Below are 56,671 nucleotides of genomic sequence, written 5' to 3'. Positions count from 1 at the left end.
CAGCCCCATCATCTTGAGGGCGGTTTTCGCAATCTGCATCCCGCGGGTCCACGCGCCGGAGATTATCAGCGCTGGCAAAAAGAGCGTAAAGCCAACGGCTATCCGCATGCCCCAAAACATGGCTACGCTGGCTTTATCGAGCAGTGGTGGCAACTCGCTGATTTTAATCAGCAAGGGGATGGGGTGTGGTGGCTTGGGCATGCCTCGCTGCTGTTTTCCCTTCAGGGGCAGCGGGTATTAACGGACCCGGTATTTTTCAAGCGCGCGTCGCCGTTTTCTTTTTACGGGCCGCAGCGCAAATCACCGGTGCCGTTTACCCTATCGGCGCTGCCGCCCATTGATACAATCCTGATTTCTCATAATCATTACGATCATCTGGATAGCGCGACGGTGCGCTTTTTACGCCGCCACGCTCCCGACGCGACATGGTTTGTTCCGCTGGGGCTGAAAGCCTGGTTTGCACGCCATGGAATAACGCGCGTAGTTGAACTCGACTGGTGGCAGGCATACACCCTCGGCGGGCTGGTTTATACCGCTATACCGGCGCAGCACTGGAGTATGCGTACTCCGTGGGATCGCAACCGTTCCTTATGGTGCGGCTGGGCTATTGAGAATTCCGGGTTTCGGGCCTGGTTTTGCGGCGATACCGGCTATCACCCGTTCCTTCACGATATTACCCAGCGCCTCGGGCCGATTGATTTCGCCGCCATACCCATTGGTGCGTATGAACCCTGCTGGTTTATGAGCCCGCATCATATGGATCCGGCCAGTGCCGTTACTTTGTGGCAGCACCTCGACAGACCGCATGCTGTGCCCATTCACTGGGGTGTTTTCGAACTGGCAGACGAATCGCTGGACAGGCCGCCAGAAGCGTTACTTTCGGCATTAGAGGCAGCCCGTGAGACATCGGGTAAATTCGCACCGCTAAAAATTGGTCAATATTTGCCCTTTAACGAAGCGTGACATATAAGAAATAATTATTAAGTTATTTCTCGAATGAAAATATATCTTGCACAAAGTAACAGGAAACTATTTATGCGCTTATCTCATGCATTGTCATTAGCCTGTCATTATTTTGGTGCAATTATTTAACGTATTTTCGTTACGTTTAATTGTAATGTCGATTTGAGTAATGTTGTGATGATTCCCACAGAATGGGCAATAGCCTTTGTGCAGAGCGAGTTAATTGGCTCTCTATCGCAAGATTCCTCTTTTTTATAGTAAATTTTGGCCTGCAACGTGGACGACATACCAGGTTTGAGCTATGTTGAAAAGGTTGTCTGCTCGCTGCGTGGTTGCCGAAGGACCCTGTGCTCAAGGCTTATCATATCAGCGTGTTACGTGTTGCCTCTGGGGCAGCCCGTAATCACTTATTGATTTGTGCGGCAGATCGATACACGTTTAAAAATGGCTTGCCATTATATACGTTGTGTGTGATAACATTTTTTGGGTCAAACGAGGTATAGTTCTGTTTATGTGTGGCATTATCAGTATAGAAGTCCTGAGTAAACACGTTGTCGTTGAATACTGCTTCTCTGCCGAACCTTTTATTAGTGCCTCATGCAGTAATGTCTCAGTTTTATCTCAATGAAGCCTGCGGGCGAAGAATACAATTTAAGGAATTTGCAAAATGGCAAAGATCAAAGGTCAAGTTAAGTGGTTCAACGAGTCTAAAGGTTTTGGTTTCATTACTCCGGCTGACGGCAGCAAAGATGTGTTCGTACACTTCTCTGCCATCCAGGGTAACGGCTTCAAAACCCTGGCTGAAGGCCAGAACGTAGAGTTCGAAATTCAGGACGGCCAGAAAGGCCCGGCAGCCGTTAACGTTACTGCTATCTGATCGAATTTCTGATGCGGTGCCTTGCGCATCGTTTCTCTAAAAAGCCTCGCTAAGCGAGGCTTTTTTGTTTCTGGCGCTTACCGCTGCGTTGCAAATCAGGCTACACTTGCGCCCTTTAGATTACCCGGAGTTGTTATGTTTACCTGTCCCCTTTGCCACGCCCCGCTGAGCGAAAAGCCCAAAAGTTACCTCTGCCCGCAGGGGCACCAGTTCGACAAGGCCAAAGAAGGATATGTAAATCTGCTGCCGGTACAGTTTAAGCATTCAAAACAGCCGGGCGATAACGGCGAAATGATGCAGGCACGCCGGGCTTTTCTTGATGCCGGCCATTACCAACCGCTGCGCCAGCGGGTGGCCGAGTTACTGGAAAAGCAACTCGCGGCTCAGGCGGATACCATTCTGGATATTGGCTGCGGGGAAGGGTATTACACTGCGGCGTTTGCTGAGGTTGCCTTAAGGCATGGCGCGAATACCTGTGGGCTGGACGTCTCAAAAGTCGCTATCCGCTACGGTGCGAAACGCTATCCCGGCGTGATGTTCTGCGTGGCATCCAGCCATCGTTTGCCGTTCCCAGAGGCTTCCCTGGATGCGGTGATCCGTATTTATGCACCCTGTAAAGCCGAAGAGCTGGCGAGAACCGTTAAGCCAGGCGGGAGTGTGATTACCGTCGTTCCCGGACCGCGTCATTTAGTGCAGTTGAAAGGGCTGATCTACGACGAGATTAAATTGCACTCGCCGGAGGGTGAAAGCCTTGAAGGATTTACATTGTCTGAAGAGTTACAGCTTGCTTATAGGATGACGCTGAACGCTGACAACGCCGTGGCGCTATTACAAATGACACCGTTTGCCTGGCGCGCGCGCCCGGAAGTGTGGGCGTCGCTAAATAGAGTAGAATCATTCGAATGCGAAACGGATTTTTGTATTCGCGTCTGGCAGCGCGACCGTTAAGCGAAGTGGCTCCAGAGGATCTGCGCGCCAATCCCCATCAGTACCAGCCCGCCCAGGATCTCGGCGCGCTTGCCCAGTAGCGGGCCAATAAAACGGCCCAGCATAATGCCCAGCGTGGACATAATCAGCGTCGCACAGCCAATCGCCAGCGCGGTGTAGATAATATTAGCCTGTAAGAAGGCCAAACCCACGCCGACGGCCATGGCATCAATACTGGTGGCAAACGCAGTGGTAACTAATAACCAGAAGCTGTGGCGGCGCAACTGCGTCTTTTCTTCTTCCGTTTCGCCGCGAACGCCTTCAACAACCATTCGCACACCCAGGAACATCAGCAGGGCAAAGGCTATCCAGTGATTCCACTCAAGCACAAATTTCGAGGCGAAAAGGCCCAGCGCCCAGCCGATGAGCGGTGTAAGCGTTTCGATTACACCGAATATCAGACCGATGCGTAACGCCTGAGAGAATTTAGGTTTATGAAGGGTCGCGCCTTTGCCGATCGATGCGGCGAATGCGTCCATTGACATGCCGAATGCGAGAAGAAGAGTTGCGGAAAGATTCATCAAAGCGTCCTGACCGGGATATCCATATACACAGCCACTGCCCCGGTAATCAGCAGTGAATGTGCCTATGGTCTCGCTTGACTGAGAGGGCTCTCAGTCCGTACGCGCCACGTTGTAACAACGAGTATGTTGACACGTACATTTCCGGAAACAGTGGAAATTAGCTACTCCCCAATGACGGGCGCAACAGTACCATATTCAGGAAATATAAAACAACCCACAAAAGTTGTTATTTTTCAAGCTAATTGATAACGATTTTCATTTGAAGACATTGGTAATGAAAAGGTTAATAAATAGTTTTAAGTTGTCTGCAAAATAATATAGCCATGGCTATGTTGGCGTTTGAATATCCGCCAAAAATATAGACAAGGCTATTGTTTAACCTATTGATTATTAATAAGAAGTTTATAAATTCTTTCGAGATCGTCAATATTCTTTACCCGGATAAGCAGGCGGCGCTGTTCTAATTGCATCACCAGAACCCCGTCTTCCGATAAATTCATGGCTTTAATGCGATTATATTCTATCCATGCATTGGCGAAGAAAAAGCCAGTAGATTTGAAAATAATCTTTGGCTGACGCAACCAGAAAAGATAAATAGCCATCAGCGCTAACGCGCCTAATAACCAGGTGGTTAGCGGTGCGCCATGTGAAGCAATATTGTTGTAAATCAGTATGCCGACCAGCCCGACGAAAATCGCGCCGTCGACGCGGCTGCGGCGTAGTAGGGGGATGGTTAACAGTGTGGTGCCTTTGCGTTTTGCCATAATGGCTTCGTCATATATGGCAAAGGCCAGCAGTACCAGAATAAACAGGATCAGAACCCAGTCCGTCAGTGTCATGCCTACTCCCTAATAAAAAACCGGGAGCAAGCCCCCGGTTATAAACCTCAGGAAAACCGTATCTTACAACCCAAGCAGCCCGATCGCATAGCCAACGATGCCGATCACGAAGAAGCCGACGATAATCCACAGCGGGTTAACTTTTTTACGCAGTAACCACATACAGGCGAAGGTCAGCAGCAGCGGCACCAGGCCCGGCATCAATTGGTCAAGAATGGTTTGCACCGTGGTAACTTTTTCAGCGCCGGTCTGGTCGGTAATACGCGAGACCACCAGCGGAATATTCACGTGCGTCCACTTATTGACCAGCGCCCCCATTACAAACAGGCCGAGAATTGACGCCCCCTCGGTCAGTTTTTGCAGGAAGCCGCCGCCCATATCCTTAACGATATCAATCCCTTTACGATAGCCGTAAGCCACGCCGTAATAACGGGTTGCAAGGCGCACCGCGTTAAACAGGATAAAGAACAGCAACGGTCCCAGCAGGCTGCCGCTCATGGCGATACCTGCGCCCAGCGCCGCGAATACCGGACGCACCGTACCCCAGAAAATGGGGTCACCGACGCCTGCCAGCGGCCCCATCAGGCCCACTTTGATACCGTTAATCGCGCCATCGTCAATTTCTGCACCGTTGGCGCGCTGCTCTTCCATCGCCAGCGTTACGCCCAGAACCGGCGCGGCAACGTATGGATGGGTGTTGAAGAACTCGAGATGGCGTTTGATCGCCTGACGGCGTGCCTCGTTGTTTTCCGGGTACAGGCGTTTGATCGCCGGGATCATTGAGAAACAGAAACCCAGCGCCTGCATACGTTCGAAGTTCCATGAACCCTGAAACAGGTTAGAACGAATGAACACGCCGCGAATATCGCTTTGAGTCAGTTTCTTCTCACCCGTGGTAGCCGTATTTTTTGTCATATCAACCATGTCGCTCACCTGCTAGTCCAGTTCGTTATCAAGATCGTTAGCGCCAGCGGCCGGTGCAGGCGCGGCGGCGGAACGGTTGTATTTCGGGCTAAGTTGGATGTATAGGATGGCCATGACTGCGCCAATCACACCCAGGGCGACCAGGTTGAAGTTGGTGAACGCCGCAGTGACGAAGCCGAGATAGAAGAACGGCATCAGGTAGCCTGCACGCATCATGTTGATGACCATTGCATAACCCACGACCACAATCATACCGCCGGCGATGTTCAGACCGCTGGTGACTACTTCAGGGATAGCGTTCAGCATGTTCTGGACTTCGCTGGTTCCCACGGACACCGCCACGATCACCGCCGGAATAGCGATACGCATGGCCTGAAGGAACAGCGAGGAAACGTGGATCCATGACAGGGCGGTGAGATTGCCTTTTTCCGCCGCGCTGTCCGCCGCGTGCTGGAAACCTACGGTGATGGTACGCACGATAATGGTCAGTACCTGGCCTGCCGCTGCCAGCGGAATGGCCAGCGCGATACCGGCACCGATGCTTTGGTGGCCAGCAATAACCAGGATGGTTGAGATAATTGACGCCAGCGCCGCATCAGGGGCAACCGCCGCACCGATGTTCATCCAGCCGAGGGCGATCATTTCCAGGGTACCACCGATAATGATACCGGTCTTCATATCACCCAGAACGGCCCCGACGAGGGTACAGGCGATAAGTGGACGGTGAAACTGAAATTCATCAAGTACCGACTCCATACCCGCGATACACGCAACGATGAACACCAGCACAATCTGAAGAGTGGTAATCTCCATTGTACTTCTCCTATAACATTGAAAGACTTAAGTGTGAGAGCTGAAAAACGTCGTTCCTGATCCGCAGTTACGGTGTCACTTTGCGGAGTAAATCCATCATTTTCAGTTTTTGATCGTTGGAGACTTTGCGGACTTCAAGCTCAATGCCGCGCGCGTTAAGTTTGTTGAAGGCGTCAATGTCTTTGCTATCGACTGACACCGCGTTATTCACCTGCGTTTTACCCTGGCGGAACGCCATGCCGCCAATGTTCACCGACGTGATATTCACGCCGCCTTCCACAACGCGCTCGACGTCGGTCGGGTTGGTGAACAGCAGCATCACGCGTTCCCGGGCGTATTTCGGGTTGTTGTAAACACGGATCATTTTGGCAACGTCCACCACGTGGGCGGTCACGCCGGGAGGGGCAACCTGGGTCAGCAGTGTTTTACGCACTGTGTCCGCCGCCACCTCATCGCTCACCACGATAATGCGCGAAACGTTGGTTTCTTTGGTCCAGCGGGTGGCAACCTGGCCGTGAATCAAACGGTCATCGATACGGGCGAGGCCGATTACCATATAATCGTCCGGCCCCATAGGTTTTGCGGGCGTCGCTGCTTTTGGCGCGGCAGGCGCGGCGGCTGGCGTTGCAGTTGGGGCGGCTTTTTCAACCGGTTTTGCCTTCAGCGCCTTAACACCTTCGCGCCCGGTTTCCACGGCCAACGCGACCAGTTCATCGAATGACGGGTTATCGTCGCGCCCCATTAAGGTTTCGACCAACATCGGAATGTTGACCCCAGCAATCACTTCATGGTGCTCTTTATCGACGACAATGCGGCTGGCAGCATTGAACGGGCTGCCTCCCCATGTATCGACGAGAAACAGCACGCCCTGGCTGGTATCGAGTTTCGATAATTGGGCGTTGTATTTTTCGATGAGTGTTTCCGCGTTTTCGCCGGGAACAAAATCAATCCAACCCACATTTTCTTGCTCGCCCAGCAGCATCTCGGCGGTTTTGAGCAGTTGCTCAGCGGCCCAACCGTGAGTGCCTATGACAATAGCAATAGTCACGTGCTACCTCCTTCGTTGTAGTCACACCCTCTTTACGAGGGCATCGCGAATCATTACTGACTTACCGAATCGATTCAGATAAGGGGTTTATTGAGACAAATGCCTAATCCGTGATTTATTTTAGATAGTGAAAAAATAATTTATGTGATGAAGATCCGTAATTTAGCTTAAGCCGGCCCGTAAAAAAGGTTGCTAAGAAATATGAGCCTCCACTGTGTCAGCAAAATTGCAAATTCTGGTAAATCTTTGCAAAAGGCTGATTCCGTTTGCTAATGTATGCTTCTTATTAATTATCAGGAGTAGCGGGCAGCAGCCCACCGTATGGACCGTCACCGACGTCAATTCACTTCCGCCTGTTCTCAGGCCACTCGTCATTCCGACGCATCACACCTAATGTTAGCTACTGTTTTTGCGCCCGCGAATTGTGCGGTGCCGTTTAGTCATTCCTTCAGCAGGAGCCTGTTATGGAATTATTAATGGACCCCTCGATTTGGGCGGGTTTGCTGACGCTTGTGGTACTGGAAATCGTTCTGGGTATCGACAACCTGGTGTTTATCGCCATCCTTGCAGACAAACTGCCGCCTAAGCAGCGTGACAAAGCCCGTTTAATCGGCCTGTCCCTGGCGCTGATTATGCGTCTGGGGCTGTTGTCGTTGATTTCCTGGATGGTGACGCTGACGCGCCCGCTGTTCAGCGTGATGGATTTCACCTTTTCTGGACGCGACCTGATTATGCTGCTCGGGGGCTTGTTCCTGCTGTTTAAAGCCACGACCGAACTGCACGAGCGACTGGAGAACAAGCAGCACGATGATGCCCACGGTAAAGGCTATGCCAGCTTCTGGGTGGTCGTGGTACAGATTGTGATCCTTGATGCGGTGTTCTCGCTTGACGCGGTGATCACAGCGGTAGGGATGGTGAACCATCTGCCGGTAATGATGGCAGCGGTAGTGATCGCGATGGCGGTGATGTTACTGGCCTCTAAGCCGTTGACGCGCTTTGTGAACCAGCATCCGACGGTCGTGGTGCTCTGTCTGAGCTTCCTGTTGATGATCGGCCTGAGCCTGGTGGCGGAAGGTTTCGGCTTCCATATTCCGAAAGGCTACCTGTACGCAGCTATCGGCTTCTCGATCCTGATCGAGCTGTTCAACCAGATTGCCCGTCGCAACTTTGTGAAACATCAGTCGCGTATGCCGCTGCGCGCCAGAACCGCGCAATCGATTCTGAGCCTGATGGGCGGCAATAAAAAAGGCAATGTCCAGCCGGAAACGGAAGGGACCGCGATGGTGCCTATCCCTATGGAATCTTTCGCTCATGAAGAACGCTACATGATTAATGGCGTACTGACCCTGGCATCGCGTTCTCTGCGCAGCATTATGACGCCGCGCGGCGAAATCAGTTGGGTGGATGCCGAGCTGAGCGTGGATGAAATCCGCGAGCAACTGCTGTCATCTCCGCACAGTCTGTTTCCGGTGTGCCGTGGCGAGCTGGATGAAGTCATCGGTATCGTACGCGCTAAAGAGCTGTTGGTGGCGCTGGAAGAGGGCGTTGACGTGGCGGCGATCGCGGCGCAGTCCCCGGCGATTGTGGTGCCGGAAACCCTGGACCCGATCAACCTGTTAGGCGTACTGCGCCGCGCCCGCGGCAGTTTTGTTATCGTCACCAACGAGTTTGGCGTGGTGCAAGGCCTGGTAACGCCGCTGGACGTGCTGGAAGCTATCGCGGGTGAGTTCCCGGACGCTGACGAAACCCCGGAAATCGTGGCGGACGGCGACGGCTGGCTGGTCAAAGGCGGTACCGATCTGCACGCCTTGCAGCAGCATATGAATGTTTCTACGCTGGTGAATGACGAAGACGATATTGCCACCGTAGCGGGCCTGGTCATTGCAGTTAACGGCCAAATCCCGCGCGTGGGCGATGTGCTTGAGGTTGCGCCTTTGCGCATCACTATTGTTGAAGCCAACGATTATCGCGTGGACCTGGTTCGGGTCGTTAAAGACGAACCTGAGCACGACGAAGAAGAGTAATCAGCGTAGCGTCAATGCTGACATATGCTGATCGTTGTTGATGGCAGGTGGCGGTAAGTCACCTGCCAGCCAGCGCGGGAAATCAGCGATGGGCATAGGCTTCGCGTATAAATATCCCTGGAGTATCTCCACGCCGTGACGGCGCAAATAGCCTTCCTGCTGTTCGCTTTCCACACCTTCCGCCACCAGATTGATCCGCAGCCGTTTACCCAACGCGATAATAATATCCGTCACCGTGGAGTTTACCGCATCGGTACCAATCGCGGCGGTAAAGCTTTTATCAATCTTCAGCACATTGGGGTGCAGCCGCTCAAGATAGGCCAGCGAACTTTGCCCGGTGCCGAAATCATCAATCGCCAGTTCCACGCCCATCTGGTGCAGTTCCCGCACTACGCGGTAGTCCATATCCGGCAGCGCGTCGCGTTCAGTCAGTTCAAGCATGAGCTGCTGTCTGGGCTGTTTAGCAAACCAGACGCGGCGTAAATCATCAATAATCGCCCCGTTATGGAAATGGCTGGCCGCTACGTTAATCCCGACATGAAATTGTTCCGAGGCCGGGAAAAGATGCAGTTGGCGCACGGTTTCCGCCAGCACGTAGCGGGTGAGCGGCGCGATTAAATCCTGCTGCTCGGCGAGAGGAATAAACACGTCCGGGGAGATCCACCCCTGGCGCGGATTGTTCCAGCGCAACAGGATCTCCACGCCGACACAGTGGCGGTCCCGCGCCCGTACCAGCGGCTGGCAAAACACTTCAAACTCCCTGGCGGCGATACCCAGGTTTATTTCCCAGGAAAAACTCATCCGCGTTGCGCTGGCAAGCCAGGTGATATAGCCGATCAGCAGACTGAGCATCAGCGCCAGCGGCAGCTGAGCAGGCAGGCTTTGCAGCGCGACTTTTTCCGGCGACGGGCCGGTGGCGATCACGGCAAACGGGTAACGGCTGGAATGATAGCGATGTTCAACGTGGTCCCGGGTGAGAGGCAGCCGGTTATCGTAGATAGTCTGCCCGACCAGATATTGATTCGCCACGTTGAGCACCGCCTGGGTGATTAACGGTGGGCGCGGCTGGAGCGTCAGCCCCGCCAGCAGTTCGATATTCACCACCTGCATCACGCCGCTTTGCCCGTCGAGGCTCGACGGCTCCCACAACAGCAAAATCGGCGAGCCTTTCAGCAGCGACCCGGCGGTGGATAGCGTCATCAGCGGGTAAACCGAGGGCAGCTTGGGTTGCAGTTGATTAATCGGGATATCGCGCTGGCCAAAAATACTTGAGCAGTAGAGGGTGCCGTCTTTCACCAGGGCGATAGATCGAACCGTTTGCAGTCGCGCCGCCTGTTCGCGCAGCTGATACTGGGTCATATCGCAGGGGATCCCTGGCAATGTCACCAGTGATTTACGCGCCACTTCGATAGGTGCCAGCACCGTCTCCAGAGACGTAATCGCGCGCTGGCTGTATTCCTGGATTTCCCGTCGATTGTCGCTGCGCTCGGTGACATAGCGCAGGCCCAGCGTCACGATGAGGGTCAGGATGGCAAGAACTATGCAAAGAATAAATCGTCTGCGCCGATAGTGATAAATAATGCGCTGGGCTGTTTGCATCTCCGTAGCCTCTCAAGACCTCTCCTCAGGGTGGAGAAGTGAACATTGAAAGTGTAGTGGGGATTATTTATGACGAAACCGCGGCAGATAAAAAAAGCGCCGCGAATGCGGCGCTCGGTACTTAGTTACACTGGACTTTAATCGCCAGCCCGCCGCGCGAGGTTTCGCGATATTTGGCGTTCATGTCTTTACCGGTTTCGTACATGGTCTCGATGACTTTATCCAGCGAAACGCGCGGCGCGCTGGTGCGGCGCATCGCCATGCGTGACGCGTTGATCGCCTTAACCGATGCGATGGCGTTACGCTCAATGCACGGCACCTGCACCTGGCCGGCGACCGGATCGCAGGTCAAACCGAGGTTATGCTCCATGCCGATTTCCGCCGCCACGCAAACCTGTTCCGGGCTGGCGCCGAGAATTTCCGCCAGGCCAGCGGCCGCCATGGAGCAGGCCACGCCCACTTCACCCTGGCAACCCACTTCCGCACCGGAAATCGACGCATTCATTTTGTACAGTGCGCCAATCGCGCCGGAGGCGAGGAAGTAACGGATATACACATCCGGCGTTACTGGTTCGATAAAGTGGTCGTAATAAGCCAGCACCGCCGGAACGATACCGCAGGCACCGTTGGTCGGCGCGGTCACCACGCGGCCACCCGCGGCGTTTTCTTCATTCACCGCCAGCGCGAACATATTGACCCAGTCGATAACCGTCATCGGATCTTTGTTGTTCTTATCGCTGGACACCAGCATTCTGCGCAGCGCGGAAGCGCGACGCGGCACACGCAGCGGGCCAGGCAGTACGCCTTCGGTATTCATACCGCGATCGATACAAGCCTGCATGGTTTGCCACACATTGCCGAAATACGCTTCGATTTCCTGCTTGCTGTGCAGCGCCAGTTCGTTTTTCATCACCAGCCCGGAGAGGGATAAACCGGTTTCATTGCAATAATCCAGCAGCGCCTGGGCAGAGTTAAACGGATACGGGACGTTAACGTCGCCGCTGGCGTCTTTGCCGAAATGGGCTTCGTCGACGATAAACCCGCCGCCGATGGAGTAATAAGTATTGCTGTAGATCTCTTTGTCGCCGTGGTATGCAGTGATGCGCATGGCGTTTTCATGCAGCGGCAGGTTATCGCTTTGAAAGCGCATGCCGTTGTCTTTCGGGAAATCCACTTCATGGCGGCCCTGCGCCAGCAGCAGGCGTTCGCGGGTTTCGACATCCCGGATAAACGCCGGAATGCTATCAATATCAACGGTATCAGGTAGATTACCCGCCAGGCCCATAATGATCGCGATATCGGTATGGTGGCCTTTGCCGGTAAGAGAAAGCGAGCCGTAAACGTCAACCGCTACGCGGGTCACGTTTTCCAGTAATCCTTTTTCGACCAGATCATCGACGAACTGCTTCCCTGCCTTCATCGGTCCAACGGTATGGGAAGAGGAGGGACCAATGCCCACCTTGAACATGTCGAATATACTAATCACAGTAAAAACTCCTGCCAGGGGCACCCTTTTGGGTGACGATGTTAGAACAACGCTTATTTTAAGAGTTTATTGTTCGGCACAGTTAATTATTCACATGAATAAAACTAATGCCTCAGACAATATTCCCTAATAAAGTGTCGCCAGACCCCATAAAAAACAGGGATTATGCTGAAATTATAGTTAAGGTTTCATACCGATTTGCAGAGCCAGCTCACGAATAATGCCCGCCGTCATGCCCCAGACAAAGTAGTGTTCATACCAGGACAGCCAGACGCGGTGATCGTTACCGCGCCGATGGATATCCAGCGGATGGTAACGCCCCAGACGCAGCGCTTCATCCAGCGGCATTTCAAACACCGCGGAGACTTCCTCTTCGCTGGCATGATAAGGCAGGTCAGGCGGGATAATCCCCACGACCGGCGTGACCTGGAAGCCGGTGACGCTGTCCACGGTGGGCAGCACGCCGATCACTTCCACCGATTCCGGTGGAATAGCCACCTCTTCCTGGGCTTCGCGCAGCGCGGCGGCAATGAGCGAACTGTCTTCTGGATCGCGCGCGCCGCCGGGGAACGCCACCTGGCCCGCGTGTTTACGCATCCGCGTCGAGCGCTGGGTGAGCAGCAAGCCGGGAACCGGGCGGCGCACAATCGGCACCAGCACGGCGGCCTGGCGTTGATTTATCGAATGGCGGCTAATCTCCGGGCGTAATAACTGAAAACGGGCTAAAAAACTGTCCAGCGTCATCGGCGGATTACTCATGGGGCTCCTTCACAGGTGATTAAGGATACGATTAACTTTATCAAAAGTTTCCTGATATTCCGCTGCTTCCTCGCTATCCGCCACAATGCCGCCCCCAGCCGAACAGTACAGCGTGCCGTCCTGCGCGGTGACGGTGCGAATAGTAATGCTGGTGTCCATATTGCCGCACACGCTGATGTAGCCGATGCTGCCGCACCAGGCGTTACGCCGTTGCGGCTCCAGCTCTTCGATAATTTCCATCGCCCGCACTTTGGGTGCGCCGGTAATCGAACCGCCGGGGAAACTGGCGCGCAGCAGATCGGTTGCATGAAGATGGGCAGGTAGGGTCGCCGTAATGGTGCTCACCAGATGATGCACTGCCGGGAAAGGCTCCACCACGAACAGTTCTGGCACCTTAACGCTGCCCGGCACCGCAACGCGGCCGATATCGTTACGCAGCAGGTCGACAATCATCAGGTTCTCCGCCCGGTCTTTGGGCGACGCGGCCAGTTTTTGCGCCTGCAAGGCATCCTGCCCGGGATCGGCCAGCCGCGGCAGCGTGCCTTTAATGGGTCGCGTCTGGATCTGGTCGCCTTCCAGCAAAATAAAACGCTCCGGCGACAGGCTAAGAATCGCCTGTTCCGGCAGACGCAAAAAGGCGCTGAACGGCGCGCGGTTAGCGGCGTTTAACTGCAAAAACGCCTGCCATTCATCCCCCGTGTAGGTAGCCTGAAAGCGCTGCGCCAGATTGACCTGGTAACAGTCGCCGCTGTGTAGATACGCCTGAATCTGGCGGAATTTTGCGCCGTATTCTTCACGGCTCATACTGGAGGACCAGTCTGACGTGCGCGCAAACGGGGCTGATTCCGCGGCCGGCTGCTGCTCAAGCCAGGCAAGACGCGCCTCGGCGTCATCCCAGCTCAACAACGTGAGGGTTTGGCGATGGTGATCGGCGATCAGCGCCCAGTCATAAATACCCACCGCCATATCCGGCGCGTTCACATCCTGCGCGGCTATCACCGGCAGCTTTTCGAAACGTCGTCCGAGATCGTAGCTGAACAGCCCCAGCGCGCCGCCCTGGAAGGGCAGATTGGGGTCGTTAGCGGGCTGGATATTCAGGGTTCCCAGCGCCGATTTCAGCAGCGCTAACGGGCAATCATCAGAAGTCCTGCTGCTGTCATCGGTGTGGATAACGGTTGACGATCCCGTCGTTTGCAGCGTGATCTTCGGGTCAGCCACCAGGATATCAAACCGGTTGTGGACGTGATCGGCAAAGCCGGAATGCAACAGCATCGCCCAGGGCTGGTGGTGTAGAGTGGCAAAACGGGTTAACAGCGCGTCGGGTTGCCAGGGCAGCGTAACGGTCTTCAGGCCGGAGGAATGGGTTGTTTGCATCGCTAAACTCGTCAACACGGGTTGCCTGCGCGCCGAGGTTGGCGCAATCAGAGCAACGTGAAATAATAACCGCCAGCAATGTAACAGGAGTCAACCATGTTTGCAGGATTACCTTCACTCACCCATGAACAGCAGCAGCAGGCGGTCGAGCGGATTCAGGAACTGATGGCACAGGGGTTAAGCAGCGGTGAGGCTATCACCCAGGTGGCGCAAGAAATTCGCGCGACCCATAAGGGCGACCGCATCGTCGCCCGCTTTGAGGATGAAGACGAGTAAACTCACACCGCCGCAATAATCTTAATTTCCACCTTGTATTGCGGCTTCATCAGCTTCGCTTCCACGGTGCAGCGCACCGGCGCATGTCCCGCAGCCACCCAGGCGTCCCAGGCTTCATTCATCTGGGCAAAATCGGCGCGGTCCGCCAGGAAAATGGTCGCGTCGAGAATCCGGGTTTTGTCACTGCCCTGGGCCTGCAACATTTCATCGATTTGCGCCAGAATATCGGCAGTCTGCGCGCGCGCATCGGCATCGGTATTTTCCGGCACACCGGTGTAGTAGAGGGTTTGATTATAAATCACGGCGTCTGACCAGCGGGCTTCCGGATTGATGCGAAGGATTGTCATGGTTATGTCCTTATGGTTTTCAAAGAGTGCCAGACTGCCATATCGTGAGCGCCGCGTCATCTCTTTGGCTGGCGAAAGGCGCGCGCCCCTGACATAATCACTGGCAATTTATCCAGGGGGTAGTGTGACGGACATCAGTGTGGCTGAAGAAAATGTGACCGACGATTTCGCGACAGAAGGGCAACTGGCGAAAGCGATACCCGGCTTTAAACCGCGTGAACCGCAGCGCCTGATGGCCCAGGCCGTGGCGAAAGCGATAGACACGCAAACCCCGCTGGTGGTTGAAGCCGGAACCGGCACCGGGAAAACCTACGCCTATCTTGCGCCCGCCTTGCGCTCTGGAAAGAAAGTCATTATCTCCACGGGGTCAAAGGCCCTTCAGGACCAGCTCTACAGCCGCGATTTGCCCACCGTTGCCCGCGCTCTGGACTACAAAGGCAGGCTGGCGCTGCTTAAAGGGCGTTCTAACTATTTGTGCCTTGAGCGCCTCGAACAACAGGCGCTCGCCGGGGGCGATCTGCCGGTCCAGACTCTGAGCGATGTGATCCTGCTGCGTAGCTGGGCCAACCAAACCTTTGACGGCGACATCAGCACCTGCGCCAGCGTAGCGGAAGACGCCCCGGTCTGGCCGCTGGTCACCAGCACCAACGATAATTGCCTCGGGGCCGACTGCCCGCTGTATAAAGACTGCTTTGTGGTGAAAGCGCGTAAAAACGCCATGGAAGCCGACGTGGTGGTGGTGAACCACCATCTGTTTATGGCGGATATGGTGGTGAAAGAGAGCGGGTTCGCCGAGCTGATCCCGGAAGTGGACGTCACCATTTTCGATGAAGCGCACCAAATCCCGGATATCGCCAGCCAGTATTTTGGCCAGTCGCTTTCCAGCCGCCAGCTTCAGGATCTGGCGAAAGACATTACCATCGCCTATCGCACTGAAGTCAAAGACACCCAGCAGTTACAAAAATGCGCTGACCGGCTGGCCCAGAGCGCCCAGGATTTTCGCCTGCAACTGGGCGAACCGGGCTTTCGCGGTAATCTGCGCGAGCTGCTGGCGGACCCCGCTATCCAGCGGGCGCTGGTGCTGCTCGATGACGCGCTGGAGCTGTGCTACGACGTGGCGAAACTGTCGCTGGGGCGCTCGGCGCTGCTGGATGCGGCTTTTGAACGCGCCACCCTGTATCGCGCCCGTCTGAAGCGGCTGAAAGAGATCAACACGCCGGGCTTCAGCTACTGGTACGAATGTAATTCACGCCATTTCACCCTGGCGCTGACGCCGCTTAACGTGGCGGATAAATTTACCGATGTGATGGCGCAAAAATCCGGCACCTGGGTTTTCACCTCCGCCACGCTGTCGGTGAATGACGATCTGCACCATTTCACCGACCGGTTAGGCATCGGCGAGGCGGAAACCCTGCTGCTGCCCAGCCCGTTTGATTACCAAAAACAGGCGCTGCTTTGCGTACCACGCGGCTTGCCGATGGCGAACCAGCCCGGCGCAGCGCGGCATCTGGCGCGGATGCTTAAGCCGATGATCGAGGCCAACAACGGGCGCTGCTTTATGCTCTGCACCTCCCACGCCATGATGCGCGATCTGGCGGAGCAGTTCCGCGCCATGCTGACCCTGCCGGTGTTATTGCAGGGTGAAACCAGCAAGGGCCAGTTATTGCAACAGTTTGTCGAGGCGGGTAACGCCTTACTGGTCGCCACCAGTAGCTTCTGGGAAGGGGTGGACGTGCGTGGCGACACGCTGTCACTGGTGATCATCGATAAACTGCCCTTTACCTCGCCGGACGATCCGCTGCTGAAAGCGCGGATGGAAGACTGCCGCCTGCGCGGCGGCGATCCGTTTGACGAAGTTCAACTGCCGGATGCGGTCATTACCCTGAAGCAGGGCGTCGGACGCTTGATCCGCGACGTGGACGATCGCGGCGTACTGGTGATTTGCGATAACCGTCTGGTGATGCGCCCGTATGGCGCGGTGTTCCTGGCGAGCCTGCCGCCTGCGCCGCGCACCCGGGATATTACCCGCGCTGCCGCGTTTCTCGCTGCCCCCGTCACGGAGTAATTTGTGCCAGACTATGTTAAGATGCGCGCCATTTTTAAATGACCCCACCTCGCGAGAGTGCGAAAAAATATGCGAATTCTGGCCATAGACACCGCCACCGAAGCCTGTTCCGTTGCGCTACAGGATAACGACACCACCCATGCTCACTTCGAGCTGTGCCAACGTGAGCACACCCAACGAATTTTGCCGCTGGTTCAGTCACTTCTGAACCAGTGCGGCGTTTCTCTGTCTCAGATTGATGCGCTGGCATTTGGCCGCGGGCCGGGTAGTTTTACCGGTGTGCGCATCGGTATTGGTATCGCCCAGGGCCTGGCGCTGGGCGCGGAACTGCCTATGATAGGCGTTTCTACCCTTGCCACTATGGCGCAGGGCGCGTACCGCAAAACCGGCGCGACCCGCGTGCTGGCAGCTATCGACGCGCGCATGGGTGAAGTCTACTGGGCAGAATACCAGCGCGATGAGCAGGGCGTCTGGCACGGCGAAGCGAGCGAAGCGGTATTAAAACCGGAAGCGGTTAACGCCCGGTTGATGGCATTAAGCGGAGAATGGGCGATGGTCGGTACCGGCTGGCAGGCCTGGCCGGAAATGGCTAACGGCACTGGCGTTACGCTGGTGGACGGCGGCATTCAACTGCCCGCCGCCGAAGATATGCTGCCGCTGGCGGCACAGGCTTTTGAACAACAGAAAACGGTACCGGTCGAACAGGCCGAACCGGTTTATCTGCGCAACGAAGTCGCCTGGAAGAAACTGCCAGGCAGAGCGTAATCGCCTGACGCGGCGCGTCGGGTTAAGGAGTCAAAAATGGCGATGCAAAAAACGATGTTTCGCGTATGGCTGGTGGCGCTAGGTGCGCTGGCGCTTTCCGGGTGCGTCACCATTCCTGACGCCATTAAAGGCTCCAGCGAGATGCCCCAGCAGGACCTGGCCGCCGTGATGGACGCGCCGCGCCTGTACGTCGGTCAGGAAGCGCGTTTCGGCGGCAAAGTGGTCAGTATCCAGAACCAGCAGGGCAAAACCCGGCTGGAAATCGCCACCGTGCCGCTCGACAGTGGCGCGCGGCCGGTACTGGGCGAGCCGTCACGCGGGCGCATTTATGCCGATGTGAATGGCTTCCTCGACCCGGTAGACTTCCGGGGGCAACTGGTAACGGTACTGGGGCCGATCACTGGCGCGGTGGACGGCAAAGTTGGCGCAACGTCTTATAAATTTATGACCATGGATGTGACGGGCTATAAGCGCTGGCATATCACCCAACAGGTAATAATGCCGCCGCAGCCTATCGACCCCTGGTTTGGCCCGTACCCGTGGCGCTATGGATATGGTCCCTGGGGCTGGTATAATCCCGGCCCGGCTCAGGTTCAGACCATTGTAACCGAGTAAACCTTTGTTTTACGGCAATAACAGACAGCGGCAGGTCCGCTGTCTGTTCGTTTTCAGGACAGAAGAAAAATAAATAGTGACGCGCTTCGCATCCTTAAATCAGCCTAATTAATAAACTGGTACGCTGAGTTAATATTATGTTAACGACATGTTTTGTTTATTGGGGTTGCGATGACGACGAATACTACTTTCAGAGGTGATGCATTGAAGAAGGTTTGGCTTAACCGTTATCCGGCCGATGTTCCGGCTGAAATCAACCCCGATCGTTATCAATCCCTGGTGGAACTGTTTGAACAGGCCGTAACGCGTTACGCCGATCAGCCCGCATTTATCAATATGGGCGAGGTGATGACCTTCCGTAAGCTGGAAGAGCGCAGCCGCGCCTTCGCTGCCTATCTTCAGGAAGGGCTGGGATTGCAGAAGGGCGATCGCGTCGCGCTGATGATGCCGAACCTGCTGCAATATCCGGTGGCGCTGTTTGGCATTTTGCGCGCCGGCATGATCGTGGTAAACGTTAACCCGCTGTATACCCCGCGCGAACTGGAACACCAGCTAAATGACAGCGGTGCCAGCGCTATTGTGATCGTCTCCAACTTCGCCCACACGCTGGAAAAAGTCGTCGACCGCACCCAGGTCAGGCACGTGATCCTGACCCGCATGGGCGACCAGCTTTCCACCGCAAAGGGCACTCTGGTGAACTTTGTCGTGAAGTACATCAAACGTCTGGTGCCGAAATACCATCTGCCGGATGCGATCTCGTTTCGCAGCGCGTTGCATCATGGCTACCGCATGCAGTACATCAAACCGGAAGTGACAGGCAGCGATCTCGCTTTCCTGCAATACACCGGCGGTACAACCGGCGTCGCCAAGGGGGCGATGCTGACCCACCGCAATATGCTCGCCAATCTTGAGCAGGTGAAAGCCACCTACGGGCCGCTGCTGTTCCAGGGCAAAGAGTTTGTGATCACGCCGCTGCCGCTGTACCACATCTTCGCGCTCACCATGAACTGCCTGCTGTTTATCGAACTCGGCGGCCAGAACCTGCTGATCACCAACCCGCGCGATATTCCGGGGCTGGTAAAAGAGATGGCGAAATACCCGTTCACCGCCATGACTGGCGTAAACACGCTGTTCAACGCGCTGCTGAACAATAAAGAATTCCATCAGCTTGATTTTTCTACGCTCCATCTCTCTGCGGGCGGCGGGATGCCGGTACAACAGGCGGTGGCGGAACGCTGGGAAAAACTCACCGGGCAATTTTTGCTGGAAGGCTACGGCCTGACCGAGTGCTCGCCGCTGGTGAGCGTCAACCCACATGATATCGACTACCACAGCGGCAGCATCGGCCTGCCGGTGCCGTCCACCGAAGCGAAGCTTGTCGATGACGAGGGCAATGAAGTGGCCCACGGCGAACCGGGTGAGCTGTGCATTCGCGGGCCGCAGGTGATGTTAGGTTACTGGCAGCGCCCGGACGCCACCGATGAAATCATCAAAGACGGCTGGCTGGCGACCGGTGATATCGCGGTAATGGACGATGAAGGTTTTCTGCGCATCGTGGACCGTAAAAAAGATATGATCCTGGTGTCAGGTTTTAACGTTTATCCTAATGAAATCGAAGACGTGGTCATGCAACATAACGGCGTCAGCGAAGTGGCGGCGGTGGGCGTACCCTCCGGGGCCAGCGGCGAAACCGTGAAAATCTTTGTGGTGAAGAAAGACCCGGCGCTGAACGAAGAGTCGCTGATCACCTTCTGCCGTCGTCATTTGACCGGTTACAAAGTGCCTAAACTGGTAGAATTCCGCGATGAGCTCCCGAAATCCAACGTTGGGAAAATTTTACGACGAGAACTGCGTGACGAAGCACGCAAGCCAGGCAACAATAACGCCTGAGCTCCGAGACAGTCGCCAAACGCCGGTTAACCGGCGTTTTTTTTGGCGCAAACCAAAGAGAAAGTAATTTGAATTATCAGATGATCACCACCAACGACGCGCTTGCCGCCTGCTGCGAAGCGGCGCGTCGCCACCCGGCGCTGGCGCTGGACACCGAATTCGTTCGCACCCGCACCTATTACCCGCAACTGGGGCTTATCCAGTTGTATGACGGCGAGCAGGTCTCGCTGATCGATCCGTTGACCATCACCGAGTGGTCGCCGTTTAAAGCGCTGTTGCAGGACGTCAACGTCACTAAATTCCTCCATGCCGGCAGCGAAGATCTGGAAGTATTCCTGAATGCCTTCGGCATGATGCCGGACCCGTTTATTGATACCCAAATTCTGGCGTCATTTTCAGGCCACGCGCTGTCGTGCGGGTTTGCGGCGCTGGTCGAAAGCTTTACCGGCATCGCCCTGGATAAAAGTGAATCCCGGACCGACTGGCTGGCGCGCCCGCTGACGGAGCGCCAGTGCGATTACGCGGCGGCGGACGTGTGGTACTTATTACCTATCGCAAAACAGCTGGTAGAGAAAACCCGCGAATCAGGCTGGCTGGAAGCCGCGCTGGATGAGTGCCGCCTGATGATGGCGCGCCGCAGTGAACAGGCGGACCCGGAAGAAGTTTGGCGCGACATCGGTAACGCCTGGCAGCTACGAACTCGCCAACTGGCGTGTTTAAAACTGCTGGCAGCATGGCGGCTGAAAAAGGCGCGGGAGCGCGATCTGGCGCTGAACTTTGTCGTGCGCGAAGAGCACCTCTGGCAGGTTGCGCGCTATATGCCGACCTCGCTGGGTGAACTCGACAGCCTGGGGTTGTCGGGCAGTGAAATTCGCTTTCATGGCAAAACGTTATTAGCGCTGGTTGCACAAGCGCAGTCGTTACCGGAATCTGAATTCCCGGAGCCGATCGCTAATCTGGTTGATATGCCCGGTTATCGAAAAGTGTTTAAAGAGATCAAAGCGCTGGTACAGGCAACCAGCGAGGCAAAAGGGGTGAGTGCTGAATTACTTGCTTCGCGCCGCCAAATTAATCAGTTGTTAAACTGGCACTGGCAGCTTAAACCACGAACGACGCCACCAGAATTAATAAGCGGCTGGCGCGGGGAATTATTAAGCGAGCCGCTTAGTCCCTTATTAAGCAACTATTAACAAAAAACCCTGTGTATATTCACAGGGTTTTTTTATAACTATTGAGCAATCACAAAATAAAAGCGAGCGCTATTTATAAAAGGAATAAGAGCGCTCTTAAACGTTATTTCGATTCTTCCGCTTCCGGTAGCGTTACGTTAAGTTCCAGTACCGAAATATCGTCACCTTTTTGATCCAGTTGCACCGTCACCATTTCTGGATCGATCTGCACATATTTGCAAATCACTTCAAGAATATCGCGCTTGAGCTGCGGCAAATAATGCGGTTCTGAATCACTGCGGCGACGCTCCGCGACAATGATCTGTAAACGTTCTTTCGCGATACTGGCGGTATTCTTTTTACGCGAAAGAAAAAAGTCGAGTAATGCCATAAATCATCCTCCGAACAGGCGTTTGAGGAAACCTTTCTTCTCTTCTTCAATGAAGCGGAAAGGACGTTCTTCTCCAAGCAGACGCTCAATCATGTCGGCATACGCTTTACCCGCGTCGGATTCCTGATCGAGGATCACCGGCTCGCCCTGGTTGGACGCGCGAAGCACTGACTGATCTTCCGGGATCACGCCTACCAGCGGAATACGCAGAATTTCTAACACATCTTCCATGCTCAGCATGTCGCCACGGCTGACGCGGCCTGGGTTGTAACGGGTAAGCAGTAAATGCTCTTTGATCGGCGCTTCGCCGTTTTCGGCACGGCGGGATTTGGACGCCAGAATACCCAGGATACGGTCTGAGTCGCGCACCGAGGAGACTTCCGGGTTCGTGGTGATCACCGCTTCATCGGCGAAATAGAGCGCCATCAGCGCGCCGCTTTCGATGCCGGCCGGGGAGTCACAAACCACAAACTCAAAGTCCATGCTTTTCAGTTCATCGAGGATCTTACCTACGCCGTCGCGGGTCAGCGCGTCTTTATCGCGGGTCTGCGAGGCGGGGAGAATATAGAGATTCTCGGTGCGCTTATCTTTAATCAGCGCCTGGTTCAGCGTGGCATCGCCCTGGATGACGTTAACAAAATCGTATACGACACGACGTTCACACCCCATGATCAGGTCAAGGTTACGCAGGCCGATATCGAAATCGATAACAACGGTTTTTCTTCCCTTCTGGGCCAAACCCGTAGCGATGGCCGCGCTGGAGGTGGTCTTCCCAACGCCCCCTTTACCCGAAGTAACAACAATAATGCGTGCCATAAAGGAATTCCTTGTTAAAAGGGCTTAATTTAATGGTTGAATGGTCAAGTCGTTTTCTGCGAGTTGCAGACGTGCCGCCTTGCCAGAAAAAGTGGCTGGGATCTGATCGCTCAGCCAGTAAACCCCCGCAATGGAGACCAGCTCCGCCGCTAGGTTCATGCAAAATATTTGCGCATCCCGATCGCCGCTGGCACCGGCTAACGCGCGTCCGCGCATCATGCCGTAAACGTGGATATTGCCATCAGCGATAAGCTCCGCGCCAGCGCTCACGTGGTTAGTGACTATCAAATCACAATTTGGCGCATAAACTCGCTGCCCGGAACGCACTGGCAGATCGATTAAGCGTGTTTTTGTGATGGGCGTCGCAACAGGTTCGGGAGCGGGGGGCGTAACGGGACGGGCAGGTTTGTCTTTGCCTTCGGTCAGTAGCGCAATGCCGGCCCGGCTGATTTCAGCCTTGAGCGCGTCATCCTTGCAGCCGCTAATGCCAACCAGATGAAGGCCGCTCGCCAGCACGACATCATGTAATGCCTGCCAGTTAACCTTGCCTTCCAGATTCGAAATATTGACCACCACGGGCGCGTTTTTTAAAAAGGCCGGTGCCTGAGCAATTTTATCTTCCAGCGCTTTGCGAATCACCTCAGGGTGCGCATCATGCAAATGAACCACTGATAACGTGAAACTACTGCCTTTAAGCTCAATGGGCGTGTTTGACATCCTGGCCTTACTCAATTCAGTTATAATCCCCACAACGGTGGGATGATATTCCGAAACCCTCAAGGCATGTTATAGTCCCGACTATATTCAGGCAAGTCACCATCCGGCGAAATCAGAGTAAAAATATGTTTTGTGCTATCTATCGAAGTACCCGACGCGACCAAACTTATCTTTATGTAGAAAAAAGGGACGATTTTTCACGCGTACCGGAAGAATTGCTGCAAGGCTTCGGTCAACCGGTGCTGGCAATGTTATTTCCCCTCGATGGAAGAAAGAAATTAGCCTTCGCCGATCTGGAAAAGGTCAAAAAGGCATTAACCGAACAAGGCTATTATTTGCAAATTCCGCCGCCGCCGGAAGATTTGTTAAAGCAGCACCGTGAATTGCAAAGCAAAAAATAAGTTTCGCAACACGCACCAATGATTTCCTGGCTACATTAAGCACGATAACCTGTGATCAATGAGCCGGGAAATCCTATGAAATCTGCCGCCAGTGCATTAACACTTTTTAGTTGTCTTTTCGCGGGTTATCTCCACGCCACCCCGCAGTTGCCCGACCCCGCCCCTGCAACCTCGACACCCGCCGCCGCCGCCCAACAGGCTCCGGAATCTACCCAGCCCGATGGCTTTAGCGAATTTGTTGAGAAACTCAAACGCGAGGCACGCCAGCAGGGCATTCGTGGATCCACCGTTAACCAGGCGTTCGCCACGATGCATTTTGTCGAGCATGTGGTTAAAGCCGATCAAAACCAGCCCGAACAAAAGGTGCTGCTGGATGATTACCTTCATCGCGTGATTACCTCTGAAAAAATCGCTGAAGCGCGAACCCAGATGCGTAATCATCAGCAAATCCTGAGCCGCACCGAGCAACGCTACGGCGTTCAGCCGCAATACCTGGTGGCCTTGTGGGCGCTGGAAAGCCGTTTTGGCAAAGTGCAGGGCGACGAAGACATTTTCTCGGCGCTGGCGAGCCTGGCCTTCGAAGGGCGCCGTGAGGCCTTTTTTACTAAGGAATTAATTGCGGCGCTGAAGATGGTGGATGAAGGCCATATCGAAGCCAGCCAGATGAAAGGCTCCTGGGCAGGTGCGATGGGGCAAAACCAGTTTATGCCCAGCTCCTATTTACGCTACGGCGCGGATGGTGACGGCGACGGCAAAATGGATATCTGGAATAACATTGATGATGTGTTTGCCTCCAGCGCCAACTATCTGGCAAGTGAAGGCTGGAAGCGCGGCGGGGAGTGGGGCCAGGAAGTTAAGCTGCCCGCTGATTTCGACACCGCATTAGCCGGGACCAAAACCGCGCAGCGTAAAACGGTTGCTCAGTGGCAGGCTATTGGCATCACCTTCCCGCAGAATAGCCGCCGGCCCTATCCTCAGCAAAACGCCTGGATCGTCATCCCTGATGATGGACAAAAGCGCGGTTTCATGGCGTTTCAAAATTTCCGCACACTGATGACATGGAATCGTTCTTACTATTTTGCTATCAGTATTGGCATGATGGCCGATGCAATCATGCGCAATGACGACAACGCACCGGCCCAAAAATAATCACTACCACATAACGCAGAGGGAACACCATGTATCAACACCATAACTGGCAAGGGGCGCTGCTGGATTTTCCGGTCAATAAAGTGGTTTGCGTGGGCAGTAACTACAGCAAACATATTCAGGAGATGGGCAGCGCGCCGCCTGACGAACCGGTGCTGTTTATCAAACCAGAAACCGCGCTGTGCGATATTCGCCAGCCGCTGGTGCTGCCCCAGGGGTTGGGATCGGTACACCACGAAGTGGAACTCGCGGTGCTGATTGGCTCAACGCTGCGCCAGGCGACGGAAGATCACGTCAGCAAAGCCATCGCCGGATATGGCGTCGCGCTGGACCTGACGTTGCGCGATGTGCAGTCGAAAATGAAGAAAGGCGGCCACCCGTGGGAGAAAGCCAAAGGTTTTGATAACGCCTGCCCGATTTCTGGATTTATTCCGGCAGCGGAATTTGGCTGCGATCCGCAGAATGTGGCACTGGTCCTGAAAGTGAACGGCGAAGTGCGTCAGAACGGCAATACTAAAGACATGATCCATAAAATCATCCCGCTGATTGCCTATATGAGCCGCTACTTCACACTGCGCGCCGGGGATATCATTCTTACCGGCACACCGGAAGGCGTCGGGCCACTGGCAAGCGGCGACGAACTGGAAATTACCTTTAACGACCGCACCCTGACGACACGCGTCCTGTAACCGTTTTGCCGCCTCGTCCGGGGCGGCAAGGCTTGCATCCGGGGCCGATAGTGTTTATAAGGTGCAGCTTACTTTTAGCGGCGGACCCTGGCATGAGCGACACACCTTTCTGGCAACAAAAAACTCTCGATGAAATGAGCGACGCGGAATGGGAATCCCTGTGCGACGGCTGCGGTCAGTGTTGCCTGCATAAGCTGATGGACGAAGACACAGATGAAATCTACTTTACCAACGTCGCCTGCAAGCAGCTCAATATCAAAACCTGCCAGTGCCGCAACTACGAGCGCCGCTTTGAATATGAGCCGGACTGCATCAAACTGACCCGCGATAACTTGCCGACTTTCGAGTGGCTACCGCCGAGCTGCGCCTATCGCCTGCTGGCGGAGGGCAAGGGGTTGCCGGTGTGGCACCCGCTGCGCACCGGATCGAAAGCGGCGATGCACGCCGAGCGAATTTCCGTGCGTCATATCGCGGTGAAAGAGTCGACGGTACGCGACTGGCAGGATCATATCCTCAACAAGCCCGACTGGGCGCAGTGACCTTAACGCAAATTCATATTGTGCTAACGAGCCGGACTCTGCTCACAAATTAGTCATTCTCTTTGCCTTGTCTCAGCAAAAAGTCGTAGAGTGACGGTGTCGCTGCAAAGGCGGCACCGTCATCCACTTTACAGAGGAAGGCCTATGTTCCCAGAGTACCGTGATTTAATTCCCCGCCTCAAAGCTGAACATCCGCGTTTCGAATCGCTCGTCGCGAAACATAATGCCCTGGACCAGGAAATAAGCCGCCGTGAAGGCGTGAATGGCAGGGGGTATTGCGAAGAGGTCGCCCGGCTCAAAAAAGAGAAACTGCATCTGAAAGACCAGATCTTTAAAATCCTGCAACAACAGAGCCAGCAGGCATCGGAACCCTCACACTAAATGTCGGGAAAGACATGCAACCGCCTCTTTGCAGGCGGTTTTTTGTTGAATAAAACCGGAAATTTAGTGGTAGAAATGATGCGACTACGTTAATCAACTTGATGTTACAGAAAAATCCGCGCATAGTGCAGCCCGTTTATTCAACGGATCGCTTTTCTCTATGACGCTGTATCAAAAAATGTGGGTGTTTTACATCGTGATGGCGAGCCTCGCCGCCTTGGTGACCTTCTTAATTGCTAAAGATCGGGTACGGATTAAGTTGCTGAGCGCGGCGTTAATCGGCGCGACCTGGCCGATGAGTTTCCCCGTTGCGCTGCTGTTTGCACTGTTCTAAACACCAGGCAAAAAAAAGCCCCGAAGCGCTGCTTCAGGGCTGGGTAATAAAACCTTTCTTAGTAGCGACCAAACAGATCGCGTTTGCGCGGTTTAAACGGTTGGGCAATTAATACCAGCAGCGCCACGACCAGATAAGCCGCGAAAATTCCCAATAGCCACTGCGGCATCTCCAGCGATAAAAATTCCCACTGACGAACTGAGCAATCGCCACTGGCGACAAACACCTGCGGCAGCCATTTATCCAGTGGTAGCCAGCTCGGGAAACGCGCGGCGAAATCGCAGGTGACGAAGGGGGAAGGGTGCAACTGCATTATCGTATGTTCGTAGGCCAATGCCACACCCTGCCATGCGCTGTAAATCCATACGCCGATCGCCACAAAACGCAGGGGCGTTTTCGGGGCAATCACGCCAAGAATTCCCGCACCCATAATGCCAAATAATGCACAACGCTCATAAATACATAACACGCACGGCTGCAGTTTCATCACATGCTGAAACCACAGCGCGACCAGTTCCAGCGCGAACGCTGTGATGGCCATCAGAAGCCATGCGCCGCGACCACGGGAGCACTGGTTTAAATATCGCAACATAATCAAATTCCCTGCTGTATGCGTCGAGAGGGCAGTGTAAACGAATTCGCCTGGCACGCCACTAAGGACAATAAAAATAACAAATTAATCGGACATTCATCATTCAAAAGCGCCTGCCGGAGACGGCGCCTGGTTATTTATTCACTTCGCGCGCCATGATAATCAGGCTGTCGCGATCCAGCCATGCGCGAGCATCCACTCTGTGGCGGGCATCAAGATAAATTCAACGCATGCCAGCCCCGTTAAGGTGAGCACCAGCGTATAAGGCAGTGCCATCCACACCATGCGGCCATACGACAGACGAATCAACGGTGCCAGCGCCGAAGTCAACAGGAACAGAAACGCCGCCTGGCCGTTAGGCGTCGCTACAGACGGTAAATTGGTGCCGGTATTAATCGCTACCGCCAGCAATTCAAACTGTTGGCGATCGATAAGCCCTTGCTGCAGCGCATTTTTTGCCTCGTTAATATATACCGTGCCGACAAAGACATTATCGGAAATCGCCGACAGCAGCCCGTTAAACAGATAAAACAGCGAGAGTTGCGCATGAGGCGCGGCTTCCAGCACAAAAGTGATGATTGGCGAGAAGAGTTTCTGGTCAATAATGACCGCGACCACGGCGAAAAATACCGTCAGCAGCGCGGTAAACGGCAGCGCTTCGGTGAAGGCTTTGCCGATGGCATGTTCATCGGTGACGCCGCACAGCGCGGTAGCGAACACTATGACCGACAGGCCAATCAGCCCAACCTCGGCCAGATGCAAGGCCAGAGCCACGATCAGCCAGACGGCGATAATCGCCTGTACTACCAGCTTCATCTTGTCCTGACGGGTGCGATCGCGGGTGCTTTTTTCATCGAACTCCCGTAATACCTGGCGTACCGACTCAGGCAGCGGTTCACCGTAGCCAAACCAGCGCATTTTCTCGACGATCGCACAGGTCGCCAGGCCGCAAAACAGCACCGGTACGCTCACCGGGGCGACGCGCAGCAAAAAATCGACAAAGTGCCAGTCGGCGGCTTTGGCGATGATCAGATTCTGAGGTTCACCCACCATCGTCATGACGCCGCCGAGTGCGGTGCCGACGCCGGCATGCATCATCAGGCTGCGTAAAAACGCGCGGAATTTTTCCAGATTGGCGCGGCTTTCGTCTTCGAGCGTCGAGTCATCCTGCAAGTCGCCGTTATCATGACGGGTACTGGCGTAGCGGTGATAGATGCTGTAAAAGCCCACGGCGACGCTGATCACCACGGCCACCACCGTCAACGCATCCAGGAACGCGGATAAAAACGCGGCGGCGAAACAGAACGCCAAAGACAGCAGCAGTTTAGAGCGAATGCCCAGCAGCAGTTTAGTGAAAATCAGCAACAGCAACTGTTTCATAAAGTAGATGCCTGCCACCATAAACATCAGCAGCAACAGGACTTCGAGGTTAGCACTAATCTCTTCGCGGATATGGCCTGGCGTGGTCATACCGACCATTACCGCTTCGATAGCCAGCAGCCCACCCGGTAAGAGTGGATAGCACTTCAGCGCCATCGCCAGAGTGAAAATGAATTCAGCCACCAGAAACCAACCGGCGATAAACGGGCTGACAAAAAAGAGAATCGGATTAAGTACCAAAAATGACAACAGTGTCACTTTATACCAGTCAGGAGACTGACCGAGAAAATTACGGTAAAGGGCGCGTCCGAAAGACATTTCCATGGTCCAGAGTTTACTCCTGCTGAAAAAGGGTGGGGGTGCGACGGAAAATCCTAGCGCTCGCGTCTGTTCCAGGCAAGCTAAAACGGGGTTTTAAACGTGCCGGTAATTAATAAAAAGCAAACCGCGATCCCCTTTTTGCCCTGAGACTTCGCTATGTGTCAGGAAATGCGTCTGGTATGATGAGTGAATTTTGTAAAATGCTGTGTATGGGTATCTCACTATGGTTATAAAGGCGCAAAGCCCGGCGGGTTTCGCTGAAGAGTACATCATTGAAAGTATCTGGAATAATCGCTTCCCGCCGGGGACGATCCTTCCGGCGGAACGTGAGCTCTCCGAGTTAATCGGCGTTACTCGCACCACGCTGCGTGAAGTGTTGCAGCGTCTGGCCCGCGACGGCTGGTTGACCATTCAACACGGCAAACCCACCAAAGTGAATAACTTCTGGGAAACGTCGGGGCTTAACATTCTCGAAACGCTGGCGCGCCTCGACCACGAAAGCGTTCCGCAGCTGATTGATAATCTGCTGTCGGTACGTACCAATATCGCGACGATTTTTATCCGTACCGCGTTTCGTCAGCATCCTGATAAAGCGCTGGAAGTCCTGGCTACGGCAACAGAAGTGGAAGATCACGCCGATGCGTTTGCCATTCTCGACTACAACATCTTCCGCGGTTTGGCGTTCGCTTCGGGCAACCCGATTTATGGCCTGATTCTTAACGGAATGAAAGGGTTGTATACCCGCATTGGGCGTCACTATTTTGCTAACCCGGAAGCGCGAAGCCTGGCGTTAGGTTTCTACCATCGCCTGGCGAAAATCTGCGAAGAGGGGCTGCACGACCAGGTGTATGAAAGCGTGCGCCGCTACGGTCACGAGAGTGGTGAAATCTGGCACCGCATGCAGAAAGCCATTCCAGGCGGTCTGACTATGACCGGCCGCTAACGGCACCTCATTAAAACAGATGGCCTCGCTACTAAGCGAGGCCATTTTTTTAGATCTCCCGCTGACCGCTCGCATCGCCATGGCGGGTCACGTCGACCGGCATCCCGGAGCGCAACTCCATGGCGTGGTTCATCACGTCGCCATTGACCGTCGGTTGAGCGCGGAAGCGCTGCGCACCGTCATTCAGGCTGATCGGCAGCGTCTGCGGATCGTCATTGATATCCTTCGACAACGGCTGATGGACTTCGACAATCTGGCGGCCATCCGGCTCGCTGGAAATTTTCAGCGGCTCGTTAATGATGTTTACCTTCGTCCCCACATCCACCACGCTGAACAGGTGCTTGATATCGTCATCGCGCAGACGGATACAGCCGGAGCTGACGCGCATCCCGATACCGAAATCAGCGTTGGTGCCGTGCAGCAAATAAACGCCGCCATAAGCGGCGAGGCGGATCGCGTGATGCCCCATCGGGTTATCCGGCCCGGCGGGCACGACGGCGGGTAAGATGATCCCCTGTTTAAGATACCGGGCGCGGATATTGGCGGTCGGCGTCCAGGTCGGATTAGCGCGCTTTTGCGACACGCTGGTTTTCATGGTCGGCGTCAGGGTATCGCCGTCCAGTTGGCCGATGCCAATCGGGTACACCGTCACGCTGTTGGTGCCTGGAGGGAAGTAGTACAGACGCAGTTCCGCCAGGTTGATCAAAATGCCTTCACGCGGCGCATCGGGCAGCAGTATCTGGCGCGGAATAGTCAGTACGCTGCCTTCGCGCGGGACATACGGGTCAACGCCGGGATTGGCCTGCATCAGCGCCAGGAAACCAACGTTATACTGCTTAGCGATAGCCTCCAGCGAGCCGCCGCCTGGCTCAACCACATGATACTGGATTTCGCCTATTAAACGGCTGCCCGTAGGCGGTAGCGGGTAAGTATTGGCTCGCGTTGGCAGTGCGACGGCAAGCGTGGCGATGACGCTAAACCAGGTTATCCAGCGAAAAATACGCAATGAAGAAGTCATATTAATAACCCTATGATTGTTAAGGTTTTGTAATGGGTAGAAGAGGGAAGTATGACCAGTCCCGTCCAGGGAAATCCTGGAGGATTGAAATATTGTGTAAATTATTAATGAAACGGGAAAAAACCCGACGTTGCGCCGGGCTTTTATCGGTTATGCCACCGCGTTTTCCTGCACTTGGGTCATAAACTGCGTGACCCATTCCATGCGGGTTTTACGCTCGCTAAGATCCTGGAAAAACTTCAGGCGCGTCGGGCCATCGAGGCGGAAATGCTGCGGCGATTTTTGCAGCAGACCAATAAGCCATACCGGATCAACATGGTTCTTCTCGGCGAATTCGATCACGCCGCCTTTATCGTGGGCTTCAATCTTACGGATGCCCATTTTCTGCGCCTGCTGACGCAGACGGGCGATATCCAGCAGATTGCGCGCCGCATCCGGCAACAGGCCGAAGCGGTCAATCAGCTCGACTTTGAGTTCATCCAGTTCGCCAGGTTTTTTGGCGCTGGCGATCCGCTTATAGAATGACAGCCGCGTATTCACATCAGGGATAAACTCCTCCGGCAGCAGCGATGGCATCCGCAGTTCCACCTCGGTTTGCTGGTTGGTGAGGTCTTCCAGCGAAGGTTCACGCCCTTCCTTCAGCGCATCCACCGCGTTTTCCAGCAGCTCCATGTACAGCGAGAAGCCGATAGTTTCCATCTGCCCGCTCTGGCCTTCGCCGAGCAGTTCGCCCGCGCCGCGAATTTCCAGGTCGTGGGTCGCCAGCGCAAATCCCGCGCCCAAATCTTCCAGCGACGCGATGGCCTCAAGCCGTTTTTGCGCGTCCGTGGTCATCGCCTTTGGATGCGGCGTCAGCAGCCAGGCATAGGCCTGGTGGTGCGAGCGCCCCACACGACCGCGCAATTGGTGGAGTTGCGCCAGGCCAAAATGGTCGGCGCGCTCAATAATGATGGTATTGGCGGTAGGGATGTCGATGCCGGTTTCGATGATGGTGGTGCATACCAGCACGTTAAAGCGCTGATGGTGGAAATCATTCATCACCCGTTCCAGTTCGCGCTCGCGCATCTGACCGTGACCGATGGCGATACGCGCTTCCGGTACCAGGGTCGCCAGCCGATCGGCCGCTTTCTGAATATTTTCCACGTCGTTATACAGGTAATAAACCTGGCCGCCGCGCAGGATCTCACGCAGGATGGCTTCGCGCACCACCAGGCTGTCGTATTCGCGCACGAAGGTTTTCACCGCCAGGCGGCGCGCGGGCGGGGTGGCAATAATCGACAGATCGCGCATGCCGCTCATCGCCATATTCAGGGTTCGCGGAATAGGCGTGGCGGTCAGCGTCAGGATATCCACGTCGGCGCGCATCGCTTTGATGCGCTCTTTATGGCGCACCCCGAAGCGGTGTTCTTCATCGACAATCAGCAGCCCCAGATCTTTCCACTGCACATCGCTTTGCAACAGCTTGTGGGTGCCGATCAGGATATCAATTTTGCCGTCGGCGGCCTGTTCCAGCACCTGCGCCTGCTCTTTGGCGCTGCGAAAACGCGACAACATCTCAATGCGCACCGGCCAGTTGGCGAAACGGTCGCGGAAGTTATCAAAGTGCTGCTGGGCCAGCAGGGTCGTCGGCACCAGCACCGCCACTTGTTTGTTGTTCTCTACCGCCAGGAAGGCCGCGCGCATTGCCACTTCGGTTTTGCCGAAGCCAACATCGCCGCACACCAGGCGGTCCATCGCCAGCGGCTGGCACATATCGCTCAGCACCGCGTTAATAGCCTGGGCCTGATCCGGCGTGGTTTCAAACGGGAAGCTGTCACAGAACAGTTGATACTGCTCGCGGTCGTGTTTAAACGCGAAACCGGATTTTGCTGCGCGTTGCGAGTAGATATCCAGCAGTTCTGCCGCCACGTCGCGGACTTTCTCCGCCGCTTTCTGCCGCGCGCGGGACCAGGCGTCGCTGCCGAGTTTATGCAGCGGCGCGTTATCTTCCGCCCCCCCGGCGTAGCGGCTAATCAGATGCAGCGACGACACCGGCACGTACAATTTGGCGTCATTGGCGTAGGTCAAAATCAGATATTCGCCGGTGATACCGCCTGCCTCCAGGGTGGTCATGCCGGCATAGCGGCCCACGCCGTGTTCCAGATGTACCACCGGCTGCCCGGTATGCAATTCCGCCAGGTTACGGATCAAGGTATCCGGGTTGATGGTGCGACGGTTGTCCTGGCGACGGCGCGCCACGCGCTCGCCCAGCAGATCGCTTTCGCAAATCAACGCCCGCTGGCGGCGGGTATCGATAAAGCCGCGTTCGGCAGATCCTAAAATCACGTAGCGGCCCTGACCGCTGGCTTCATCAAAGCGGTACAGCTTTTTCGGCGCGACTTTAATACGCGCCAGCAGCTCTGACAGGGCTTCGCGGCGGCCTTCACTTTCTACCGAAAACACCACCGGGCCGTCGAAGGATTCGAGAAACTTGCGCAGATCGTCCAGCGGGGCTTTGTTTTGGGCTTTAACCGATAATTCCGGCAGCGGCTGATAGCCAAGATTGGCATTGGCCGCCTTTTCCGGCAGCGCCTCGGTTTTGAGTTGCACACGCGGCCAGTTTTTTAACTCGCTGAACAATTCGTCGGTGCGCAGCCACAGCTGTTCCGGCGGCAATAGCGGCCGCATTGGATCCACGCCGCGGTTTTCAAAACGCGCCACGGTATCGGCCCAGAAACGCTGGGCACTGCCTTCCAGATCGCCGGTGTTGACCACCAGCGTATTCGCCGGGAAATAGCTGAACAGCGCAGGCAGCGGCTCGCTGAAAAACAGCGGTTGCCAGTATTCGATACCGGCGGGCAGGGTGCCTTTACTCACCTGCTGGTAGATATGCTCGGCGTCGCGCTTGACTTCGAAGCGATCGCGCCAGTGGGTGCGAAACAGCTCAATAGCCGTTTTATCCGTCGGAAACTCATGCGCCGGCAGCAGATTAATGGCCTCGACTTCCTCCAGCGTGCGCTGGGTATCGACGTCGAACAGCCGCAGGCTGTCGATTTCATCATCGAAAAAGTCGAGACGATAGGGCTGGGCGCTGCCCATCGGATAGAGGTCGAGCAACGCGCCGCGCGTGGCGTATTCGCCATGTTCCATGACCTGATCCACGTGGCGATATCCCGCCTGTTCAAGCTGGCTGCGCAGCGCATCGCGTGACAGTTGCTGGCCCTTTTTCATCACCAGCGCGTGGCCGTGCAGGAAACTGTGCGGGCAAACGCGCTGCATCAGGGTATTGACCGGCAAGATCAATACGCCGCGCTGCATGGCGGGTAACTGGTACAGCGTCGATAAGCGCGAAGAAATAATGTCCTGGTGAGGCGAGAAACTGTCGTAAGGCAGGGTTTCCCAGTCTGCCAGGTTCATCACCATGCTGTCGGTGAATTGACGGATTTCATCGTGCAGTCGCAGGGCATTTTGCATATCAGGGGCAATCAGCACCACCGGTCCGGCATGGCGTTCAGCCATTTCTGCCACTTCCGTGGCGCAGGCCGCGCCGGTGAGTTCGCCCAGGAGACGTTGATCGCCCGGTTTGGCGGGCAAGGAATAACGATATTGTTCAGACATAGCGTGTTTTAGCGTTTCTCGTAGTGACCCGCGACCCGGTAAAGTCTGGCGCAAGAATGGGTTATCGCGATGAATGCGGACTGTTCTTATTATCCGCGATCGGTCTGCATTAGCAAAGCGTAACACAAACTCTGTGGTGGCGTTTTTGTGACGTTGTCACATTCATCACTGAAAACGGCGACGATTTCAGGATAAATCGCAGGGTGAAATAGCCTAAAAAGCGTAATGCTTATACGCCGTCTCGTTTATCAGTTTGATTTACTTCTGTTTTTACTGGATGGGGCGCAACAAAAAGACGTTATATTTCATTTACTTGATTCCGGCAGGCTTATATACTCCCGGGTTACTTTGCCAAAGCAATCAGATGGATTTCATGTACCAACCTGTCGCTTTATTTATCGGCCTGCGCTATATGCGAGGCCGCGCAGCAGACCGCTTCGGTCGCTTTGTCTCCTGGCTCTCCACCATTGGCATTACGCTTGGCGTAATGGCGTTGGTCACGGTGCTGTCGGTGATGAACGGCTTCGAGCGCGAACTGCAAAACAACATTCTTGGGTTAATGCCCCAGGCGTTAATTACATCGCCGAAGGGTTCAATCAATCCGCAACAGCTTCCCGCGCAGGATCTCAGGTTACAGGGCGTTAGTCGTACCGCGCCGTTAACGACCGGCGATGTAGTGCTGCAAAGCCCACGTAGCGTGGCGGTAGGCGTCATGCTGGGTATCGATCCGGCGAAAGACGACCCCCTCACGCCATATCTGGTGAACGTGAAGCAAACCGATTTGGCCGCCGGGCAGTACAACGTGATCCTCGGCGAGCAATTGGCCGGGCAACTGGGCGTTAAGCGCGGCGACCAACTGCGCCTGATGGTGCCGTCTGCCAGCCAGTTCACCCCAATGGGGCGCCTGCCCAGCCAGCGCCTGTTTAAGGTGATTGGCACCTTCGCTGCGAACAGCGAAGTGGATGGTTACCAGATGCTGGTGAATATCCAGGACGCCTCGCGTCTGATGCGCTATCCGGCGGGGAATATCACCGGCTGGCGTCTGTGGCTCAACGAGCCGCTGAAAGTGGACGTGCTCAGCCAGCAATCTCTGCCCCAGGGCACCGAGTGGAAAGACTGGCGCGAGCGCAAAGGCGAGTTATTCCAGGCGGTGCGCATGGAAAAAAATATGATGGGCCTGTTGCTGAGCCTGATCGTTGCCGTCGCCGCGTTTAATATTATTACTTCTCTCGGCCTGATGGTGATGGAGAAGCAGGGCGAAGTGGCGATCCTGCAAACCCAGGGGCTAACGCCGCGCCAGATCATGGCGGTGTTTATGGTCCAGGGGGCCAGCGCGGGCGTGATTGGCGCACTGCTGGGTGCCTTACTCGGCGCGCTGCTGGCCAGCCAGCTCAATAATCTAATGCCGATTATCGGCGCATTCCTTGATGGCGCGGCGCTGCCAGTCGCTATCGAACCGTTACAAGTGATCGGCATTGCGTTAATCGCGATGGCTATCGCGCTGTTATCCACGCTGTATCCGTCCTGGCGCGCCGCCGCCACACAACCCGCTGAGGCTTTACGTTATGAGTAATTCTGTCCTGTTGCAGTGCGACAACCTGTGCAAACGCTATCAGGAAGGGAACGTGCAGACCGACGTACTGCATAACGTCAGTTTCACGATCCAGAGCGGCGAGATGATGGCGATTGTCGGCAGCTCCGGCTCCGGGAAAAGTACCTTGCTGCATTTGCTCGGCGGGTTAGATACCCCAACTTCCGGTGACGTGATCTTTGATGGCAAAGCCATGAGCAGCATGTCGTCGTCGGCGAAGGCAGAACTGCGCAATCGCGAGCTGGGTTTTATCTACCAGTTCCACCACCTGTTGCCGGACTTTACCGCGCTGGAAAACGTGGCGATGCCGCTGCTGATCGGCAAGAAAAGCACCGATGAAACCCAGGCGCGCGCCCTGGAGATGTTGAATGCGGTTGGGCTGGGGCATCGCAGTAATCACCGTCCTTCCGAGCTTTCCGGTGGCGAGCGCCAGCGCGTGGCGATTGCCCGCGCGCTGGTTAACAAGCCGCGCCTGGTGATGGCCGACGAACCCACCGGCAACCTGGACGCCCGTAATGCCGACAGCATTTTTGCGCTGCTGGGCGAACTCAACCAGCAGCAGGGCACCGCGTTTCTGGTGGTGACTCACGATCTGCAACTGGCCCGCCGGATGACCCGCCAACTGGAAATGCGCGACGGGCATCTCAGCAGTGAGCTGACCCTGATGGGAGCGCAGTAATGGCAAGTCCACTTTCCTTACTGATCGGCCTGCGCTTCAGCCGGGGGCGGCGGCGCAGTGGCATGGTGTCGCTGATTTCCATTATCTCCACGCTCGGCATTGCGCTGGGCGTGGCGGTGCTGATCATGGGCCTGAGCGCCATGAACGGCTTCGAGCGCGAGCTGAACAACCGCATTCTGGCCGTCGTGCCACACGGTGAAATCGAACCGGTGGATCAGCCGTGGAAAGGCTGGCCTGAAGTGCTGGCGCGGGTTGAGCAAGTGCCCGGCATCGAAGCCGCCGCGCCGTATATTAATTTCACCGGCCTGATTGAAAGCGGGGTTAACCTGCGGGCCATTCAGGTGAAGGGTGTCGATCCCGAGCAGGAAACGCACCTCAGCGCCTTGCCGAAGTATGTGCAGAACAACGCCTGGCAAAACTTTAAAGCCGGGCAGCAGCAGATCATTATCGGCAAGGGCGTGGCCGACGCGCTGAAAGTGAAGCAGGGCGACTGGATCTCAATCATGATCCCCAACTCGGACGGCGAAAATAAACTGCTGCAACCGAAGCGGGTGCGCCTGCAAATCGCCGGAATTTTGCAGCTCAGCGGCCAGCTCGATCACAGCCTTGCGATGGTGCCGATGCAGGATGCCCAGCAGTATCTGGACATGGGCGACAGCGTCACCGGCATCGCCATCAAAGTGAACGACGTGTTTAACGCCAATAAACTGGTGCGCGATGCGGGCGAAGTGACCAACGCCTATGTGTATATCAAAAGCTGGATTGGCACCTACGGCTACATGTATCGCGACATTCAGATGATCCGCGCCATTATGTATCTGGCGATGGTGCTGGTGATCGGCGTGGCCTGTTTCAATATCGTTTCCACGCTGGTGATGGCGGTGAAAGATAAGAGCAGCGATATCGCGGTGCTGCGTACGCTGGGCGCGAAAGACGCGCTGATCCGCGCCATTTTCGTGTGGTACGGTTTGCTGGCCGGGCTGGTGGGCAGCGTCAGCGGCGTGGTGGTCGGTGTGCTGGCTTCATGGCAGCTAACCAATATCATCGCGTGGATTGAGAAAATCATTGGCCACCATTTCCTGTCCGGCGATATTTATTTTATCGACTTCCTGCCATCAGAACTTCACATCATGGATTTGGTATATGTGTTGATTACCGCGCTGGTGCTGAGCCTGCTGGCGAGCTGGTATCCGGCGCGGCGTGCCAGCCGCATCGACCCGGCGCGGGTGCTGAGCGGGCAATAATCACAGGGGGCAGGGATGTACTACGGTTTTGATATTGGCGGCAGCAAAATCGCGCTGGGCGTCTATGACGCGGCGCGGCAGTTGCAGTTTGCAAAACGCGTCGCCACGCCCCACGACAGCTACCCGGCGTTTCTGGCGGCAGTCGCCGGGCTGGTGAACGAGGCCGACGCGCAGTTCGGCGTGCAGGGCCATGTCGGCATCGGCATCCCCGGCATGCCGGAAACCGACGAGGGGTTGCTGTACGCCGCGAATCTGCCTGCGGCTTCCGGGCACCCGGTGCGCGCCGATTTAAGCCGCCTGTTGGGGCGCGATGTGCGCATCGACAACGACGCTAACTGCTTTGCGCTGTCAGAAGCCTGGGATGACGAGTTTCGTCAATATCCGGTGGTGATGGGGCTGATTCTGGGCACTGGCGTTGGCGGCGGGCTGATTATCGATGGCAAAGCGGTGACCGGGCGCAATTATATTACCGGCGAATTTGGCCACACCCGGCTGCCCATCGATGCGGTGGCGCTACTGGGCTGGGACATCCCTGTTAAACGCTGTGGTTGCGGTCAACACGGTTGCGCAGAGACCTTTCTTTCCGGGCGCGGCTTTGCATGGCTGTATCATCACTTCTACCATGAATCACTGGAGGCCCCGGAAATTATCGCCCGCTGGCATGCCGGTGATGACAATGCGTGCGCCCATGTCGAACGCTTTGTCGACCTGCTGGCGATCTGCCTCGGTAACTGGCTGACGGTTGTCGATGCGCATTTAGTGGTGATTGGCGGCGGATTATCGAATTTTTCGTACCTGACCGAGGCGCTGGGCGCACGTTTGCCCCGCTCGCTCCTTCCCGTTGCCCGGACGCCGCGCATCGAAGCGGCAAGGCACGGGGATGCCGGAGGAATGCGCGGCGCTGCGTTCCTCCATCTAACGGACTAACTTTTTCTGAGGTTGCTATGCTATCGCGTCGTCAGCACCGTTTACTGCGGTTTAAAAGAAACAAGCGTCGGCTGCGCGAGCGGTTGCGTCAGCGGTTATTTTTCCAGAATGGAGTACCCGAAGCGATGGATAAACCAAGAGTCGTGGTGTTAACCGGCGCGGGGATCTCGGCGGAATCCGGGATACGTACATTTCGCGCCACGGATGGATTATGGGAAGAGCATCGGGTAGAAGACGTGGCGACGCCGGAAGGCTTCGCCCGCGATCCGCAACTGGTGCAGGGGTTTTACAATGCACGCCGCCGCCAGTTGCAACAGCCCGATATCAAACCCAACGCCGCCCATCTGGCACTGGCGGAGCTGGAGCAGGCGCTGGGCGATCGGTTTCTGCTGATCACCCAGAATATCGATAATCTTCATGAGCGGGCGGGCAACCACAACATTATCCATATGCACGGCGAACTGCTGAAAGTCCGTTGTTCGCAAAGCGGGCAAATACTGGAATGGACCCAGGACGTTACCGGCAATGATAAATGCCATTGTTGCCAGTTCCCTGCGCCGCTGCGCCCGCACGTGGTGTGGTTTGGCGAAATGCCGCTGGGTATGGATGACATCTACCAGGCGCTGGCGATGGCGGACGTGTTTATCGCCATTGGCACCTCCGGGCACGTTTATCCGGCGGCGGGATTTGTTCACGAGGCGCGTTTACATGGCGCGCATACCGTAGAGCTCAATCTGGAGCCAAGCCAGGTCGGCAGCGAATTCGAAGAGAAGCACTACGGGCTGGCCAGTGAAGTGGTGCCGGAGTTTGTCGAGCGGTTGCTCAAAGGACTCTGAATCAGCAGGCGGAGCAGGGCGCTCCGCCTGGAAAGCCATTAACGGCCCGCTTTCAGTTTCTGGTAATACTCTTCATAGATCGCGCTGGCGTCGCCGACATCGTTCTGCCATTCGCCTTTATCAATCGTCGCCTGATCCGGGTACAGGGATTTATCACCAGACACCTCTTTACTCAGCAGCTTGCGGGCTTCGAGGTTAGGCGTCGGGTAACCGATGGTTTCCGCTACCTGTTTTGCCACGTCGGGGCGCAGCAGGAAATTAATCAGTTGCATCGCGCCATCAACGTTTTTGGCATTAGACGGAATCGACAGGCTGTCCATCCAGAAAATCCCACCTTCTTCCGGCCAGACGATCTCCAGCGGTGTACCCGCCTGACGCGCCACCCATGCTGAGCCGTTCCATACCATACCCAGATTCACTTCACCTTCCATATACGGGTTGGCCGGGTTATCGGAGTTGAACGCCGCCACGTTAGGCATCAGTTTCTGCAATTCGTGGTAAGCCTGTTCAATCTCTTTCGGGTCGGTGGTGTTGCCAGACAGACCCAGCTTCAGCAGCGCCATCTGGAACACTTCGCGGGCATCGTCGGTTAGCAGTAGGCTGCCTTTATATTCCGGTTTCCACAGATCCGCCCAGCGAGTCACGGTTTTCGGATCGATGCTATCGCTGTTAACGCCAATCGCCGTTGCACCCCAGATATACGGGATGGAGTAATCGTTGTTAGGGTCGAACGGCTTATTAAGCATCGCCGGATCGAGGTTGTGGAAGTTGGTCAGTTTGCTTTTGTCGATCTTCTGGATCATGCCTTCTTTGCGCATTTTGTCGACAAAATAGGTGGACGGCACCACCAGATCGTACGCGCCTTCTTTATAGGTTTTCAGCTTGGCGTACATGGTTTCGTTCGACTCGTAAGTCGAATAGATAACTTTAATACCGGTCTCTTTGGTGAACTGCTCCAGCAGGCCAGGCGGCACATACTCGGTCCAGTTATAGAAATAGACGGTTTTGCTGTCGTCCGCGTGCGCGGCGCTCATTCCCAGGGCTAATGCACCGGCGGCAAGCAGGTGGCGTGACCATTTTTTCACTCTTACGTCTCCTGTTTTATTTAGCCTGACGAACGAGCCAGACTTTTCGTTTTATCACGTGCGATCAGTTGGCTGGTGATCACCAGCACCAGCGACAGCACCAGCAGAATGGTGGCCAGCGCGTTAACTTCCGGAGAGACGCCGACTTTCACCATGGAGTAGATTTTCAACGGCAAAATTTCATAGCTCGGCCCGGTCACAAACGACGATACCACCACGTCATCCATCGACAGGGTAAAGCTCAGCACCCATCCTGCGGCGACGGCAGGCATCGCCAGCGGCAGAATGATTTTGCGCAGGATGGTGATTTCCCCGGCACCCAGATCCCGGGCGGCTTCCAGCATCCGCACGTCAAATCCTTTCAGGCGCGAGTAGACCGTGACCACCACGAAGGGCAAACAAAAGGTGATATGGGAAAACAGCAGCGACCAGAAGCCGAGCTGGATGCCGAGCAGCATAAACAGCACCAGCAATGAAATCGCCATCACGATATCCGGCGACATCATCACCACAAACAGCATCCCGCTGACGAACGGCTTGCCACTGAACCGGTAACGGTAGAGCGCCACGGCGGTCAGGGAGCCGATCAGCGTGGCGAAGGTCGCAGAGAAGATCGCCATGGTCAGGGAGTGTTTCGCCGCCTGCAACAGGCTGTCATTGTTCATCAGCAGGCTATACCAGTTAGTGGTAAAGCCCTGCCAGTTGATCCCGAAGCGCGCGCTGTTAAACGAGTTGACGATCAGAATGATGATCGGAATATACAGATAAGCGTAGATGGCAGTCATAAAGCCGCCGCGAAGGAGACGACCGATCATTCCAGATCCCCTTTCTTATTCAGTAACCGCGCGGCGCGCCAGTAAACCAGCAGCATCATGCCCATCACTACTGTCAGGGTAACGCTGGTGGCCGAGCCGAACGGCCAGTCGCGGATGTTCAGGAACTGGCTCTTAATCACGTTGCCGATCAGCAGGTTTTTCGCGCCACCCATCAGGTCGGAGACGTAAAACAGCCCCATTGCCGGCAGCATCACCAGCAAACAGCCAGCGATAATGCCCGGCATGGTCAGCGGCAAAATAATGCGGATAAAGGTCTGAAGCTTGCTGGCACCGAGATCCCGCGCCGCTTCCAGTAGCGGTTTGTCGAGCTTCTCAATGCTGGAGTAGAGCGGCATCACCATAAACGGCAGCAGGATATACACCAGCCCGATGATTACCGCGCCTGGGGTGTACATAATGCGCACTGGCGTATCGATAACCCCCAGCCACAGCAGGAATTCATTGAGGTAGCCCTTAGTACTGAGAAAAATCTTTAAGCCGTAGATACGGATTAAAGAATTGGTCCAGAAAGGGACTATCAGTAAAAACAGCAGCAGCGGGCGCACTTTTTCCGGCAGGCGCGCCAGGAACCAGGCGAACGGATAGCCGAGAGCCAGACAGGCGACCGTGGCGATCAGCGCCATATTCAGCGAGTGCAGCAGTACCTGGAAGTAAAGCGGGTCGAGCAGACGCGCGTAATTATCCAGCGTAAAGACCAGGCTCACGAAATTAGCATCGTCGCGGGTCAAAAAGCTGGTGCCGATGATCATCAGGTTGGGCAGGAAAACAAACACCAGCAGCCAGCCGACGATTGTGGCGATCACCACATTCTGGAACTTACGCGCGCTCATCATCAGCCAGCACGACCTCCCAGCTCTCAACCCAGTTCACCGCCATTTTCTGGTCCAGCGAGTGGTCAAAGTCCGGGTCATCTTCGTTGAAGAATTCGCTGACCATCACCATTTTGCCGTTTTCCAGCTCGACCACCGACTCCAGCGTCATGCCTTTATAGTTGCGCTCGCGCACAAAACCGATCAGCCCTTCGGCTTCACGGGCGTCGTTAATCTCTTCGACGCGCAAATCTTCCGGGCGTAGCAGTACATTTAACTGCTGGCCCGCGACCACCGGGAAGTTCACGTAAATAAAGCATTCACGCCCTTCGACCCTGGCGCGCACGCGCTGGTCATCCACCCGTTCAATCACCGTGGCGTCGAAAATATTGATCTCGCCGATAAAGCTGGCGACAAACAGGTTCTTCGGCTCCTCGTAGATTTCGCGTGGCGTACCGTCCTGCTCGATGCGCCCGTCGCGCATCACCACGATGCGATCGGACATGGTCAACGCCTCTTCCTGATCGTGGGTGACAAACACAAAGGTAATGCCGAGCTTACGCTGTAGCGCTTTGAGTTCGTTCTGCATCTGTTTGCGGAGTTTGTAATCCAGCGCGGAGAGCGATTCGTCCAGCAACAGCAGGCGCGGCTTGTTGACCACGGCGCGGGCAATGGCGACGCGCTGCTGCTGGCCGCCGGAGAGCTGGTGCGGTTTACGGGCGGCGAAACTGTCGAGTTGCACCATCTTTAGCGCATCCATGACCCTCGGGGTAATGTCGCTTGAGGGTGTTTTTTGCATTCGCAGGCCAAACGCCACGTTTTCAAACACGGTCATGTGCGGGAAAAGGGCATAGCTCTGGAAGACGGTATTGACGTGACGATGCTCGGCAGGAACGTCGGTAATTTCCTGACCATCAAGAATAATCTGGCCGGAATCCACCGTTTCCAGGCCAGCAATCAGGCGCAGGACGGTGGTTTTACCGCAGCCCGACGGGCCAAGCAGTGTGAGAAATTCACCATTGTTGATGGTCAGGGATAAGTCACTAATGACATTTTTACCATCAAAACCTTTCTGAATTCCCGCCAGTTGAACCAGCGGCGAAAGCGAACGGGATTGTTTATTCAATTTTTTACGCTGTCCCATAACTAACGCATCGGCAAACAGCACCGGATGCGGGGTTTGTGATTTACCACCTGGGCTGACACATAAATTAACAAGGGCAGGCATTCTACGGCAAAGCATTGAAATCGCCAATGCTTCATGCGTATTCATAGTCCTGCTTACATGGATTTACACTACGCTTTGACAAGGGTTTTGCCATAACTCTGACAAATTGTAACCCAAACCCGCGAGAAGGCTTTTTTTCGCCCCCGAAAGGCTAAAAGTGATGTGGCGCAATATTTGTATTTTCGGGCTTATTGATAATGTTGTCACAAAAATGAGGGTGACTGCATGGATAAATTACTTGAACGTTTTTTGCACTATGTCTCACTGGACACGCAATCTAAAGCGGGCGTCCGCCAGGTACCAAGTACCGAAGGGCAGTGGAAACTGCTGCGTATTCTGAAGACGCAAATGGAAGAGTTGGGGCTGGTGAACGTCACTCTCAGCGAGCATGGCACCGTCATGGGCACCCTGCCGTCCAACGTCGATAAAGCCGTGCCGGCAATTGGCTTTATCTCCCATGTTGATACCTCGCCGGATTTCAGTGGCAAGAACGTGAATCCGCAAATCCTCGAAAACTATCGCGGCGGCGATATCGCGCTGGGTATCGGTGATGAAGTATTGTCGCCGGTGATGTTCCCGGTGCTGCATCAATTGCTGGGCCAGACGCTGATCACCACCGATGGCAAAACGCTGCTTGGCGCAGATGATAAAGCGGGCGTGGCGGAAATCATGACCGCGATGGCGGTGCTGAAAGGTAAGAACATCCCCCATGGCGATATCCGCGTGGCGTTCACCCCCGATGAGGAAGTGGGCAAGGGCGCGAAATTCTTTGATGTTGAACAGTTTAACGCCCAGTGGGCCTATACCGTGGACGGGGGCGGCGTAGGCGAACTGGAGTTTGAGAACTTTAATGCCGCGTCGGTCACCATCAAAATTGTCGGCAACAACGTGCATCCCGGCACCGCCAAAGGCGTGATGGTCAATGCGCTGTCGCTGGCGGCGCGAATTCACGCCGAAGTGCCTGCTGACGAAAGCCCGGAAATGACCGAGGGCCAGGAAGGCTTTTACCATCTGCACAGCATGAAGGGCAGCGTGGATAAAGCGGAAATGCATTACATCATTCGCGATTTCGACCGCAGCACGTTTGAAGCGCGTAAACGCAAGATGATGGAGATCGCCAAAAAGGTCGGTAAAGGGCTGCACCCGGACTGCTATATCGAACTGGTGATTGAAGACAGCTACTACAATATGCGCGATAAAGTGGCGGAACATCCGCATATCATCGAGATTGCCCAGCAGGCAATGCAGGACTGCGATATCGAACCGCTGATGAAGCCCATTCGCGGCGGTACAGACGGCGCGCAGCTTTCGTTTAAAGGATTGCCGTGCCCGAATCTGTTTACCGGCGGGTATAACTACCACGGTAAACATGAGTTCGTGACGCTTGAAGGCATGGAGAAGGCTGTCGCGGTTATTGTGCGTATCGCTGAACTCACTGCTCAGCGTTAATCTTATTAAGGCTTTCATTATTTAATGAAAGCCTCGTTATCTCCTCTCACTTTTATATTTGATTATTCTTCTTTGTTATCCAGGCACCTCGTTTAGGGTGTGCCTTTTTGGACATTTTCATGTCGAGTCAGGCGGTTTATTATTCTTCGCACTTAAGGAGTGAACACAAACGGACGTTAACTTACTTATCACCTGACTATTTACAAAGTGAAGATCAATATGAAAAAGCTGCTTATTTCCCTTGCTGTAATCTCTGCCATTAACACCGGTGCTGCATTCGCCAGCGATGGTGTGATTAATTTTACCGGTGAAATTGTTGACACCTCTTGTCAGGTCGATACCTCATCAAAAGATATGACAGTGAATTTGGGCAAAGTAAATAAATCCTCTTTCAACCAGACCGGTGATGAAGAAAGCGCCACCAAATTTACCATTAAATTAACCGGCTGCCCGACCACCCAGACAGGCACCAATCAGGCATCCATTAAGTTTGAAGGTGAAAGTATTTCCGGCGATGATACGGTTCTGGCCCTGAATAATGCCGCAGGCGCTGCCACCGGCGTGGGTGTGGAAATTAAAGACTGGACCGATACCCCGGTTTCAATGAGAACCGCGCCGACGTCATTCCTGCCGATGGATGCATCTGGCGCTATCTCATTAAATTATACTGCTTATTATCGTGCCACTGCGGACTCTGTCACATCCGGTGCGGCAAATGCGGCAACAAGTTTTACCGTAGTCTATAACTAAAATACTGCTAATTGCAGCGCGAAGGTTAAACCGGGAAATTCCCGGTTTAACTATTGGCTTTTATCAGTCAAAGGTGCGCGAATGAACGTATTTTTATTAATGAAAGTATTGGCCGTTTTATTATTAACGGTCATGTCAAACTGTTATGCCGGTATTGTACTTGGCGGCACTCGGCTTATTTTTCATGGAGATAAAAAGGAATCATCGCTCAGTGTTAATAACCCTGATAATGTCCCGTATTTAATTCAGTCATGGATTGAATCTGAAAGCGGTGGCTCTGCCAAAAACGCGTTTTTGGTCACGCCGCCACTTTTCCGGCTGGACGGCGGCCAGAAAAATCTCCTTCGCATTGAGAATATTTCGCCGCAGTCTCAGGATAAAGAAACGCTGTTTTGGCTAAATGTTAAGGCTATCCCCTCAACGACGAAGCAGCAAAATGCGCTAAAGATAGCCATCAAAAACCGCATAAAAATGATTTATCGGCCCGCAGGGTTAACGTCCCAGAGCCCGGAGGAGCAGGCGGAAAAATTACGCTGGCAACGCAGCGGGGGAAAGCTCACGGTCAATAATCCCACGCCGTTTTATATGAATTTTATGTATGTCCGCCTCAACGGGCAGCCGGTACAGACGGCGACCTACGTGGCACCGAACTCAACCGCCAGCTTTACGCTCCCCGCGAAGGCCAGCGGCAACCAAATGAGTTGGGCATTAATTACCGATTACGGCGCCAGCGGTAAAGAGCACCGAACTTCGTTCTGATTGTTTTGTTTCCATAACAATACACGGAGGCTGGGATGCTGAATCTGCCATACCTGAGGGGCAAGCGCTGGTTTTATGTGGCGGGATTTTTCTGCCTGGCCAGTGGGCTACTTCATGCTGAAGAATACTTCGATCCCGATCTTGTCGAGGTGGCCGCGCCTGAACAAACCGTCAGCGATCTATCCAACTTCAATGCCGGGTCGCAAGCACCCGGTGTTTACCACGTCGCTCTCTACGTCAATGACGAGATGCGCGAGTCCCGTGATGTCACTTTTCGTACCGATAAAAAATCAGGGGACAAAGTGGGTTTAGAGCCTTGCCTGAGCCGGGCAGAGCTGGACAGCTACGGCATCGACGTCGCCAGATTTTCCGATCTCAAAGACGATGCCGAGGGCTGCGCCGATCTGCGGGTCATTCCTGAAGCGCAGGCGCGGTTCGCCTTTAACGACCAGCGGTTGACGCTCAGCGTGCCCCAGCAGGCGCTTAGCGAACGGGCGCGGGGATACATCCCCCCTGAGCGCTGGGATGAAGGCATCAATACCCTGATGCTTAATTACAATTATTCCGGCGTGAATTACCTCTCGGCGAATGACAGCGTGGGGAGCCGCAGTGACTATGTGAACCTGCGGCCTGGCGCAAACGTCGGGCCATGGCGGGTGCGTAACTACACCACCTGGTATCGCGACGGCAAAGGCCAGGACACCTGGAATAGCGTTTATACCTATGTCCAGCGCGCCATTGTTCCCCTCAAAAGCGTCTTGCTGGCGGGGGATGGCGTCGCTCCCTCGGATGTATTCGATAGCATCCCGTTTCGTGGCATGCAGTTAACCTCTGATGAAGATATGTATCCAGAAAGCGTGCGCGGCTATGCGCCAATGGTGCGCGGTATCGCCCGTACCAACGCTGACGTAGTGATCAGGCAAAACAGCTATGTGATTTACCGAACCTCCGTGGCACCCGGTGCGTTTGAAATCACCGATCTTTATCCAACCGGCAGCAGCGGCGATCTGAATGTCACCGTCCAGGAAAGCGACGGCAGCGAACAAAATTTTACCGTGCCGTTTGCCTCTTTGCCGGTATTGCAGCGCGAAGGGCGCGCGAAATATAACCTGGCTGGCGGTCAATACCGCACCTATGACAGCGCGGTGGAGAACCGGCAGTTTTATCAGGCAACGTTGATTTACGGTTTACCCTGGCAATTAACGCTGTATGGCGGGGGAGAGTACGCGCCTTCTCGCTATCGCGCGGGCGCGCTGGGGCTGGGCGTTAACTTTGGCGCAATGGGGGCTTTATCAGGCGACATCACTGCGGCGCAAGCCACGGTGAAAACGGTCGATGAAAAGAGCGGCAAGGCCGCGCGGCTGCGTTACAACAAATCGGTTACCGCAACTAACACTACCCTTGCGCTGGCGGCGTATCGCTATCTGGATGATAGCTATTACACCTTGCAGGAAACGCTGGATTCCTGGACCGGGGACGAAGATGTTGATTTACCCGAACGGCGTAAAAATCGTTTTGAAACCACCCTGAGCCAGGGATTATGGGAAAACGCCGGAGCATTGACGCTCAGCTTCGTCACGGAAGATTACTGGGACAGCAGCCAAAAATCGCGCTCGCTCTCCGTGAGCTACAACAATAACTGGCGCGGCATCAATTACGGCCTGAGCTACAGCGATAACCAAAATACTTCTTCGTCGACGCAATCAACGGGAACGGCCACACAACGGCGCGACCGGCTGCTGTTTTTTAATCTCAGTATTCCTCTCGACCGCTGGCTTAAAAACACCTGGACAAGCTACAGCGGCAGTTTCTCCAATAATAGCGGTACCACCCACAGCGTCGGGCTCAACGGCTCGCTGCTCAAAGACAACAATTTCAACTGGAGCGTTCAGGAATCCCGTAACAGCGATGAAGATGCGTTAAGCGGCAGCCTGAGCACCAGCTACAAAGGGACTTACGGGGAAGTTACCGCCGGATACGGGCATGACAGCGATCAGAAACGGCTTAACTACGGCTTAAAGGGCGCGATTGTCGGGCACCGGGATGGCGTCACGCTTTCTCAGGCGTTGGGTGAAACGGCGGTACTGGTGAAAGCGCCGGGTGCCAGCGGCGTCAGTATTCAAAATCAGCCGCGCATCACCACGGATTATCGCGGTTACACCCTGGTGCCTTACGTCACGCCCTATCGCGAAAACACCATCACGCTGGATAACACGACTTTTGGCAACGATGTCGATGTCGATCTGGCTGCGCGAACCGTGGTGCCGACGCGCGGCGCGATCGCCCGCGCGTCTTTTAATACCAGTATCGGTCAGCGGGCATTAATTACCTTGCTGTTGCCCGATGGCAAACCTGTCCCCTTTGGCTCCAGCGTTGCGCAACCCGATCAACCGGACGCCAGCGCCGGCATTGTTGGCGAAGACGGCGAGGTGTACCTACGTGGTTTACCTGCTTCAGGGCAATTGCTGGCTAGCTGGGGCAGCGGCGAAGCGGATTCCTGCGTTGCCGATTTTACACTGAGCCAATCCAGGGCGAAGACGGGTCTGATAATGATGACAGCAGCGTGCCGACCGGCAACAGCGCACGCCGCAGGGGGGAATGATGAAAACCAGTAAATCTGGCGAGCTAAGCCTGGGGCTCCTGCTGTTATGGCTGTTCTCACCTTCGCTTAGCGCCGCGTATTTCAATAGCGCGACCACACTTAACGCCGATTATCGATTAAGCAGTTTTACTATTCCCGCCACGGCAGGCGCGACGACCGAATGGGCAGATAGCGGAGTGATGCCTTATAACGTGGTATCAGATGGCGTGGAGGGCAGCTATGTAAGCCTGTCTATGGGGGGGTATGTGTTAGGTGATGGCGTAACCTGGATAACCACCAATAATGGGATCGGCGTGCAATTTAAACTGACGGATGTGAATGGCTGCCTGCCTGAATTACTGACGCCACCCTATAAATACGTGATACCAGCCACCACCTCCTGCCTTTCCAGTTCGCTGCGCCTAAGTTATCGGCTGGTGCGGTTAGCGGATTTTGTTCCGGCAGGGGAAATCATGATGCCCAATGTCCAGGTGCTGTTTGATAATCACCCTGACTCACCCGTCGCGAATTTTGCTCCGATGTATTACAGCGGATTAACCGATCAACCGATCGTTACGCCCTGCGATATCGACGTGCCGTCAGTGGTGCGTTTAGACGATCTCCCGAGCGCAAATTTGCAAAGTGGCACCATGAATATAAAGCCCGTGCCCTTAACCTTTACCAACTGCCCTGGAGCCATCAGTAATATTCGCTATCAATTTACCAGCGCTTATGGGCCCCACGATACGGTTTACGGCACGATAAATACTCGCCCCGGCTCGGCGGCGGGTATTTATTTCCAACTGCTGCGTTCTGCCAGCGAACCCTATCAGGTGTCAACTTTTTACGATCTGGAGGGATACAACGGCAGCGGTAATTACACGGTTCCTTTTAACGTTGCCTATTATGCGGATCTCCCCTCACAAGTGACGCTGGGCGATGTGGAAGGACAGGTCACCCTGGTGGTTAATTATCAATAAGTCCCTTTGGGGAACACGTATGAAAAGTTCTGTTTTGATAAAACTGATATTAGTGGCGTCCTTAACTGCCCACCCTGCCGCGGCTGAAAAAACGGATTTCAAAATTATCCGGCTTCAGGGGCGGGTGGTCGCATCGCCCTGCGTGGTGGAGCAGCAAAGTATTAATGTTAATCTCGGCGACAATATAAAAATGAGCGATCTGGCTACTGCCGGCTCTTTTACGTCCTGGGTCGCCTTTTCTATACGAATCTATAACTGCCCTCAGCAAACGTCGCTGTCGACCATTACCTTCAACGGCACGGCAGATTATTCAAACCCGGACTTTCGTTACCAGAATAGCGGAACCGCCACCGGGGTCGCGGTTGAGTTATTGGCAGAAGATGGGACGCCGCTCGGTAATGGTAAGTCGTTAACCAGCGCCATTACCAATCAGGAATATACCTGGAACCTGCGCACGCGTGCATGGACCGAGTCCGGCAGCGTCCGACCGGGAACCGTTTCCGCCGTAATAAGCGCCACGCTGACATACCAGTAGCGATAAGAGAGCACAGCTATGTATCAATTTATCCGCGCTTTTTTGTTTCTGTTCGGATTTGCTTTGCCGGTGAGCGCCGCAGACGTGACTATCAATATCGCCGGAAATATCGTCAATACGCCCTGTACGGTAGCGGGCGGCGCGACGACCAATGTCGATTTGGGTCGCTACGAAGAGGTGATTTCACAAAGCGATGATTACGCTTATCCGGTAAAATATTTTACGCTCGACCTCATCAATTGCCCGATAGCCTGGGATACCGTGAAGCTGCAACTGGAAGGCGACTGGGACGCGGTCAATGCGGTTTTAAAAAATAGCGGCACGGCGCAAAATGTGGGAATTAAAATTTCAATCCTTAATAGCGATAGCGCGTGGATTTCTGCCGGTGACTGCATCACCAATGATAATTGCCTGTGGCCCATCAATAAAGAAACCGGGGAGGTTCATATCCAGTTTTCAGCGCAGCCTTATAATTTCGATGGTGGTATTACTGCGGGTTCGGTCTCCGGACAGTTGGCTTTTACCATCACCTATCAATAACTAATATTTTTCCGGGAGTTTTTTAGCATTAATTAAAATGCCGCGTTGCGTATCGATATAATCTCCCTCTTTCAAATCCCGGAGGATACGCATGACGTTGCTGCGCGACAGTTTAGTCTGCTTGATGATATAGCTGGCAAGCGGTAACTGCTTGCGGACATTTTCCGGTAACTGCATAAGTTCTAAAATAATATTGCGAATGATGGTGTAGGAATCATGCCCGGTCAATCGGTTATCCCGGGAGATGATATTGGAAAACTGGTAGGAAATAATTTGCATCAAAGATAGCCACATTTGATGCTGATTGACCAGTTCAAACGCCAACGGAATCGGAATACAGCCAAAATGGCTTTCGACGTCGGCGCGATAAGAGTAATGATGAAGCGGATGAAAATGGTTAACAATGCCAAAAATGGATTTCTGCGTCGTGTGTGCGAGATACAAATTATCTTCATCGCGAATGAGCGAAATACGCCCCTCACGGAATAAAAATATAAAGCCGATCATCTCCTGATAGGTAATGAGTTGGCCTTTTTCAAGGGTAAATAAATTGGCGCAAGGCTCAAAAATGGTAAACAGCGATTCGACGGCCGCATCGGGGCGAGCATTCGCAGCAGATTCTGACGCAATAAATGAAGGATCGTTCATCGTGTTGCCCTGGACGGCATAACCATGAAAGAAGTGTAGTCGAAGCGGTAAAAAGCACCCGTTGAGCCAGGCTCTGCGCCAGCTTGCGCAGAGCCTCTGGTGACTTAGTCTGAAAAGTACCAGTAGCCGCTGTTGACCAGCGCAGCCAGCATCGCCAGGAATGACGGGTCTTCCAGGGCATCGCCCAGTTTATCGGCATTCACCACAATGTTATTTGCCAGCGCATTTAACGCCGGGCGGTGAGGGCTGTTGATCTTCTCACCGTTAACAAACACCTCTTCGCCGATGCGCAGTACGCGTAGCCCGCCGAGGCGCACCAGCGAATCACCTTGTTTGAGCGCGTCATACACTTCGTCCGGCTGGTACGGCGGTTCTGCCGGGGCCACATCCAGCTCATGGCGCGACTGGGTGATGAACTCGCCAAACCACTGGTTAAAATGTTCCGGCTGGTTAATCAGATCCAGCATCATACCGCGCAGCTTATCCAGCTCCTGCGGCTGGATATCCGCCGGATACTGGCGCGTAGGCACATCCGGGTCGATATAGCGCTGGCTACCGAGTTCGCGTTGCAGCACATAATCGGCGAAACCGCTGATCAGCTCGCGGCCACTTGGGGCGCGGAACCCCACCGAATAGTTCATCGAGTTTTCCAGCGAATAGCCTTCATGCGGGAATCCCGGCGGGATATACAGAATGTCGCCCGGTTCCAGTTCTTCATCGATGATCGCCTCGAACGGATCGACCTGTAGCAAATCTGGGTGCGGACAGTGCTGTTTCAGCGGCGTTTTCTCGCCCACGCGCCAGCGGCGACGGCCCACGCCCTGAATAATAAACACATCATACTGGTCGAGATGCGGGCCAACGCCGCCGCCCGGTACTGAGAAGGAGATCATTAAATCGTCGGTGCGCCAGTCGGGCAGGGCGCGGAACGGGCGCATCAGCGCCGCGGTGGGTTCATGCCAGTGATTGACGGCCTGCACCAGCAGCGACCAGTTGCTTTCGCCCAGGTGATCGTAGCTTTCAAAAGGACCGTGGCTGACCTGCCATTTCCCGTCAAGATGGCTGACCAGCCGGCTATCCACTTCGTTTTCCATGGCCAGACCCGCCAGTTCGTCCGGGGAGAGGGGGTCGATAAAGTTTTTAAAGCCGCGTTTCAGCACCACCGGGCGCTTTTGCCAGTGGTGCTGAATGAAATCGGGCCAGTTTAAATCAAGTTGATAGTCCATATTGTTTTCCGTCGGCATTGAACCTTAGCGGATTATAACGGACGGCATCACCTCTGCATGGCCTTTATGACGTTTTTTGCGAGTTACTGCCGCTCTCCGCGCTGTTTATGTCCTGACGGGCAAAAATCACCTCCATGCGCGCGCCGCCGAGTAGGCTTTCGCCGGGTATAATCTGGCCGCCGTACTGCTCAACGATCTCTCGCGCCACCGATAAGCCCACGCCCTGGCCAGGCCGTAATGTATCCACACGCTGCCCGCGATCGAATATCAGCGAGCGCTTGCTGAGCGGGATGCCGGGACCGTCGTCATCCACATACAGATGCAGCGTGTCATCGGTTTGCCGGGTGGTGACTTCGACAAATTCCAGGCAGTATTTGCAGGCGTTATCCAACACGTTGCCCATTACTTCCATAAAGTCATTCTGCTCGCCCATAAACATGGTTTCGGGGGAGATATCCAGCGTGATGGTCACGCCTTTACGCTGATACACTTTATTCAACGCCGAGGTGAGATTATCCAGCAGCGGGGCCACGGAGTGCAGCTCGCGGCTCATCAGCACGTTGCCGCCGCGCATGCTGGCACGGTGCAGGTAATAGCCGATCTGCTGGGAAATCCGGCTAATCTGCTCAAGCATCACCGGCTCCGCCTGGCTAACGGTCAGTTTGTCGGTACGCAAAGACCGCAAAGTGCTTTGCAGCACCGCCAGCGGCGTTTTCAGGCTATGGGTAAGATCGGTAAGCGTGGTGCGGTATTTGTCATAGCGCTCACGCTCGCTGGTCAGCAGGCGGTTGAGGTTGGTCACCAGGCTGGTCAGTTCGCGGGTAGTTGCCGGGTTGAGATGCTCGCGGTGATGCTCTTCCAGCTCGCGCACCTCGCGGGCCAGCGACTGGATGGGTCGCAGGCTCCACCACGCCGCCAGCCACAGCAGCGGGATCACCAGCAGCAGGTTGGCGATCAGTACATAGATAAACCAGCTCCACACCATATACGAACGCTTGAGTTCGATGGGAATGGTGTCGACCACCACGATGGTCAGCGCGGGCATCAGTTCGGTGGCAGGATACTGGTTCACCGCCACTGAGTGGGTCATTTCATAATTAGTATCGTCGTCACGAAAATCGCGCAGCTGTTTCTGGAGGGTTGTATTGGTGCCCAGCAGTGCGCTACTGGCAGAAAAATCGGTTTCCAGTTCGTGAAAGCCGTTCGCGGTGAGCCATTCCGGTTGGATAGCCTTCACTAACAGCGGTACATCGCGCTGCGCCCAAAGCAGATGGCCGCGTTCGTCATAAATCATGGCCATCGTTGGGCTTTGCAGACTGAGGTTTTCCGGGATCTCAACGTTAATCTTGCCATTTTCCCACTTCGCCAGGGTGTAGAACAGATTGCTTTCACCACGCAGCAGCCGAAAGGTGGTTTTATCAAAGCTGACGCTGTAGCCCACCAGCGCCACCATGCCATAGGCCAACGACAGTACCAGCACCACGGCGGCAGTCGCCAACAGGAAGCGTACCCGTAGCGACAGCGGGAAAACGTGCCTCAGCAATTTATTCATGGACGCAGGTCGAAGCGGTAACCCTGGCCGCGCACGGTGGTGATCACATCCACCGGATGCTCGGCGAGGATTTTCTTACGCAGGCGGCCCATCAGCACATCAATAGTGTGGCTCTCGCGCAGCTCCGCGTCGGGATAAAGTTGCAGCATCAACGAGTCCTTGCTCACCACTTTACCGTTATTGCGGATCAGGGTTTCCATAATGGTGTATTCAAAGGCCGTAAGTTTCACCGGCGCGTCATTGATAGAAAATTCCCGACGCGACAGGTCAAGCTGGAACGGCGGCATGGAGATCACCTGCGAGGCCAGACCGCTGTTGCGTCGTAACAGCACCTGTATGCGCGCCACCACCTCTTCGATATGAAAAGGCTTGGTCACGTAATCGTCCGCACCCGCGCCCAGCACTTCCACTTTATCCTGCCAGCCTTCACGCGCCGTCAGCACCAGCACCGGGATGGTGACGTCATGCCCGCGCCAGCGGCGGATCATCGACAGCCCGTCCTCATCCGGCAGGCCGAGATCGACAATAGCGATATCCGGCATGTGTTCATTAAGGAAATAATCGGCTTCTTTCGCGTCTTCTGCGGCATCCACCTGATGCCCCAGTTCCGATAGCTGCACCTTAAGATGGTGACGCAGCAGGGCATTATCCTCGACAACCAGTACGCGCATGTTCAATCCTCATCAGGAAACTGTTTCATAGTGTAACGCTAATTATCGGTAGCGGGTGTTAAACCAGGTTTAAACACCCTGATTGCTAACGATTAATTGAACGAGCCATGCGGCTGTAGGTATGGCGAACGCCGCGAATGGCGACGCTATAGGTAAAAATATTCTCCGGCAGCGCCAGTCCGGCATAGCCGGTATCGCCAATATGATGAATATCGGCACCAGCCATCTTACTCATTAGCGCCATTTGACGAATAGTTTCACGGTCGGCCCCTTCCTGGGACGTACCGATGGCGGTCATCGCCAGCGCGCCGCGCTGGTGGGTAAAGTCAATCAGCGCGGCGACGCGCTCCACGGTCATGCCCGGAATGGTGCCTGGCGCGGGGACCAGCACCACGTCAGCGCCGTTATCGACAAACAGCGCAATATCCTGCTCGGTCAGCAGGGCGCTGCCGCTTTCCCGCACAATGCCCGCGCCGTGCATTTTACCGGTGATCAGCACCAGCTTATCGCCGATCGCCTGGCGAATGAGATTGAGCGATTCGGCAATCGCCTGATTGCTGACGCCGTTATTGGGGTTACCGGTCAGTACCACAATCCGTGCGCCCATTTCATACAGCTTGCGGGCGTTATCGGCAGTCGCCGCGCGGCCCGGCGTCATCTGCCAGAATTCATCATGCTGACTGGCATGGGCGGGATCGACCGCCTCCAGGTTTACGCCGATCACCCGCCCGGTTAAGCGCTGTAGCTCGCGCAATGTTTCCTGCGGTTCAATGCCGGCTGGCAGGCCGTTAATCACCGGCGCGCTGACATCAAACAGATTGAGCAGCAAAATATCCGCCCCCTGGCTGGCGGCGAGTTCGGCATTGGTGATGTTGTTTAACAGTGGGGGGATCGCGCCGATACATTCGCTGACCAGGATACGGCCTTCACTGGCGCGGATGGCGTAAATAAGATCGTCTTTTTCAATGTTCACCAGTTCCGAGGCGCTGCAATCAAGATAACGTTTCATCATTTTCTCCTGTGGTTTTATGTACGCTAACCCAGGTACGAATGGCAGGCAAAAAAAACGCCGCCCGAAGGCGTAATGCTTGTCAGTTAAGCTTTGAAGGTGGCCGCAGCGCGTAGCGCTGTGG

Annotated in this window: 56 protein-coding genes and 1 riboswitch (1 of these 57 cut by a window edge); of the genes, 30 read left to right on the top strand and 26 right to left on the bottom strand. The window is 54.9% G+C overall.

Translation table 11 applies throughout. The features are described from left to right. From RT120_RS19150 to rlmA, 4 genes are all read left to right on the top strand, one after another. Positions 1-963: the 3' portion of an MBL fold metallo-hydrolase gene (locus RT120_RS19150; RefSeq protein ID WP_312985138.1), read on the top strand. It extends 33 nt beyond the left edge of the window; the window shows 963 of its 996 coding nt (coding positions 34-996); its start codon lies beyond the left edge, outside the window; it ends in the stop codon at positions 961-963. A gap of 511 nt (positions 964-1,474) precedes the next feature. Beyond that, positions 1,475-1,591: a DUF2627 domain-containing protein gene (locus RT120_RS19145; protein ID WP_312985137.1), complete on the top strand. Its 117-nt coding sequence runs from the start codon at positions 1,475-1,477 to the stop codon at positions 1,589-1,591. Between the two features lie 39 nt (positions 1,592-1,630). Next, positions 1,631-1,840 (top strand): transcription antiterminator/RNA stability regulator CspE, encoded by a 210-nt coding sequence (cspE, locus tag RT120_RS19140; RefSeq protein WP_001062678.1) that lies wholly within the window; start codon positions 1,631-1,633, stop codon positions 1,838-1,840. A 135-nt stretch (positions 1,841-1,975) separates the two neighbouring features. After that, positions 1,976-2,788: a 23S rRNA (guanine(745)-N(1))-methyltransferase gene (gene rlmA, locus RT120_RS19135; protein WP_312985135.1), complete on the top strand. Its 813-nt coding sequence runs from the start codon at positions 1,976-1,978 to the stop codon at positions 2,786-2,788. Here rlmA and mntP read toward each other — a convergent pair. The 5 genes from mntP to manX form a co-directional block, all read right to left on the bottom strand. Continuing rightward, positions 2,785-3,348 carry a manganese efflux pump MntP gene (mntP, locus tag RT120_RS19130; protein WP_312985133.1) on the bottom strand — a complete coding sequence of 188 codons (564 nt, stop codon included), beginning with the start codon at positions 3,346-3,348 and terminating at the stop codon, positions 2,785-2,787. The two genes, rlmA and mntP, sit on opposite strands and share 4 nt — an antisense overlap. Before the next feature lie 79 nt (positions 3,349-3,427). Then, positions 3,428-3,533: riboswitch (yybP-ykoY riboswitch) on the bottom strand. Positions 3,534-3,731: 198 nt separating this feature from the next. Then, positions 3,732-4,190 (bottom strand): DUF986 family protein, encoded by a 459-nt coding sequence (locus tag RT120_RS19125; protein WP_312985132.1) that lies wholly within the window; start codon positions 4,188-4,190, stop codon positions 3,732-3,734. A gap of 63 nt (positions 4,191-4,253) precedes the next feature. Continuing rightward, on the bottom strand, positions 4,254-5,114 hold the full coding sequence (locus RT120_RS19120; protein WP_312985130.1) for a PTS mannose transporter subunit IID: 861 nt from the start codon (positions 5,112-5,114) through the stop codon (positions 4,254-4,256). 12 nt (positions 5,115-5,126) lie between these two features. Next, on the bottom strand, positions 5,127-5,927 hold the full coding sequence (locus tag RT120_RS19115) for a PTS mannose/fructose/sorbose transporter subunit IIC (protein WP_125291950.1): 801 nt from the start codon (positions 5,925-5,927) through the stop codon (positions 5,127-5,129). A gap of 67 nt (positions 5,928-5,994) precedes the next feature. After that, entirely contained in the window at positions 5,995-6,975 is a 981-nt protein-coding gene (manX, locus tag RT120_RS19110) for a PTS mannose transporter subunit IIAB (RefSeq protein ID WP_312985127.1), read from the bottom strand. Between the two features lie 464 nt (positions 6,976-7,439). Between manX and yoaE the strand changes: the two genes are divergently transcribed. Then, entirely contained in the window at positions 7,440-8,999 is a 1,560-nt protein-coding gene (gene yoaE, locus RT120_RS19105) for a CNNM family cation transport protein YoaE (protein ID WP_312985125.1), read from the top strand. Here the strand turns inward: yoaE and RT120_RS19100 are convergent, their stop codons facing one another. The 4 genes from RT120_RS19100 to pabB all read right to left on the bottom strand — a co-directional run bounded on the left by RT120_RS19100 (position 9,000) and on the right by pabB (position 14,217). Beyond that, complete coding sequence (locus tag RT120_RS19100) at positions 9,000-10,598, bottom strand: EAL domain-containing protein (protein ID WP_312985123.1); 1,599 nt, start codon at positions 10,596-10,598, stop codon at positions 9,000-9,002. A gap of 121 nt (positions 10,599-10,719) precedes the next feature. Beyond that, a complete protein-coding gene (gene sdaA, locus RT120_RS19095) occupies positions 10,720-12,084 on the bottom strand; it encodes an L-serine ammonia-lyase (RefSeq protein ID WP_312985122.1) in 1,365 nt (454 codons plus the stop codon). 180 nt (positions 12,085-12,264) lie between these two features. Further along, positions 12,265-12,843, bottom strand: a complete 579-nt coding sequence (locus RT120_RS19090) for a CoA pyrophosphatase (protein WP_125291955.1) — start codon at positions 12,841-12,843, stop codon at positions 12,265-12,267. 9 nt (positions 12,844-12,852) lie between these two features. Then, entirely contained in the window at positions 12,853-14,217 is a 1,365-nt protein-coding gene (gene pabB, locus RT120_RS19085) for an aminodeoxychorismate synthase component 1 (protein WP_312985119.1), read from the bottom strand. A 96-nt stretch (positions 14,218-14,313) separates the two neighbouring features. Here pabB and RT120_RS19080 point away from each other — a divergent pair, with 96 nt between their 5' ends. Then, a complete protein-coding gene (locus tag RT120_RS19080) occupies positions 14,314-14,493 on the top strand; it encodes a YoaH family protein (RefSeq protein WP_312985117.1) in 180 nt (59 codons plus the stop codon). Positions 14,494-14,495: 2 nt separating this feature from the next. Here the strand turns inward: RT120_RS19080 and RT120_RS19075 are convergent, their stop codons facing one another. Next, positions 14,496-14,840 carry a RidA family protein gene (locus RT120_RS19075; protein WP_125291960.1) on the bottom strand — a complete coding sequence of 115 codons (345 nt, stop codon included), beginning with the start codon at positions 14,838-14,840 and terminating at the stop codon, positions 14,496-14,498. 154 nt (positions 14,841-14,994) lie between these two features. Here RT120_RS19075 and RT120_RS19070 point away from each other — a divergent pair, with 154 nt between their 5' ends. The 5 genes from RT120_RS19070 (at position 14,995) to rnd (ending at position 21,365) form a co-directional block, all read left to right on the top strand. Then, positions 14,995-16,905: an ATP-dependent DNA helicase gene (locus RT120_RS19070; RefSeq protein ID WP_312985151.1), complete on the top strand. Its 1,911-nt coding sequence runs from the start codon at positions 14,995-14,997 to the stop codon at positions 16,903-16,905. Between the two features lie 69 nt (positions 16,906-16,974). Beyond that, a complete protein-coding gene (gene tsaB / locus RT120_RS19065; RefSeq protein ID WP_312985115.1) occupies positions 16,975-17,670 on the top strand; it encodes a tRNA (adenosine(37)-N6)-threonylcarbamoyltransferase complex dimerization subunit type 1 TsaB in 696 nt (231 codons plus the stop codon). Positions 17,671-17,706: 36 nt separating this feature from the next. Further along, positions 17,707-18,285 carry a Slp family lipoprotein gene (locus RT120_RS19060; RefSeq protein ID WP_312985114.1) on the top strand — a complete coding sequence of 193 codons (579 nt, stop codon included), beginning with the start codon at positions 17,707-17,709 and terminating at the stop codon, positions 18,283-18,285. A 204-nt stretch (positions 18,286-18,489) separates the two neighbouring features. Then, on the top strand, positions 18,490-20,175 hold the full coding sequence (gene fadD / locus RT120_RS19055) for a long-chain-fatty-acid--CoA ligase FadD (RefSeq protein WP_312985113.1): 1,686 nt from the start codon (positions 18,490-18,492) through the stop codon (positions 20,173-20,175). A gap of 80 nt (positions 20,176-20,255) precedes the next feature. After that, entirely contained in the window at positions 20,256-21,365 is a 1,110-nt protein-coding gene (rnd, locus tag RT120_RS19050; protein WP_312985150.1) for a ribonuclease D, read from the top strand. A 103-nt stretch (positions 21,366-21,468) separates the two neighbouring features. Here the strand turns inward: rnd and minE are convergent, their stop codons facing one another. Genes minE through minC form a run of 3 tightly spaced genes read right to left on the bottom strand, consistent with a single transcriptional unit; the run spans position 21,469 to position 23,268 of the window. Beyond that, positions 21,469-21,735 (bottom strand): cell division topological specificity factor MinE, encoded by a 267-nt coding sequence (gene minE / locus RT120_RS19045; protein ID WP_002462836.1) that lies wholly within the window; start codon positions 21,733-21,735, stop codon positions 21,469-21,471. A 3-nt stretch (positions 21,736-21,738) separates the two neighbouring features. Then, on the bottom strand, positions 21,739-22,551 hold the full coding sequence (minD, locus tag RT120_RS19040; RefSeq protein WP_312985110.1) for a septum site-determining protein MinD: 813 nt from the start codon (positions 22,549-22,551) through the stop codon (positions 21,739-21,741). A 24-nt stretch (positions 22,552-22,575) separates the two neighbouring features. Next, positions 22,576-23,268: a septum site-determining protein MinC gene (gene minC / locus RT120_RS19035; protein WP_312985149.1), complete on the bottom strand. Its 693-nt coding sequence runs from the start codon at positions 23,266-23,268 to the stop codon at positions 22,576-22,578. A 125-nt stretch (positions 23,269-23,393) separates the two neighbouring features. Here minC and RT120_RS19030 point away from each other — a divergent pair, with 125 nt between their 5' ends. From RT120_RS19030 to RT120_RS19005, 6 genes are all read left to right on the top strand, one after another. Continuing rightward, positions 23,394-23,669 carry a YcgL domain-containing protein gene (locus RT120_RS19030; protein WP_312985107.1) on the top strand — a complete coding sequence of 92 codons (276 nt, stop codon included), beginning with the start codon at positions 23,394-23,396 and terminating at the stop codon, positions 23,667-23,669. Between the two features lie 75 nt (positions 23,670-23,744). Then, positions 23,745-24,818, top strand: a complete 1,074-nt coding sequence (locus RT120_RS19025) for a lytic murein transglycosylase (protein ID WP_312985104.1) — start codon at positions 23,745-23,747, stop codon at positions 24,816-24,818. 29 nt (positions 24,819-24,847) lie between these two features. Beyond that, on the top strand, positions 24,848-25,507 hold the full coding sequence (locus RT120_RS19020; protein ID WP_312985103.1) for a fumarylacetoacetate hydrolase family protein: 660 nt from the start codon (positions 24,848-24,850) through the stop codon (positions 25,505-25,507). A 92-nt stretch (positions 25,508-25,599) separates the two neighbouring features. Continuing rightward, the gene (locus tag RT120_RS19015) at positions 25,600-26,046 is read left to right on the top strand and encodes a YcgN family cysteine cluster protein (protein ID WP_312985102.1); all 447 of its coding nucleotides are present in this window, start codon (positions 25,600-25,602) and stop codon (positions 26,044-26,046) included. A 144-nt stretch (positions 26,047-26,190) separates the two neighbouring features. Beyond that, positions 26,191-26,427, top strand: coding sequence for a YdcH family protein (locus tag RT120_RS19010; RefSeq protein ID WP_312985100.1), 237 nt, complete (start codon positions 26,191-26,193; stop codon positions 26,425-26,427). 160 nt (positions 26,428-26,587) lie between these two features. Next, entirely contained in the window at positions 26,588-26,761 is a 174-nt protein-coding gene (locus RT120_RS19005) for a GhoT/OrtT family toxin (protein WP_312985098.1), read from the top strand. A 58-nt stretch (positions 26,762-26,819) separates the two neighbouring features. On the opposite strand, the gene dsbB is transcribed toward RT120_RS19005, so the two are convergent. Further along, positions 26,820-27,353: a disulfide bond formation protein DsbB gene (gene dsbB / locus RT120_RS19000; RefSeq protein WP_312985096.1), complete on the bottom strand. Its 534-nt coding sequence runs from the start codon at positions 27,351-27,353 to the stop codon at positions 26,820-26,822. Between the two features lie 162 nt (positions 27,354-27,515). After that, a complete protein-coding gene (gene nhaB / locus RT120_RS18995; RefSeq protein WP_312985094.1) occupies positions 27,516-29,057 on the bottom strand; it encodes a sodium/proton antiporter NhaB in 1,542 nt (513 codons plus the stop codon). Positions 29,058-29,277: 220 nt separating this feature from the next. Between nhaB and fadR the strand changes: the two genes are divergently transcribed. Beyond that, positions 29,278-29,997, top strand: coding sequence for a fatty acid metabolism transcriptional regulator FadR (gene fadR / locus RT120_RS18990; RefSeq protein WP_312985092.1), 720 nt, complete (start codon positions 29,278-29,280; stop codon positions 29,995-29,997). Positions 29,998-30,046: 49 nt separating this feature from the next. On the opposite strand, the gene RT120_RS18985 is transcribed toward fadR, so the two are convergent. After that, on the bottom strand, positions 30,047-31,015 hold the full coding sequence (locus RT120_RS18985) for a L,D-transpeptidase family protein (protein ID WP_312985090.1): 969 nt from the start codon (positions 31,013-31,015) through the stop codon (positions 30,047-30,049). A gap of 150 nt (positions 31,016-31,165) precedes the next feature. Beyond that, the gene (mfd, locus tag RT120_RS18980; RefSeq protein WP_312985088.1) at positions 31,166-34,612 is read right to left on the bottom strand and encodes a transcription-repair coupling factor; all 3,447 of its coding nucleotides are present in this window, start codon (positions 34,610-34,612) and stop codon (positions 31,166-31,168) included. A 373-nt stretch (positions 34,613-34,985) separates the two neighbouring features. Between mfd and lolC the strand changes: the two genes are divergently transcribed. Genes lolC through cobB form a run of 5 tightly spaced genes read left to right on the top strand, consistent with a single transcriptional unit; the run spans position 34,986 to position 39,889 of the window. Next, a complete protein-coding gene (gene lolC / locus RT120_RS18975; RefSeq protein WP_312985086.1) occupies positions 34,986-36,185 on the top strand; it encodes a lipoprotein-releasing ABC transporter permease subunit LolC in 1,200 nt (399 codons plus the stop codon). Then, on the top strand, positions 36,178-36,882 hold the full coding sequence (gene lolD / locus RT120_RS18970) for a lipoprotein-releasing ABC transporter ATP-binding protein LolD (protein WP_312985083.1): 705 nt from the start codon (positions 36,178-36,180) through the stop codon (positions 36,880-36,882). The genes lolC and lolD overlap by 8 nt, the downstream gene beginning before the upstream one ends. Beyond that, positions 36,882-38,126: a lipoprotein-releasing ABC transporter permease subunit LolE gene (gene lolE / locus RT120_RS18965; protein WP_312985081.1), complete on the top strand. Its 1,245-nt coding sequence runs from the start codon at positions 36,882-36,884 to the stop codon at positions 38,124-38,126. Before lolD ends, lolE begins: the two co-directional genes overlap by 1 nt. A gap of 15 nt (positions 38,127-38,141) precedes the next feature. After that, a complete protein-coding gene (nagK, locus tag RT120_RS18960; RefSeq protein WP_312985080.1) occupies positions 38,142-39,053 on the top strand; it encodes an N-acetylglucosamine kinase in 912 nt (303 codons plus the stop codon). Positions 39,054-39,070: 17 nt separating this feature from the next. Next, entirely contained in the window at positions 39,071-39,889 is an 819-nt protein-coding gene (gene cobB, locus RT120_RS18955; protein WP_312985078.1) for a Sir2 family NAD+-dependent deacetylase, read from the top strand. A 38-nt stretch (positions 39,890-39,927) separates the two neighbouring features. Here the strand turns inward: cobB and potD are convergent, their stop codons facing one another. Genes potD through potA form a run of 4 tightly spaced genes read right to left on the bottom strand, consistent with a single transcriptional unit; the run spans position 39,928 to position 43,763 of the window. After that, positions 39,928-40,974: a spermidine/putrescine ABC transporter substrate-binding protein PotD gene (potD, locus tag RT120_RS18950; protein ID WP_312985077.1), complete on the bottom strand. Its 1,047-nt coding sequence runs from the start codon at positions 40,972-40,974 to the stop codon at positions 39,928-39,930. A 20-nt stretch (positions 40,975-40,994) separates the two neighbouring features. Further along, entirely contained in the window at positions 40,995-41,789 is a 795-nt protein-coding gene (gene potC, locus RT120_RS18945) for a spermidine/putrescine ABC transporter permease PotC (protein WP_312985075.1), read from the bottom strand. Next, positions 41,786-42,643: a spermidine/putrescine ABC transporter permease PotB gene (gene potB, locus RT120_RS18940; protein WP_312985073.1), complete on the bottom strand. Its 858-nt coding sequence runs from the start codon at positions 42,641-42,643 to the stop codon at positions 41,786-41,788. The genes potC and potB overlap by 4 nt, the downstream gene beginning before the upstream one ends. Further along, positions 42,627-43,763: a spermidine/putrescine ABC transporter ATP-binding protein PotA gene (gene potA, locus RT120_RS18935; RefSeq protein WP_312985148.1), complete on the bottom strand. Its 1,137-nt coding sequence runs from the start codon at positions 43,761-43,763 to the stop codon at positions 42,627-42,629. Before potA ends, potB begins: the two co-directional genes overlap by 17 nt. A 309-nt stretch (positions 43,764-44,072) precedes the next feature. On the opposite strand from potA, the gene pepT reads away from it, so the two are divergent. From pepT to RT120_RS18900, 7 genes are all read left to right on the top strand, one after another. Next, positions 44,073-45,296, top strand: coding sequence for a peptidase T (gene pepT / locus RT120_RS18930; RefSeq protein ID WP_312985071.1), 1,224 nt, complete (start codon positions 44,073-44,075; stop codon positions 45,294-45,296). Between the two features lie 219 nt (positions 45,297-45,515). Further along, the gene (locus tag RT120_RS18925) at positions 45,516-46,046 is read left to right on the top strand and encodes a fimbrial protein (RefSeq protein WP_312985070.1); all 531 of its coding nucleotides are present in this window, start codon (positions 45,516-45,518) and stop codon (positions 46,044-46,046) included. An 81-nt stretch (positions 46,047-46,127) separates the two neighbouring features. Then, a complete protein-coding gene (locus RT120_RS18920; protein WP_312985069.1) occupies positions 46,128-46,805 on the top strand; it encodes a fimbria/pilus periplasmic chaperone in 678 nt (225 codons plus the stop codon). Positions 46,806-46,840: 35 nt separating this feature from the next. After that, the gene (locus RT120_RS18915) at positions 46,841-49,420 is read left to right on the top strand and encodes a fimbria/pilus outer membrane usher protein (protein ID WP_312985068.1); all 2,580 of its coding nucleotides are present in this window, start codon (positions 46,841-46,843) and stop codon (positions 49,418-49,420) included. Beyond that, the gene (locus tag RT120_RS18910; RefSeq protein WP_312985066.1) at positions 49,407-50,366 is read left to right on the top strand and encodes a fimbrial protein; all 960 of its coding nucleotides are present in this window, start codon (positions 49,407-49,409) and stop codon (positions 50,364-50,366) included. Before RT120_RS18915 ends, RT120_RS18910 begins: the two co-directional genes overlap by 14 nt. A 19-nt stretch (positions 50,367-50,385) precedes the next feature. Then, positions 50,386-50,901, top strand: coding sequence for a fimbrial protein (locus RT120_RS18905; protein ID WP_312985064.1), 516 nt, complete (start codon positions 50,386-50,388; stop codon positions 50,899-50,901). Positions 50,902-50,919: 18 nt separating this feature from the next. Beyond that, the gene (locus RT120_RS18900; RefSeq protein WP_312985062.1) at positions 50,920-51,441 is read left to right on the top strand and encodes a fimbrial protein; all 522 of its coding nucleotides are present in this window, start codon (positions 50,920-50,922) and stop codon (positions 51,439-51,441) included. Here the strand turns inward: RT120_RS18900 and RT120_RS18895 are convergent, their stop codons facing one another. From RT120_RS18895 to RT120_RS18875, 5 genes are all read right to left on the bottom strand, one after another. Beyond that, complete coding sequence (locus RT120_RS18895) at positions 51,442-52,089, bottom strand: helix-turn-helix domain-containing protein (RefSeq protein WP_312985060.1); 648 nt, start codon at positions 52,087-52,089, stop codon at positions 51,442-51,444. Between the two features lie 104 nt (positions 52,090-52,193). After that, entirely contained in the window at positions 52,194-53,315 is a 1,122-nt protein-coding gene (locus RT120_RS18890) for a cupin domain-containing protein (protein WP_312985059.1), read from the bottom strand. A gap of 64 nt (positions 53,316-53,379) precedes the next feature. Beyond that, on the bottom strand, positions 53,380-54,867 hold the full coding sequence (phoQ, locus tag RT120_RS18885; RefSeq protein WP_312985057.1) for a two-component system sensor histidine kinase PhoQ: 1,488 nt from the start codon (positions 54,865-54,867) through the stop codon (positions 53,380-53,382). Next, the gene (gene phoP / locus RT120_RS18880; protein WP_312985055.1) at positions 54,864-55,538 is read right to left on the bottom strand and encodes a two-component system response regulator PhoP; all 675 of its coding nucleotides are present in this window, start codon (positions 55,536-55,538) and stop codon (positions 54,864-54,866) included. The genes phoQ and phoP overlap by 4 nt, the downstream gene beginning before the upstream one ends. A gap of 85 nt (positions 55,539-55,623) precedes the next feature. Then, entirely contained in the window at positions 55,624-56,547 is a 924-nt protein-coding gene (locus RT120_RS18875) for a haloacid dehalogenase-like hydrolase (protein WP_312985053.1), read from the bottom strand. Between the last annotated feature and the right edge of the window lie 124 nt (positions 56,548-56,671).

It is taken from the genome of Atlantibacter sp. (genome assembly GCF_032062175.1).
Taxonomy (GTDB): domain Bacteria; phylum Pseudomonadota; class Gammaproteobacteria; order Enterobacterales; family Enterobacteriaceae; genus Atlantibacter.
The sequence above is the reverse complement of the archived record's forward strand: the minus strand, read 5'-3'. Positions and strand labels throughout refer to the sequence as shown.

Excerpts from the sequence above, each read along its gene's own strand:
- RT120_RS19145 (WP_312985137.1), top strand. The coding sequence starts at position 1,475 with ATGTGTGGCATTATCAGTATAGAAGTCCTGAGTAAACACGTTGTCGTT.
- cspE (WP_001062678.1), top strand. The coding sequence starts at position 1,631 with ATGGCAAAGATCAAAGGTCAAGTTAAGTGGTTCAACGAGTCTAAAGGT.
- rlmA (WP_312985135.1), top strand. The coding sequence starts at position 1,976 with ATGTTTACCTGTCCCCTTTGCCACGCCCCGCTGAGCGAAAAGCCCAAA.
- mntP (WP_312985133.1), bottom strand. The coding sequence starts at position 3,348 with ATGAATCTTTCCGCAACTCTTCTTCTCGCATTCGGCATGTCAATGGAC.
- RT120_RS19125 (WP_312985132.1), bottom strand. The coding sequence starts at position 4,190 with ATGACACTGACGGACTGGGTTCTGATCCTGTTTATTCTGGTACTGCTG.
- RT120_RS19120 (WP_312985130.1), bottom strand. The coding sequence starts at position 5,114 with ATGGTTGATATGACAAAAAATACGGCTACCACGGGTGAGAAGAAACTG.
- RT120_RS19115 (WP_125291950.1), bottom strand. The coding sequence starts at position 5,927 with ATGGAGATTACCACTCTTCAGATTGTGCTGGTGTTCATCGTTGCGTGT.
- yoaE (WP_312985125.1), top strand. The coding sequence starts at position 7,440 with ATGGAATTATTAATGGACCCCTCGATTTGGGCGGGTTTGCTGACGCTT.
- RT120_RS19100 (WP_312985123.1), bottom strand. The coding sequence starts at position 10,598 with ATGCAAACAGCCCAGCGCATTATTTATCACTATCGGCGCAGACGATTT.
- RT120_RS19090 (WP_125291955.1), bottom strand. The coding sequence starts at position 12,843 with ATGAGTAATCCGCCGATGACGCTGGACAGTTTTTTAGCCCGTTTTCAG.
- pabB (WP_312985119.1), bottom strand. The coding sequence starts at position 14,217 with ATGCAAACAACCCATTCCTCCGGCCTGAAGACCGTTACGCTGCCCTGG.
- RT120_RS19080 (WP_312985117.1), top strand. The coding sequence starts at position 14,314 with ATGTTTGCAGGATTACCTTCACTCACCCATGAACAGCAGCAGCAGGCG.
- RT120_RS19075 (WP_125291960.1), bottom strand. The coding sequence starts at position 14,840 with ATGACAATCCTTCGCATCAATCCGGAAGCCCGCTGGTCAGACGCCGTG.
- tsaB (WP_312985115.1), top strand. The coding sequence starts at position 16,975 with ATGCGAATTCTGGCCATAGACACCGCCACCGAAGCCTGTTCCGTTGCG.
- RT120_RS19060 (WP_312985114.1), top strand. The coding sequence starts at position 17,707 with ATGGCGATGCAAAAAACGATGTTTCGCGTATGGCTGGTGGCGCTAGGT.
- rnd (WP_312985150.1), top strand. The coding sequence starts at position 20,256 with ATGATCACCACCAACGACGCGCTTGCCGCCTGCTGCGAAGCGGCGCGT.
- minE (WP_002462836.1), bottom strand. The coding sequence starts at position 21,735 with ATGGCATTACTCGACTTTTTTCTTTCGCGTAAAAAGAATACCGCCAGT.
- minD (WP_312985110.1), bottom strand. The coding sequence starts at position 22,551 with ATGGCACGCATTATTGTTGTTACTTCGGGTAAAGGGGGCGTTGGGAAG.
- minC (WP_312985149.1), bottom strand. The coding sequence starts at position 23,268 with ATGTCAAACACGCCCATTGAGCTTAAAGGCAGTAGTTTCACGTTATCA.
- RT120_RS19030 (WP_312985107.1), top strand. The coding sequence starts at position 23,394 with ATGTTTTGTGCTATCTATCGAAGTACCCGACGCGACCAAACTTATCTT.
- RT120_RS19025 (WP_312985104.1), top strand. The coding sequence starts at position 23,745 with ATGAAATCTGCCGCCAGTGCATTAACACTTTTTAGTTGTCTTTTCGCG.
- RT120_RS19020 (WP_312985103.1), top strand. The coding sequence starts at position 24,848 with ATGTATCAACACCATAACTGGCAAGGGGCGCTGCTGGATTTTCCGGTC.
- RT120_RS19015 (WP_312985102.1), top strand. The coding sequence starts at position 25,600 with ATGAGCGACACACCTTTCTGGCAACAAAAAACTCTCGATGAAATGAGC.
- RT120_RS19010 (WP_312985100.1), top strand. The coding sequence starts at position 26,191 with ATGTTCCCAGAGTACCGTGATTTAATTCCCCGCCTCAAAGCTGAACAT.
- RT120_RS19005 (WP_312985098.1), top strand. The coding sequence starts at position 26,588 with ATGACGCTGTATCAAAAAATGTGGGTGTTTTACATCGTGATGGCGAGC.
- dsbB (WP_312985096.1), bottom strand. The coding sequence starts at position 27,353 with ATGTTGCGATATTTAAACCAGTGCTCCCGTGGTCGCGGCGCATGGCTT.
- nhaB (WP_312985094.1), bottom strand. The coding sequence starts at position 29,057 with ATGGAAATGTCTTTCGGACGCGCCCTTTACCGTAATTTTCTCGGTCAG.
- fadR (WP_312985092.1), top strand. The coding sequence starts at position 29,278 with ATGGTTATAAAGGCGCAAAGCCCGGCGGGTTTCGCTGAAGAGTACATC.
- RT120_RS18985 (WP_312985090.1), bottom strand. The coding sequence starts at position 31,015 with ATGACTTCTTCATTGCGTATTTTTCGCTGGATAACCTGGTTTAGCGTC.
- mfd (WP_312985088.1), bottom strand. The coding sequence starts at position 34,612 with ATGTCTGAACAATATCGTTATTCCTTGCCCGCCAAACCGGGCGATCAA.
- lolC (WP_312985086.1), top strand. The coding sequence starts at position 34,986 with ATGTACCAACCTGTCGCTTTATTTATCGGCCTGCGCTATATGCGAGGC.
- lolD (WP_312985083.1), top strand. The coding sequence starts at position 36,178 with ATGAGTAATTCTGTCCTGTTGCAGTGCGACAACCTGTGCAAACGCTAT.
- lolE (WP_312985081.1), top strand. The coding sequence starts at position 36,882 with ATGGCAAGTCCACTTTCCTTACTGATCGGCCTGCGCTTCAGCCGGGGG.
- nagK (WP_312985080.1), top strand. The coding sequence starts at position 38,142 with ATGTACTACGGTTTTGATATTGGCGGCAGCAAAATCGCGCTGGGCGTC.
- cobB (WP_312985078.1), top strand. The coding sequence starts at position 39,071 with ATGCTATCGCGTCGTCAGCACCGTTTACTGCGGTTTAAAAGAAACAAG.
- potC (WP_312985075.1), bottom strand. The coding sequence starts at position 41,789 with ATGATCGGTCGTCTCCTTCGCGGCGGCTTTATGACTGCCATCTACGCT.
- potB (WP_312985073.1), bottom strand. The coding sequence starts at position 42,643 with ATGATGAGCGCGCGTAAGTTCCAGAATGTGGTGATCGCCACAATCGTC.
- potA (WP_312985148.1), bottom strand. The coding sequence starts at position 43,763 with ATGGGACAGCGTAAAAAATTGAATAAACAATCCCGTTCGCTTTCGCCG.
- pepT (WP_312985071.1), top strand. The coding sequence starts at position 44,073 with ATGGATAAATTACTTGAACGTTTTTTGCACTATGTCTCACTGGACACG.
- RT120_RS18925 (WP_312985070.1), top strand. The coding sequence starts at position 45,516 with ATGAAAAAGCTGCTTATTTCCCTTGCTGTAATCTCTGCCATTAACACC.
- RT120_RS18920 (WP_312985069.1), top strand. The coding sequence starts at position 46,128 with ATGAACGTATTTTTATTAATGAAAGTATTGGCCGTTTTATTATTAACG.
- RT120_RS18915 (WP_312985068.1), top strand. The coding sequence starts at position 46,841 with ATGCTGAATCTGCCATACCTGAGGGGCAAGCGCTGGTTTTATGTGGCG.
- RT120_RS18910 (WP_312985066.1), top strand. The coding sequence starts at position 49,407 with ATGAAAACCAGTAAATCTGGCGAGCTAAGCCTGGGGCTCCTGCTGTTA.
- RT120_RS18905 (WP_312985064.1), top strand. The coding sequence starts at position 50,386 with ATGAAAAGTTCTGTTTTGATAAAACTGATATTAGTGGCGTCCTTAACT.
- RT120_RS18900 (WP_312985062.1), top strand. The coding sequence starts at position 50,920 with ATGTATCAATTTATCCGCGCTTTTTTGTTTCTGTTCGGATTTGCTTTG.
- RT120_RS18895 (WP_312985060.1), bottom strand. The coding sequence starts at position 52,089 with ATGAACGATCCTTCATTTATTGCGTCAGAATCTGCTGCGAATGCTCGC.
- RT120_RS18890 (WP_312985059.1), bottom strand. The coding sequence starts at position 53,315 with ATGGACTATCAACTTGATTTAAACTGGCCCGATTTCATTCAGCACCAC.
- phoQ (WP_312985057.1), bottom strand. The coding sequence starts at position 54,867 with ATGAATAAATTGCTGAGGCACGTTTTCCCGCTGTCGCTACGGGTACGC.
- phoP (WP_312985055.1), bottom strand. The coding sequence starts at position 55,538 with ATGCGCGTACTGGTTGTCGAGGATAATGCCCTGCTGCGTCACCATCTT.
- RT120_RS18875 (WP_312985053.1), bottom strand. The coding sequence starts at position 56,547 with ATGAAACGTTATCTTGATTGCAGCGCCTCGGAACTGGTGAACATTGAA.